The sequence below is a fragment of the Pseudomonas sp. TNT2022 ID642 genome (assembly GCF_028656995.1).
In the GTDB taxonomy this organism is placed as follows: domain Bacteria; phylum Pseudomonadota; class Gammaproteobacteria; order Pseudomonadales; family Pseudomonadaceae; genus Aquipseudomonas.
The window spans coordinates 1-57,671 of record NZ_JAMDGW010000009.1; the positions used below are offsets into that span (position 1 = coordinate 1).

49 protein-coding genes (1 of these 49 running past the window's edge) are annotated in these 57,671 nt (G+C 59.5%); 13 read left to right on the top strand and 36 right to left on the bottom strand.

Annotated features, from left to right (window positions below):
* The first annotated feature begins 194 nt into the window (after window positions 1–194).
* The 5 genes from lon (at window position 195) to cmoB (ending at window position 6,036) form a co-directional block, all read left to right on the top strand.
* Entirely contained in the window at window positions 195–2,612 is a 2,418-nt protein-coding gene (gene lon / locus M5G26_RS10810; RefSeq protein WP_150693203.1) for an endopeptidase La, read from the top strand.
* Between the two features lie 526 nt (window positions 2,613–3,138).
* Window positions 3,139–3,531 carry a protease inhibitor I42 family protein gene (locus M5G26_RS10815; protein WP_007916811.1) on the top strand — a complete coding sequence of 131 codons (393 nt, stop codon included), beginning with the start codon at window positions 3,139–3,141 and terminating at the stop codon, window positions 3,529–3,531.
* Window positions 3,532–3,533: 2 nt separating this feature from the next.
* A complete protein-coding gene (locus tag M5G26_RS10820) occupies window positions 3,534–4,178 on the top strand; it encodes a lysoplasmalogenase (protein ID WP_208867531.1) in 645 nt (214 codons plus the stop codon).
* A gap of 161 nt (window positions 4,179–4,339) precedes the next feature.
* Window positions 4,340–5,083, top strand: a complete 744-nt coding sequence (gene cmoA, locus M5G26_RS10825; RefSeq protein ID WP_134177611.1) for a carboxy-S-adenosyl-L-methionine synthase CmoA — start codon at window positions 4,340–4,342, stop codon at window positions 5,081–5,083.
* Window positions 5,080–6,036 carry a tRNA 5-methoxyuridine(34)/uridine 5-oxyacetic acid(34) synthase CmoB gene (gene cmoB, locus M5G26_RS10830; protein ID WP_134177612.1) on the top strand — a complete coding sequence of 319 codons (957 nt, stop codon included), beginning with the start codon at window positions 5,080–5,082 and terminating at the stop codon, window positions 6,034–6,036. The genes cmoA and cmoB overlap by 4 nt, the downstream gene beginning before the upstream one ends.
* Before the next feature lie 372 nt (window positions 6,037–6,408).
* Here cmoB and tadA read toward each other — a convergent pair whose 3' ends face one another.
* The 7 genes from tadA to treP all read right to left on the bottom strand — a co-directional run bounded on the left by tadA (window position 6,409) and on the right by treP (window position 15,826).
* Complete coding sequence (gene tadA / locus M5G26_RS10835) at window positions 6,409–6,909, bottom strand: tRNA adenosine(34) deaminase TadA (RefSeq protein WP_034156281.1); 501 nt, start codon at window positions 6,907–6,909, stop codon at window positions 6,409–6,411.
* Complete coding sequence (locus M5G26_RS10840) at window positions 6,909–8,285, bottom strand: multicopper oxidase family protein (RefSeq protein ID WP_134177614.1); 1,377 nt, start codon at window positions 8,283–8,285, stop codon at window positions 6,909–6,911. Before M5G26_RS10840 ends, tadA begins: the two co-directional genes overlap by 1 nt.
* A 117-nt stretch (window positions 8,286–8,402) precedes the next feature.
* Window positions 8,403–8,693, bottom strand: a complete 291-nt coding sequence (locus M5G26_RS10845) for a PTS transporter subunit EIIB (RefSeq protein WP_273915298.1) — start codon at window positions 8,691–8,693, stop codon at window positions 8,403–8,405.
* A 2-nt stretch (window positions 8,694–8,695) separates the two neighbouring features.
* Window positions 8,696–11,224, bottom strand: coding sequence for a phosphoenolpyruvate--protein phosphotransferase (gene ptsP, locus M5G26_RS10850; RefSeq protein ID WP_273915299.1), 2,529 nt, complete (start codon window positions 11,222–11,224; stop codon window positions 8,696–8,698).
* A 62-nt stretch (window positions 11,225–11,286) separates the two neighbouring features.
* The gene (locus M5G26_RS10855; protein WP_150693196.1) at window positions 11,287–12,510 is read right to left on the bottom strand and encodes a maltoporin; all 1,224 of its coding nucleotides are present in this window, start codon (window positions 12,508–12,510) and stop codon (window positions 11,287–11,289) included.
* A gap of 106 nt (window positions 12,511–12,616) precedes the next feature.
* Window positions 12,617–14,266, bottom strand: coding sequence for an alpha,alpha-phosphotrehalase (gene treC, locus M5G26_RS10860; RefSeq protein ID WP_273915300.1), 1,650 nt, complete (start codon window positions 14,264–14,266; stop codon window positions 12,617–12,619).
* Between the two features lie 117 nt (window positions 14,267–14,383).
* Entirely contained in the window at window positions 14,384–15,826 is a 1,443-nt protein-coding gene (gene treP, locus M5G26_RS10865; RefSeq protein WP_273915301.1) for a PTS system trehalose-specific EIIBC component, read from the bottom strand.
* A 234-nt stretch (window positions 15,827–16,060) separates the two neighbouring features.
* Here treP and treR point away from each other — a divergent pair, with 234 nt between their 5' ends.
* The 3 genes from treR (at window position 16,061) to M5G26_RS10880 (ending at window position 23,345) form a co-directional block, all read left to right on the top strand.
* On the top strand, window positions 16,061–16,765 hold the full coding sequence (gene treR, locus M5G26_RS10870) for a trehalose operon repressor (RefSeq protein WP_034156275.1): 705 nt from the start codon (window positions 16,061–16,063) through the stop codon (window positions 16,763–16,765).
* A 101-nt stretch (window positions 16,766–16,866) separates the two neighbouring features.
* Complete coding sequence (locus M5G26_RS10875; protein WP_273915302.1) at window positions 16,867–19,953, top strand: membrane-targeted effector domain-containing toxin; 3,087 nt, start codon at window positions 16,867–16,869, stop codon at window positions 19,951–19,953.
* Window positions 19,954–20,207: 254 nt separating this feature from the next.
* Entirely contained in the window at window positions 20,208–23,345 is a 3,138-nt protein-coding gene (locus tag M5G26_RS10880) for a membrane-targeted effector domain-containing toxin (RefSeq protein ID WP_273915303.1), read from the top strand.
* 75 nt (window positions 23,346–23,420) lie between these two features.
* Here M5G26_RS10880 and guaA read toward each other — a convergent pair whose 3' ends face one another.
* From guaA to M5G26_RS10900, 4 genes are all read right to left on the bottom strand, one after another.
* The gene (gene guaA, locus M5G26_RS10885) at window positions 23,421–24,998 is read right to left on the bottom strand and encodes a glutamine-hydrolyzing GMP synthase (RefSeq protein ID WP_186530297.1); all 1,578 of its coding nucleotides are present in this window, start codon (window positions 24,996–24,998) and stop codon (window positions 23,421–23,423) included.
* Window positions 24,999–25,097: 99 nt separating this feature from the next.
* A complete protein-coding gene (gene guaB / locus M5G26_RS10890; protein WP_007916845.1) occupies window positions 25,098–26,567 on the bottom strand; it encodes an IMP dehydrogenase in 1,470 nt (489 codons plus the stop codon).
* Between the two features lie 116 nt (window positions 26,568–26,683).
* Window positions 26,684–27,232 (bottom strand): sugar ABC transporter ATPase, encoded by a 549-nt coding sequence (locus M5G26_RS10895; protein WP_150652706.1) that lies wholly within the window; start codon window positions 27,230–27,232, stop codon window positions 26,684–26,686.
* Between the two features lie 184 nt (window positions 27,233–27,416).
* The gene (locus M5G26_RS10900; RefSeq protein ID WP_273915304.1) at window positions 27,417–28,184 is read right to left on the bottom strand and encodes a sulfite exporter TauE/SafE family protein; all 768 of its coding nucleotides are present in this window, start codon (window positions 28,182–28,184) and stop codon (window positions 27,417–27,419) included.
* Between the two features lie 100 nt (window positions 28,185–28,284).
* On the opposite strand from M5G26_RS10900, the gene M5G26_RS10905 reads away from it, so the two are divergent.
* The 4 genes from M5G26_RS10905 (at window position 28,285) to leuA (ending at window position 33,653) form a co-directional block, all read left to right on the top strand.
* A complete protein-coding gene (locus M5G26_RS10905) occupies window positions 28,285–29,172 on the top strand; it encodes a LysR family transcriptional regulator (protein ID WP_150693190.1) in 888 nt (295 codons plus the stop codon).
* A 132-nt stretch (window positions 29,173–29,304) separates the two neighbouring features.
* Complete coding sequence (gene xseA / locus M5G26_RS10910) at window positions 29,305–30,684, top strand: exodeoxyribonuclease VII large subunit (RefSeq protein WP_016984362.1); 1,380 nt, start codon at window positions 29,305–29,307, stop codon at window positions 30,682–30,684.
* 3 nt (window positions 30,685–30,687) lie between these two features.
* Entirely contained in the window at window positions 30,688–31,509 is an 822-nt protein-coding gene (locus M5G26_RS10915; protein WP_273915305.1) for a M23 family metallopeptidase, read from the top strand.
* Window positions 31,510–31,973: 464 nt separating this feature from the next.
* Entirely contained in the window at window positions 31,974–33,653 is a 1,680-nt protein-coding gene (gene leuA / locus M5G26_RS10920) for a 2-isopropylmalate synthase (protein ID WP_007916856.1), read from the top strand.
* Window positions 33,654–33,824: 171 nt separating this feature from the next.
* Here leuA and M5G26_RS10925 read toward each other — a convergent pair whose 3' ends face one another.
* The 21 genes from M5G26_RS10925 to trmJ all read right to left on the bottom strand — a co-directional run bounded on the left by M5G26_RS10925 (window position 33,825) and on the right by trmJ (window position 52,743).
* Entirely contained in the window at window positions 33,825–34,616 is a 792-nt protein-coding gene (locus M5G26_RS10925) for an amidohydrolase (protein ID WP_273915306.1), read from the bottom strand.
* Window positions 34,604–35,752, bottom strand: coding sequence for a pyridoxal phosphate-dependent aminotransferase (locus M5G26_RS10930; RefSeq protein WP_273915307.1), 1,149 nt, complete (start codon window positions 35,750–35,752; stop codon window positions 34,604–34,606). Before M5G26_RS10930 ends, M5G26_RS10925 begins: the two co-directional genes overlap by 13 nt.
* A gap of 214 nt (window positions 35,753–35,966) precedes the next feature.
* On the bottom strand, window positions 35,967–37,436 hold the full coding sequence (der, locus tag M5G26_RS10935) for a ribosome biogenesis GTPase Der (RefSeq protein WP_095122497.1): 1,470 nt from the start codon (window positions 37,434–37,436) through the stop codon (window positions 35,967–35,969).
* 136 nt (window positions 37,437–37,572) lie between these two features.
* On the bottom strand, window positions 37,573–38,724 hold the full coding sequence (gene bamB / locus M5G26_RS10940; RefSeq protein WP_122604869.1) for an outer membrane protein assembly factor BamB: 1,152 nt from the start codon (window positions 38,722–38,724) through the stop codon (window positions 37,573–37,575).
* Entirely contained in the window at window positions 38,717–39,358 is a 642-nt protein-coding gene (locus M5G26_RS10945) for a YfgM family protein (protein ID WP_122599078.1), read from the bottom strand. Before M5G26_RS10945 ends, bamB begins: the two co-directional genes overlap by 8 nt.
* A 41-nt stretch (window positions 39,359–39,399) precedes the next feature.
* Window positions 39,400–40,689 carry a histidine--tRNA ligase gene (gene hisS / locus M5G26_RS10950; protein WP_016984369.1) on the bottom strand — a complete coding sequence of 430 codons (1,290 nt, stop codon included), beginning with the start codon at window positions 40,687–40,689 and terminating at the stop codon, window positions 39,400–39,402.
* Window positions 40,690–40,726: 37 nt separating this feature from the next.
* On the bottom strand, window positions 40,727–41,836 hold the full coding sequence (gene ispG, locus M5G26_RS10955) for a flavodoxin-dependent (E)-4-hydroxy-3-methylbut-2-enyl-diphosphate synthase (RefSeq protein ID WP_008084646.1): 1,110 nt from the start codon (window positions 41,834–41,836) through the stop codon (window positions 40,727–40,729).
* Window positions 41,837–41,839: 3 nt separating this feature from the next.
* Window positions 41,840–42,883 carry a RodZ domain-containing protein gene (locus tag M5G26_RS10960; protein WP_273915308.1) on the bottom strand — a complete coding sequence of 348 codons (1,044 nt, stop codon included), beginning with the start codon at window positions 42,881–42,883 and terminating at the stop codon, window positions 41,840–41,842.
* A complete protein-coding gene (gene pilW / locus M5G26_RS10965) occupies window positions 42,883–43,641 on the bottom strand; it encodes a type IV pilus biogenesis/stability protein PilW (protein ID WP_007916880.1) in 759 nt (252 codons plus the stop codon). Before pilW ends, M5G26_RS10960 begins: the two co-directional genes overlap by 1 nt.
* A 12-nt stretch (window positions 43,642–43,653) precedes the next feature.
* Entirely contained in the window at window positions 43,654–44,802 is a 1,149-nt protein-coding gene (gene rlmN, locus M5G26_RS10970; RefSeq protein ID WP_273915309.1) for a 23S rRNA (adenine(2503)-C(2))-methyltransferase RlmN, read from the bottom strand.
* Between the two features lie 28 nt (window positions 44,803–44,830).
* Complete coding sequence (ndk, locus tag M5G26_RS10975; RefSeq protein WP_007916882.1) at window positions 44,831–45,256, bottom strand: nucleoside-diphosphate kinase; 426 nt, start codon at window positions 45,254–45,256, stop codon at window positions 44,831–44,833.
* Window positions 45,257–45,344: 88 nt separating this feature from the next.
* Window positions 45,345–45,545, bottom strand: a complete 201-nt coding sequence (gene iscX / locus M5G26_RS10980; RefSeq protein ID WP_038362961.1) for a Fe-S cluster assembly protein IscX — start codon at window positions 45,543–45,545, stop codon at window positions 45,345–45,347.
* A gap of 14 nt (window positions 45,546–45,559) precedes the next feature.
* Window positions 45,560–45,901: an ISC system 2Fe-2S type ferredoxin gene (gene fdx / locus M5G26_RS10985; protein ID WP_007916885.1), complete on the bottom strand. Its 342-nt coding sequence runs from the start codon at window positions 45,899–45,901 to the stop codon at window positions 45,560–45,562.
* The gene (gene hscA / locus M5G26_RS10990; RefSeq protein WP_150693185.1) at window positions 45,901–47,766 is read right to left on the bottom strand and encodes a Fe-S protein assembly chaperone HscA; all 1,866 of its coding nucleotides are present in this window, start codon (window positions 47,764–47,766) and stop codon (window positions 45,901–45,903) included. The genes fdx and hscA overlap by 1 nt, the downstream gene beginning before the upstream one ends.
* Window positions 47,767–47,817: 51 nt before the next feature.
* Window positions 47,818–48,339, bottom strand: coding sequence for a co-chaperone HscB (gene hscB / locus M5G26_RS10995; RefSeq protein WP_007916889.1), 522 nt, complete (start codon window positions 48,337–48,339; stop codon window positions 47,818–47,820).
* An 8-nt stretch (window positions 48,340–48,347) separates the two neighbouring features.
* On the bottom strand, window positions 48,348–48,671 hold the full coding sequence (gene iscA, locus M5G26_RS11000; protein ID WP_003227904.1) for an iron-sulfur cluster assembly protein IscA: 324 nt from the start codon (window positions 48,669–48,671) through the stop codon (window positions 48,348–48,350).
* A gap of 34 nt (window positions 48,672–48,705) precedes the next feature.
* The gene (gene iscU, locus M5G26_RS11005) at window positions 48,706–49,092 is read right to left on the bottom strand and encodes a Fe-S cluster assembly scaffold IscU (protein ID WP_007916892.1); all 387 of its coding nucleotides are present in this window, start codon (window positions 49,090–49,092) and stop codon (window positions 48,706–48,708) included.
* A gap of 101 nt (window positions 49,093–49,193) precedes the next feature.
* Window positions 49,194–50,408 carry an IscS subfamily cysteine desulfurase gene (locus M5G26_RS11010; protein ID WP_007916899.1) on the bottom strand — a complete coding sequence of 405 codons (1,215 nt, stop codon included), beginning with the start codon at window positions 50,406–50,408 and terminating at the stop codon, window positions 49,194–49,196.
* A gap of 47 nt (window positions 50,409–50,455) precedes the next feature.
* Window positions 50,456–50,947, bottom strand: a complete 492-nt coding sequence (iscR, locus tag M5G26_RS11015; protein WP_003227911.1) for a Fe-S cluster assembly transcriptional regulator IscR — start codon at window positions 50,945–50,947, stop codon at window positions 50,456–50,458.
* A 245-nt stretch (window positions 50,948–51,192) separates the two neighbouring features.
* A complete protein-coding gene (gene cysE, locus M5G26_RS11020) occupies window positions 51,193–51,969 on the bottom strand; it encodes a serine O-acetyltransferase (protein WP_007916901.1) in 777 nt (258 codons plus the stop codon).
* Window positions 51,970–51,972: 3 nt separating this feature from the next.
* Window positions 51,973–52,743, bottom strand: coding sequence for a tRNA (cytosine(32)/uridine(32)-2'-O)-methyltransferase TrmJ (gene trmJ / locus M5G26_RS11025; protein WP_273915310.1), 771 nt, complete (start codon window positions 52,741–52,743; stop codon window positions 51,973–51,975).
* Between the two features lie 145 nt (window positions 52,744–52,888).
* On the opposite strand from trmJ, the gene suhB reads away from it, so the two are divergent.
* Window positions 52,889–53,707: a type III secretion system regulator SuhB gene (gene suhB, locus M5G26_RS11030; protein WP_016773320.1), complete on the top strand. Its 819-nt coding sequence runs from the start codon at window positions 52,889–52,891 to the stop codon at window positions 53,705–53,707.
* 227 nt (window positions 53,708–53,934) lie between these two features.
* Here suhB and M5G26_RS11035 read toward each other — a convergent pair whose 3' ends face one another.
* The 4 genes from M5G26_RS11035 to yajC form a co-directional block, all read right to left on the bottom strand.
* Entirely contained in the window at window positions 53,935–54,483 is a 549-nt protein-coding gene (locus M5G26_RS11035) for a glycine zipper 2TM domain-containing protein (protein WP_007916907.1), read from the bottom strand.
* A gap of 121 nt (window positions 54,484–54,604) precedes the next feature.
* Window positions 54,605–55,519 carry a protein translocase subunit SecF gene (gene secF, locus M5G26_RS11040; RefSeq protein ID WP_038362953.1) on the bottom strand — a complete coding sequence of 305 codons (915 nt, stop codon included), beginning with the start codon at window positions 55,517–55,519 and terminating at the stop codon, window positions 54,605–54,607.
* A 9-nt stretch (window positions 55,520–55,528) separates the two neighbouring features.
* Window positions 55,529–57,397: a protein translocase subunit SecD gene (gene secD / locus M5G26_RS11045; RefSeq protein ID WP_007916911.1), complete on the bottom strand. Its 1,869-nt coding sequence runs from the start codon at window positions 57,395–57,397 to the stop codon at window positions 55,529–55,531.
* A gap of 64 nt (window positions 57,398–57,461) precedes the next feature.
* A protein-coding gene (gene yajC / locus M5G26_RS11050; protein ID WP_007916913.1) for a preprotein translocase subunit YajC crosses the window boundary here: on the bottom strand, window positions 57,462–57,671 show its 3' portion. The gene runs 129 nt beyond the window's last position; the window shows 210 of its 339 coding nt (coding positions 130–339); its start codon lies off the right edge, out of view; its stop codon occupies window positions 57,462–57,464.

The window sequence follows — 57,671 nt, forward strand, 5'->3', positions numbered from 1 at the left end:
AACCCTAATCAGCAACACCCACGGCAACGGATATACACCCAAACCCCCCAAGAGCATGGTCGGCCCAAAGGCCGCCAAGTCAAAAGCGTGAACCCTGTCAAAACCCTGAACACACAAGCAGAAACATCCCCCGCCATTGAAACCACCCAAACCCTGCCCCATCTAAGACCCATACCCCATTGCGCAGGTGCCCCATGAGCGACCAGCAAGAATTCCCGGAAAACCCCGACGACTACACCGAAGCCGAAAACATCGAACACACCTCCAGCGGCAAAGGCCTCGCCCTGCCCGGCCAGAACCTGCCGGACAAGGTCTACATCATCCCTATCCACAACCGCCCGTTCTTCCCGGCCCAGGTCCTGCCGGTCATCGTCAACGAAGAACCCTGGGCCGAAACCCTCGAACTGGTCAGCAAATCCGAACACCATTCCCTGGCGCTGTTCTTCATGGACACGCCCCAGGAAGACCCGCGCCACTTCGACACCGGCGCCCTGCCGCAATACGGCACCCTGGTCAAAGTCCACCACGCCAGCCGCGAAAACGGCAAACTGCAATTCGTCGCCCAAGGCCTGAGCCGCGTGCGCATCAAGACGTGGCTGAAACACCACCGCCCACCGTATCTGGTCGAAGTCGAATACCCGCATCAGCCCACCGAGCCGACCGACGAGGTCAAGGCCTACGGCATGGCGCTGATCAACGCGATCAAGGAACTGCTGCCGCTCAACCCGCTGTACAGCGAAGAACTGAAAAACTACCTCAATCGCTTCAGCCCCAACGATCCATCGCCGCTGACCGACTTCGCCGCCGCCCTGACCTCCGCCACCGGCCCCGAGCTGCAAGCCGTGCTCGACTGCGTGCCGATGCTCAAGCGCATGGAAAAAGTCCTGCCGATGCTGCGCAAGGAAGTCGAAGTCGCACGCCTGCAAAAAGAGATTTCGGCAGAAGTTAACCGCAAGATCGGCGAGCATCAGCGCGAGTTCTTCCTCAAGGAACAACTCAAGGTCATCCAGCAGGAACTCGGCCTGACCAAGGACGACCGCAGCGCCGACCTCGAACAGTTCGAGCAGCGTTTAGAGGGCAAAGTCCTGCCGGCGCAGGTGCAGAAGCGCCTCGAAGAGGAAATGAACAAACTGTCCATCCTCGAAACCGGCTCGCCGGAATACGCGGTGACCCGCAACTACCTCGACTGGGCGACCTCAGTGCCGTGGGGCGTGTACGGCGAGGACAAACTCGACCTCAAGCACGCGCGCAAGGTCCTCGACAAACACCACGCTGGCCTCGACGACATCAAGGATCGCATCCTCGAATTCCTCGCCGTCGGTGCTTATAAAGGCGAGATCAGCGGTTCCATCGTGCTGCTGGTCGGCCCGCCTGGCGTGGGTAAAACCAGCGTCGGCAAATCCATCGCCGAATCCCTCGGCCGGCCGTTCTACCGCTTCAGCCTCGGCGGCATGCGTGACGAGGCCGAGATCAAGGGCCACCGCCGCACCTACATCGGCGCGCAGCCAGGCAAACTGGTGCAAGCGTTGAAAGACGTCGAAGTGATGAACCCGGTGATCATGCTCGACGAGATCGACAAAATGGGCCAGAGCTACCAGGGCGACCCGGCCTCGGCACTGCTGGAAACCCTCGACCCGGAACAGAACGTCGAATTCCTCGACCACTACCTCGACCTGCGCATGGACCTGTCGAAAGTCCTGTTCGTCTGCACCGCCAACACCCTTGATTCGATTCCCGGCCCGTTGCTGGACCGGATGGAAGTGATTCGCCTGTCGGGCTACATCACCGAAGAAAAAGTCGCCATCGCCAAGCGTCACCTGTGGCCAAAACTGCTGGAAAAGGCCGGCGTGTCCAAGGGCAGCCTGAGCATCAGCGACAGCGCGCTCAAAGCCTTGATCGACGGTTACGCCCGTGAAGCCGGTGTGCGCCAGCTCGAGAAACAAATGGGCAAACTGGTGCGCAAAGCGGTGATGAAGCTCATTGACGAGCCGAAAGCGGTGATCAAGCTCGGGCCGAAAGATCTCGAAGCGTCACTCGGCCATCCGGTATTCCGCAACGAACAAGTGCTGTCCGGCACCGGCGTGATTACCGGTCTGGCGTGGACCAGCATGGGCGGCGCGACATTGCCGATCGAAGCAACACGGATTCACACGCTCAATCGCGGCTTCAAACTCACCGGGCAACTGGGCGATGTGATGAAGGAATCGGCAGAGATCGCCTACAGCTATGTCAGCTCGCATCTGAAACAGTTTGGCGGTGACGCGAAGTTCTTCGACGAAGCCTTTGTCCATCTGCACGTGCCAGAAGGCGCCACGCCGAAGGACGGTCCGAGCGCCGGCGTGACCATGGCCAGCGCCCTGCTCTCGCTCGCACGTAATCAACCGCCGAAGAAAGGCGTGGCGATGACTGGCGAATTGACCCTGACCGGGCATGTGCTGCCGATTGGCGGCGTGCGCGAGAAGGTGATTGCCGCAAGAAGGCAGAAGATCTTCGAATTGATTCTGCCGGAGCCGAATCGGGGTAACTTCGAGGAATTGCCGGATTATCTGAAGGAAGGGATAACCGTGCATTTCGCCAAGCGGTTTGCCGATGTGGCGAAGGTACTGTTCTGACCGGTAGCCGGTAGCCCCTCACCCCAGCCCTCTCCCCCAGGAGAGGGAGCCGACCGAGCTGTCTAGCGCTATGCACCGACCTGAAACACCGGGTCGATTATGGATTCGCTGACGCACGCTCAGGTCGGCGTACCTCGCCAATATCCCCCGATCAGTCCCCTCTCCCCCCAGGAGAGGGAGCCGACCGAGCTGTCTAGCGCTATGCACCGACCTGAAACACCGGGTCGATTATGGATTCGCTGACGCACGCTCAGGTCGGCGTACCTCGCCAATATCCCCCGATCAATCCCCTCTCCCCCTGGGAGAGGGAGCCAACCGAGCGGTCTTGCGCTATGCGCCGACCTGAAACACCGGGTCGATTATGGATTCGCTGACGCACGCTCAGGTCGGCGTACCTCGCCAATATCCCCCGATCAGTCCCCTCTCCCTCTGGGAGAGGGCTAGGGTGAGGGCTTGGCGTTGTCACACTTTGTCTCATCTTCAGTTATGCTCGCCGTTCGTCGTCAACGCCGGAGCTGCTGACCTTATGTCCCCCACTCGCCTGTTTCTCCCTCTCGCCCTCTCGTTGCTGGCCGCTTGCGCCACGCAACCGAAACACAACGTGACCGTGGAAAAACAAAGCGAATGCCCCGTTCGGCTCACTAACGGGCAAAACCTCATCATCATGCTGCCAAGCAACCCGACCACGGGTTATCGCTGGGCCATTCAGGATTCCGCTGGCGGCGTACTGCGTGCACTTAGCCCCGAGGTCTACAGCAATCCGGAAGACGCTGGCGTCGTCGGCGCAGCAGGTCTGTCGACCTGGCGCTTCCAGGCCTTTGCCCCCGGCACCGGGCGTCTGCGCCTGACTTCGCAACAGCCGTGGGCGCCGGAAGTGCTGCCGGTGGAAACCTTTGACTGCGCCATTTCGGTGAATTGATCGTGGGCTGGCTAATTCTGGCGCTAATGGGCGCGGTGACGTTTCTCTACGGCGTCAGCACCCATGCGGCGCTGCTTTGTCTTTTGGTCAAACCGCTGCCGGTGCTGGCGCTACTTGGCTGGCTACACGACGCGCCACCCAGTGACTATCGGCGCTGGATCAGTCTCGGTCTGATTTTCTCGTTGCTGGGTGATGTGTTGCTGGCCTGGCCGGGCGATCTGTTCGTGTTTGGCCTCGGCGCGTTTCTGGTTGCGCATCTGGCTTATCTGAAGGCTTATCTGAGTGACTGCAAGCGTCTGGCGATTTTGCCACTGGTACTTGCCCTCGGAGTGGGCGCGGTGCTGCTGGGTCTTCTGATTTCCAGCGGTCTTGGGCCATTGCTGGTGCCGGTGATTGTTTATGGCACGGCGATCAGCGCGATGCTCTGGCGCGCGCTGGCCCGTTTGGGCACCGATGTGCCGAAACGCTCGGCGTTGCTGGCGGCGGGCGGTGCGCTGGCGTTTGTGTTCTCGGACAGCGTGATCGGTATTGATCGCTTCGTATCGCCATTCCACGCCGCGCCATACGTCATCATCCTCAGCTACTGGCTGGGCCAGTGGGGCATTGCGGCCTCCGCGTTCTCCCAAAGCAAACGCGCTAGCCTTTAAAAGATCGCAGCCTGCGGCAGCTCCTACAGAAAACCGCATTCCCATGTAGGAGCTGCCGCAGGCTGCGATCTTTTGATTTGCCGCTTTATCAGACAACCCAAGCATCCCCGCGCCCTTTTGGCTAAAATGCCGGCCTTTCCATTTACACCGCCGGAACCGCCGTGAGCAAAGAACCCGATCGTATTTTCGCCAAGCCTTTGGCCCAGGTGCCTGACTTCGCCTTCAATGAAGACGTGGTGCGGGTATTCCCGGACATGATCAAGCGCTCGGTGCCGGGTTACCCGACCATCGTCGAAAACCTCGGCGTGCTCGCGGCGCAGTTCGCCCAGCCGAACAGCGTGCTCTACGACCTCGGTTCATCGCTGGGCGCGGTCACTCAAGCCCTGCGCCGTCATGTGCGCACCGACGGTTGCCGCGTGATCGCTGTGGATAACTCGGCGGCGATGGTCGAACGCTGCCGCGAATACCTCAACGGTCAGGACTCGATGTTCCAAGAGTTGCTGCCGGTTGAAGTGATCGAAGGCGACATTCTCGCCCTCGATTTTCAACCTGCTTCGGTGGTGGCGCTGAACTTCACCCTGCAATTCATCGCTCCCGATCAGCGCACCGCGTTGCTCTCGCGCATTCGCCAATCGCTGCTGCCGGGCGGCGCATTGATACTCTCGGAAAAGCTGCGCTTCAACGATACCGAAGAACATGCGCTGCTCACCGATCTGCACGTTGCCTTCAAACGCGCCAACGGCTACAGCGAACTGGAAATCGCCCAGAAGCGCAGCGCCATCGAAAACGTCATGAAGCCCGACAGCCTCGAAGAACACCGCGAACGCCTGCTGGCCGCCGGGTTCTCGAAAGTCGTGCCGTGGTTCCAGTGTCTTAACTTTGCCTCGTTGATTGCCTTGCCATGATTGATCTGTCCCCCCTCGCCCGCCGTCTCGCCGGCACACCGCTGGCCGAATGGGCCAACACCCTGCAGGCGCAACTCGACAAGAAAATGGAGAAAGGTCACGGCGATCTGGAGCGCTGGCAAAGTGCGCTGGACGCCCTGCCGAAGATCCAGCCGAGCGAAGTGGATCTGCTCAACGGTTTGAAACTCGACACCGATTGCGACGAGGCAACCCGCGCGCAAATGCGCACCGCGTTGATGGGCCTGTCGCCGTGGCGCAAAGGGCCGTTCGACTTGTTTGGTGTGCACGTCGACACTGAATGGCGTTCGGACTGGAAATGGTCGCGCGTCGCCCCGCATCTGGATCTGAAGGGCAAACGCATCCTCGATGTCGGCTGCGGCAACGGCTACTACATGTGGCGCATGCTCGGTGCCGGCGCGAACAGCGTGATTGGTGTTGACCCGAACTGGTTGTTCTTCTGCCAGTTCCAGGCGGTGCAACGTTATCTGTCAGAGCCGAATGCCTGGCACCTGCCCTTCCCGTTCGAAGACCTTCCACCAAATCTGGAAGGGTTCGACACGGTGTTTTCGATGGGCGTGTTTTATCACCGTCGCTCGCCGATCGAACATTTGCTGGCGCTGAAGGATTGCCTGGTCAAGGGCGGCGAGCTGGTGCTGGAAACGCTGGTGGTGGAAGGCGACAAGCATCAGGTGCTGGTGCCAGAAGATCGTTATGCGCAGATGCGTAACGTGTGGTTCCTGCCGTCGGTGCCGGCGCTGGAGTTGTGGTTGCGTCGTGCAGGTTTCACCGATATTCGTTGCGTGGATGTGAGCACAACCACGGTTGAAGAACAGCGCGGGACTGAGTGGATGAAGTATCAGTCGCTGAGTGATTTCCTTGATCCGGAAGATCACAGCAAAACCATCGAAGGCCTGCCGGCGCCGATGCGGGCGGTGATTGTCGCTCGTAAATAATCCAATCGCCCAAACACCGCGGTGAGCCCACCCCTCACCCCAGCCCTCTCCCCAAGGAGAGGGAGCCGATCATTGAGCTTTTCAAAACTTGAGTTCGACTCGATAACTCAGGTCGGTGCACCTCGCCCATTCAATCCGGTCAGTCCCCTCTCACTGTGGGAGAGGGAGCTGATCTTTGGGCTTTTCAAAACTTGAGTTCGACTCGGTATGTCAGGTCGACGGACTCAGCCCATCCAGCTCGGTCAGTCCCCTCTCCCAGTGGGATAGGGAGCCGATCCTCACGCTTTTCATAACTTGAGTTCGACTCGATAACTCAGGTCGGCGGAGATCGCCCATTCAACCCGGTCAGTCCCCTCTCCCTCCGGGAGAGGGTTAGGGTGAGGGGCTCTTCGCTCTGCGTGCACGGAAAAATTCGGTCAACACCGCACCACACTCCTCCGCCAACACCCCACCTTCATACAACACCCGGTGATTCAAAAAGCCCTGGGTAAAAAACTGCCCCTGACTCTGCACAATCCCCGCCTTCGGCTCCAGCGCGCCATACACCACGCGCGCCACCCGCGAATGCACGATCAAGCCTGCGCACATACTGCACGGCTCCAGCGTCACATACAGCGTGCTGCCCGGCAGACGATAGTTATCCACCGCCTGCGCCGCCGCACGGATGGCGACCATTTCTGCATGAGCACTCGGGTCGCTGGTACTGATCGGGCAGTTGAAGCCGCGCCCGATGATCTCGCCGTCCTGCACCAGCACCGCGCCCACCGGCACTTCGCCAAGGGCTGCGCCTTGTGCGGCGAGGGTCAGGGCTTCGCGCATGAAATCGCGGTCACGGCTGCGGTCGATGATCGCGGCGGGACGAATCTGGCGCATCACTTCACCTCGATGGCGGCCATCAGGCCGGTTTCCATGTGGTCGATCACGTGGCAATGGAACATCCACACACCGGGATTATCGGCCACCAACGCCACTTGCGCGCGCTCGTTCTTGCCCAGCAGATAGGTGTCGGTGAAGTACGGAATGATCTTGTGCCGGTTCGACGCGATCACCTTGAAACTCATGCCGTGCAGATGGATCGGGTGCTGATACTGGGTCATGTTCTTCAATTCGAAGATGTAACTCTGCCCCAGTTTCAGGCTGGCAATCGGTCGGTCGGCGCAGGTCTTGTCGGTGATGTCCCAGGCCTTGCCGTTGATCTGCCACAGGCTCGGCGGCCGGCCATTGTCGACGTTGACCGACACCGAACCGACCCATTCGAAATTGAAGTTGAGTTTCTCGGCATTGGCCAGGTCCGGCTCTGCCACCGGGTTGGCCGGTAGCGCTTTCGGCCAGTCGGTCGGCGCATCGGTATTGGCCACTGAACGCAGGGTGCCCAGACGTACCGGCCCGTTGCGCAGCGACAGCTCTTCACCCGCCGCCGGCGCCTTGATCGCCAGACAAATACGCATCCCTGGGCCGAGCCAATATTCCTTGCCCAATGGCCGCGGTTCGACCGGGTTGCCGTCCAGCGCATAAATCTTCGCTTCGACACCGGGAATGTTGATGCGGTAAGTCAGCGTGTTGTCGAGGTTGAGCAAACGCACCCGGGTGATCTGCCCGGCCGGCAGTTCGATCACCGGGGTTGGCACCCCATTGATCGTCGACAACCGCCCCGCCGTACCGCCACGCGCCGCTTCACGGGGAATACTGAATTCGACGAAATTGCCTTCGTCATCGATGTGCCAGTTTTTCAGGCTCAAGGTCTTTTCGTACTTGAAACCGGTCGGCTCGCGCTCTTCGATGATCAGCGGCCCGACCAGCCCGCGCCCGAGTTCTTCGCTGCTGCTGACGTGCGGGTGATACCAGTAACTGCCGGCGTCCGGCACGCGGAACTTGTAATCGAAGTACTCACCCGGCAGCACCGGCAGTTGCGACACGTACGGCACGCCGTCCATTTCCAGCGGCAGACGAATGCCGTGCCAGTGAATAGTGGTCGCCACCGGCAAGTGGTTGATGAAGCGCACCCGCAGCCATTCACCCTGACGCACGCGCAACTCGGTGCCCGGCGCCGATGGGCCGAATGCCCAGGCCTCGGTCTTGTGCCCCGGCACCAGCTCGACGTCCAGCGGTGCGGCGATCAGTTCATAGTCGTGGCCCGCCTCGGCGTCGGCCATTTTGCCGAGCCAGTAACGCGACGCGCCCCCCGCACCAACGCCAACGACAACAAGACCGGCCAGGCCACCGAGGATTTGGCGACGGGTAAAGGACATGAACTCAACTACCTCACGTATCAGCGACAGGCCCTGAAGGCCTGTAAAAGGCGAATACGATACACCTGCGGTTGAGAAACAGTAAGGGCGACCTGAGGCCGCACATCCCCTGCCGGCTTAAGGTCGCAGCCCGGTAATCAGGTGCACCACACCGCCCGCCAAGGGCATCACACCCGCGACACCAGCGGCGCTCAACGCCTGTTGGTCGAGGCCCGACAGATCACGCAACACCACACGCACCCGCGTCAACGCCAGCGGTTGCTGCGATTTCAGGTTATCCACCCCGCCCAGCGCCGCGACGATATCGGCGCTCAACCCGTCAGTCGGCTCGGCCGGTGCTGCGGGTGTATCCACCAACAGATCGGGGGTCAGGGCTTTCCAGAATGCCTTCTGCAATTGATCGAACATCTTCAGTTCTCCAGAACCCGTAAAGTATCGACGGTTGCCTCGTGAAACAGCTGCAACGCCTCGCGCACCTGCCCGGCGCTTTCCAGACCGAGCACCTGTTGCGCGATGATCTGACAGTCCGCCAGCGCAAGCTCGCGCACCGTTGCCTTGACCGGCGCGATCATCGGCACACTCACCGACAGCTCATCCACACCCAGCCCCAGCAACAGCGGCACCGCCAGACGTTCAGAGGCCATCGCCCCGCACACGCCGACCCATTTGCCATGGGCGTGCGCAGCCTTCACGGTCATGGCGATCAGGCGCAATACCGAGGGGTGAAAACTGTCCGCCTGACTGGCCAGACGCGGGTGATCGCGATCCATCGCCAGGGTGTATTGCGTCAGGTCATTGGTGCCGATCGAGAAGAAATCCACCAGCGGCGCAAACAGATCCGCCATCAACGCCGCCGCCGGCACCTCGATCATGATCCCCAGTTTCGGCCGTTGCGTTAGCCCCTGCGCGAGGATTTCCTCGTCGAGCATCTGCCGCGCCAGACGCAGCTCCGACAGTTGCGTGACCATCGGCAACATGATGTGCAAACGCGTCAGATCGCAGCAGCCGAGCATGGCGCGGAACTGTTCACGCAATAACTGCGGGCGCTCCAGGCACAAACGAATGCCGCGCACGCCCAGGAACGGGTTGGTCTCGCTGTCCATGGGCACATAGGCCAGCGGTTTGTCGCCGCCGACATCAAGGGTGCGCACCACCAGATTGTGCGCAGGTCCGACACTGCGGGCGATCGCGCTATAAGTGTTGACCTGTTCGTCATGGCTCGGCGCGTGATTGCGCCCCAGATAGAGAAACTCCGAACGCAGCAGGCCGACGCCCGCGCCTCCCAAAGCCATGGCCTGCTCGGTTTCAGCCAATGAGGCGACGTTGGCCGACACCTCGACGTGATGCCCGTCACGGGTCCGTGCCGCAAGCGTTGCGTTGGCCAGTTCATGTTCATGGCGTTGGCGCTGTTGCGCGTGACGCGCCTGCCATTGTTTGATCGCCGCTGGGTCCGGATGCACATGCAGTTCGCCCTTGTCGGCATCGAGCAATACTTGAGTGCCATTGCTCAGCGCGAGCATCTGCACCGGCACCCCGCAGATCGACGGCAGGCCACAGGCGCGCGCAAGAATCGCCACGTGACTGGTCGCGCCACCACCCACCGTAGCGAAGCCCAGTACTTTGCGGGTATCGATGCCGGCGGTCTGCGACGGCGTCAGTTGATCGGCAATCAGAATGCTCCCTTGCGGCAGCTCCAGCGCCTGCTCGCCAATCCCCAGCAGCAGCTTGAGCACCCGGCGTCCGACATCGGTCAGATCCGCCGCCCGCTCCGCCAGCAACGCACTGCCGAGCTGGCGAAACATGATCGCGGTTTCTTCAGTGGCCGCACGCCAGGCGAAGGCCGCGCTTTTGCCCGCGTCGATCAACGCTTGCGCCTGATCGAGCAGACCCGGATCTTCGAGCAGTTCCTGATGGGCCTTGAAGATCTCGGCTTCGGCTTCACCAGCAGCGGTATCACGCAAATGCTGCAAGGCCAGATCCGCTTCGATCAGGGCATTGGCGAGGGCTGCACGCTCGACATCAGCTCCGCCGCCAAACTCGCTGACGTCGAAGACCGGTTCGCTGATCTGCACCACTTGGCCCAACGCCGAACCGGGTGATGCGCAGACGCCACGCAGAAGCGTCAGCGCCTCGGTTTCGACCACCTCGACAGGTGCCACCGCCGCCACCGTTTCACCGCAGCCCTCGGCCAGTAACCGGGTCAGCGTATTGATTGCCGCGTCAGCATCTTCGCCCACCGCACTGACCTGCACGCTATCGCCGCAAGCGGTCTGCAACGCCATGACCGCCACCAACGATTTGGCGTTGGCCTGAGCCTGTTGCTTATGCAGGTAAATCTTTGCCGCAAAGCCCTTTGCCGCTTGCGCAAACACCGCTGCCGGACGCGCATGCAGACCATTGGGATTGTGCAATTTCAACGAAGGTGAAAACACAGCCTGACCTTCTGCCACGACAGCTGCCTCGCCGCTCGACTGCGCACCGGCGAGTTCAAGCAAAGGCTGGCCGGTTTCGACCTGTCCGCTCGGCGCGATCAGCCAGGTGAACGGCTCCCCGCTGACCACCAGCATCAAGGTCAGCAGGCTGCGTGCATGCAGGGCAATGTAATCGGCGTCGAACTCGATCAGCGCCTGCCCGGCCACAACCCGTTGTCCTTCTTCGACCAGCCGAGTGAAGCCTTGCCCGCCGAGGTTCACCGTGTCCAGGCCGATGTGCATCAACACCTGCACGCCGTGGTCATCGGTAATGCTCACGGCATGTCCGCTGGCCTGCACGTTGCTGATGACCCCGGCCAGTGGCGCGCACAGGGTCGACGAAGTCGGGTCGATACACAGACCGTCACCGATCACGCGCCCGGAAAACACCGGATCAGGAACCTGCTCCAGTGCCATCAGGACACCGGACAAGGGAGCCAGCAGTTGCAATTGTTGGGGTGTGGCCATGACGTCACCTGCAGTTTTATGCTTTGAAGTACCCACGGAGCGCGACGCTCCATCAGCATCGCTTATTTCCACCAGTATTCGACCTGCAATCCGACATTCGCACCGTGGCGAGCGGTGCCGAATGCGCCGGTGTCAGACAGTGCCGAGCCTTTCGCCAATTGGTTGGCCGCACGTTTGGCCGCCTCGTTCCAGGTAGCGTACGTGTAATACAGACGCACCTCGGGACGCGCCCAGAACTCCGGGCCTTTCGGCGACCAGGTCGGGGCAAACGTGAACTTGCTCAGCTTGCGCGTGCCGCCCGGGGCTTCGACTTGATCGTGGCCCAGTTCAGTGACCAGTTTGAAGTGCTCACTGAGCGCGTACGCAGGCCGTACCCCCAACGAGATCCAGTTCTGATCGGCTCCGTCCGGGCGAATGTCTTTCTGATACACCGCTTCGACCTGACCGCCGAAACGCGGTGTCACCTGCCAGTCAAAAAACTCGACGACCCGGTAGCTTTTGTTGCTGTCGTCCAGTTTGACGTTGCCGGTATAACCCAACCCGGTGCCCGGCCCCTCACCGTATTGCAGCGCCAGTTTGTTCTTGCCGCCGAAAAAATCCGTTTGTACATGTTGCGTGGTGATCGCCCAGCCCCGGTGTGCATCGCGGCTGTCGGGTTTGTCGATGTAGCTCAAACCGAACTCCAGCTCACCGCCCGGGTTGGTCTTGAAACCGGCGACGTTGAAGTCGTGCCGATTGATGTAGTCCTTCTGGTACAGGTTGTCCTTGCGCGAAAAGGCGTAGCTGTATTTAAGGTCGCCGATCAATACGTCTTCGACCCCGCCGCCCGTGGCGCTCTGGTTCCAGTAATAGAAGTCGGAAATGTGGATGTCGTTACGTTTGTAGTAACGCCGACCGGCCCACAGTGAGCCACCGTTAAGTGCAGGCATCGCCGACCACTGTGCGTAGGCCTGCGGCAAGCGGATCGAACCATTGTCGTCTTTGAATGTGGGGCTGCGATCGTAGCGGTTATACAGCGAGGCCATGCCGTCGACACTCAGTACCGAACCGTCGTCGAGGGTATACAGGTCCTGGCGCAACTCGAGTTCGCCGTACTGCTCGCATTCGTTACCCAGACGATATTTGGTCTGCGCACCGGGTAACTGGAAGCATGACTGGCCGCTGCTGTTGACCGACGTGCCAACACCGCTGCGCAAGTAGCCGCCAAACTCCAGCGCTTGTGACGTTGGCGGTAAGGCCAGGCAAAAACCTGCGACTGCAAGGCTGCGATTTATTGTTGTTTTCATAAGCCACCCCATTGTTTTTATTGTCTGGTTGCATGAATTCGGCGCGCAAAAATCCCCCGCGCAGTGCTCTGCGTGTTTTTTTGAAAGCTGTTTTTTTAGTTAAAGGTCAGGGATCGATCAGGTGCAGAACGAATGACTCGTAAGGTCTTAAAGTCACCTGGCGCTTGCGCAACGGCTCGTCCGGATAGTTACTGATCAACTGGCGCTGGCTCATCGACTCGCTGATGACCGTCGCCGGCAACTCCACTTCACAGGTTGTCCCGTAAAAGTTGTTCACCACCAACAAACGCTCGGCGCTGCCTTCACGCACATACGCCCAGACCTGCAGATGTTCGGGCAGTAATTGTCGGTACACCCCTTCGGTCATCAGCGATTCGCGGCGACGCAGTGCGATCAGATTGCGGTAGTGATGAAGTACCGAGTCTGGGTCATCGAGCTGCTTGGCGACGTTGATCTGCGCGGCATTGGCCGGCACCCCGATCCACGGCTCGACACTGCTGAAACCGGCGTTCGGTCCAGCGTCCCAATGCATCGGCGTGCGGCCGTTATCACGGGATTTCTGCTTGATTGCCGCCATGTTGTCGGCATCGCTGCTGCCGGCTTCGCGCTTGAGGCGAAAGATGTTCAGCGTCTCGACATCGCGGTAATGCTCAATCGATTCGAACCCCGGATTGGTCATGCCCAACTCTTCGCCCTGATAGACGAACGGCGTGCCCTGCAGAAAATGCAGCGCGGTGCCGAGCATCTTCGCCGAGCGTTCGCGATACTCGCCGTCATTGCCGAAGCGCGAGACCACTCGCGGTTGATCGTGGTTACACCAGAACAGCGCGTTCCAGCCGCCACCGGCCTGCATGCCGGTCTGCCAGTCGGACAGAATCCCCTTGAGCTGAAGGAAATCGAAATCGGCGCGCACCCACTTCTGCAGGTTCGGGTAATCAACTTTCAGGTGATGAAAGTTGAAGGTCATCGACAGTTCTTTCGACTGTGGATTCGAATAACGAATGCAGTGTTCGAGGCTGGTCGATGACATCTCGCCGACATTGATCAGGTCATGCCCTTCGAAGACTTCGCGGTGCATCTGCTGCAAGTACGCGTGGACATTCGGCCCGTCGGTATAGAAACGTCGGCCATCGCTGTTGTCTTCGGGGAAGTCCTTGGGCTTGGAGATCAGATTGATCACGTCCAGACGAAAACCGCCGACGCCCTTGTCTCGCCAGAACTGCATCATCCGAAACACTTCAGCGCGCACTTTCGGGTTGTCCCAATTCAGGTCGGCCTGGGTGTGATCGAACAGGTGCAGGTAATACTGACCGGTCTGGGCTTCGTACTCCCAGGCGGAACCGCCGAACTTGGATTCCCAGTTGTTCGGCTGATCTCGCCAGATATAGAAGTCACGGTAAGGGTTGTCGAGGCTGCTGCGCGCCTGCTGGAACCATACGTGTTCGATCGAGGTGTGATTGACCACGATGTCGAGCATCAGCTTGATCCCGCGCTTGCCTGCTTCGGCGATCAGCAATTCGCAGTCGGCCATGCTGCCGTAACTCGGGTCGATGGCGTAGTAATCGCTGATGTCATAGCCGTTATCGCGTTGTGGCGAACGCAGGAATGGCGTGATCCACAAACAGTCGACACCCAGCCAGTGCAGGTAGTCGAGTTTGGCGACAATACCGAGCAAATCCCCTGTCGGGTTGCCGGCTTGACTATGAAAACTCTTCGGATAGACCTGGTAGATCACCGAACGCTGCCAGTCTTGCATGGCACATTTCCCTCTTGAATTTTACGAGCTCTGTAGGAGCTGCCGAAGGCTGCGATCTTTTGACTTTGAGAGGCAAGATCAAAAGATCGCAGCCTTCGGCAGCGCCTACAGATCGATTCAGGCAACCCGATAACCGGGGCGGACAATCTTCATGCTCAGTGCACAGGTCAGAACAAACGGCACGAGCATGGCAATCAGCATCCCGAGTACAAACATCGGGATGTACTGCGGAATGATCGAGATGAACCCCGGCAGACCACCGACGCCGATGGCCGAGGCCTGAACCTTGTTCAACGACAGGAACACGCAGCCCAGTGCCGAGCCGGTCAGCGCGGCATAGAACGGAAACTTGTAGCGCAGGTTGACGCCGAACATCGCCGGCTCGGTGATCCCGAAATAGGCGGAAATCGCCGAGGTCGACGCCATGCTCTTGTCTCGTGCATTACGGGTCATCCAGAACACCGCCAGGGCGGCGCTGCCCTGCGCGAGGTTGGACATGACGATCATCGGCCAGATGAAGGTGCCGCCCTGGGTCGAGATCAATTGCAGGTCGACCGCGAGAAACATGTGGTGCATGCCGGTGATCACCAGCGGCGCATAGAGCAGACCAAAAATCGCGCCGCCCACCATCGGCGCCAGGTCAAACAACATGACCAGCCCTTCGGTGATGAAGATGCCGATGTGGCGGGTCACCGGGCCGATTACCGCCAGCGCCAGCACACCGGTGACGACGATGGTGGTGATCGGCACTACGAGCAATTGAATGGCATTGGGCACGCGCGCGCGCAGCCATTTTTCGATCACGCTCATCACGTAAGCGGCCAGCAGAATCGGCAGAATCTGCCCCTGATAACCCACCTTCTCCACCTGAAACAGCCCGAGAATGTCGAAGTACGGCAACTGCTGCCCGTCCAGCCCGGCCACGGCCTTGCCGTAGTTCCAGGCGTTGAGCAGGTCCGGGTGTACCAGCATCAGGCCAAGCACGATGCCGAGGATCTCGCTGCCGCCAAAGCGTTTGGCCGCCGACCAGCCCACCAGCGCCGGCAGAAACACGAACGAGGTGTTGGCCATCAGATTGATCAGGCTCCAGAGCCCGTCGAGTTTCGGGTAAGCATCGAGCAGGGTTTGCCCGTCGATGAACATGCCTTTGGCGCCGAGCAGATTGTTGATGCCCATCAACAGGCCGGCAATGATCAGCGCCGGCAGGATCGGCATGAACACGTCGGAAAAGACCCGCACCAGACGCTGCATGGCGTTGATCTTTTCGGCGCTTTTCTGTTTGACGTCGGCGATGGTCGCCGCCGCGAGGCCGGTCTGGCGACGCAGTTCGGCATAGACCTTTTCCACTTCGCCCGGACCGATCACCACCTGATACAGGCCACCGGTGAAGAACGAGCCTTTGACCAGGTCGATCTGGTTCAGCGTGGCGCTGTCGACCAGGCTCGGGTCCTTCAGGGCCAGCCGCAACCGCGTGACGCAATGGGCGGCCTGTTCGAGGTTGTCGCTGCCGCCGAGGCTTTGCAGCAATTGCCTGGCGATGTTCGGGTAGTCGTGGCTCATGCTAGTTCTTCCGCTATGGATTGTTGTTATTGGCAGCACGCCGAAGCGAAAAATACTCGTCTGTACGAGTTAATGCAACAACTCGTACAGACGAGTTTGTTTATGTATGTTCCCGCCAGACCGCAGACGATTTTTCCTACTCGACCCTAAGGTGTTTCCATCGTCCACATGGACAAAGCCCTACCCTGGCCTTAAGGTTCGTGGCTTTGAGCACAGTCGGCACCGAGCCTACCCATGAGCAAATACAACCAGATCTATAGCGATCTGCTGGCCAGCATCACGACTGAACGCCTGGAGCGCGGCGCCCGCCTGCCTTCCGAAACCGAACTGATGGACAGCTATCAGGCCAGCCGCGGGACCGTTCGCAAGGCTATCGAACTGCTTCAGGAACGCGGTTTTGCGCAGAAAATCCACGGCAAGGGCACCTTTGTGCTTTCGACCAATCCGATCGAGTTTCAGCTCGGCGGCATCGTCAGTTTCCAGGAGACCTACCCGCGCCTGGGCAACGACGTCAGCACCGAAGTGGTCGAACTGAGCCAGATCCCGCTCGAAGGCGCCCTGCTCGAACACATCCATGCCGAACCCGGCAGCCTGATCACGCGGATCAAGCGCGTGCGGCGGATCGACGGCAAACGCGTGATCCTCGACATCAACCATTTCGTCAGCGAAGTGATTCCCGGCCTGTCCCTCGATATCGCCGAGCAGTCGATCTATGCGCATATCGAACAGACCCTGCAGTTACAGATCGCCTACGCCCAACGCACCATCGAAGCGGTGCCACGCAGCAAGGACGATCAACTGCACCTGGACCTCGACGGCCAGAGCCATGTGATCGTGGTCAGCAACCAGACCTTCCTTCAGGACGGTCGTCAGTTCGAGTACACCGAATCGCGGCACACCCTCGACAAGTTCTACTTTTCCGACGTGGCTCGGCGCTGACCCCGGCACATTTCCAACGATCATGTGCGGTACATATGTAGTGCACTCCCCTTGAGCGAATCGGCCATGCTCGGCCTTCATTTCTCAAGGATGGAGAAAGCATGTACGCCACCCCAAAAAGTCCTCTGCCAAACGCGGCAGACAAAGCGGCTCTGAAGCGAATCGCTTACACCGTCGTGCATAACTGCCCCGGTCTGCAGGACGCCGCCCACGAAGCCGCCCGTGATCTGCTTGAGGCCAAAGGCTTGCCGAGCCTTGATCCGGATCAGGTTTATTTCCATCGCTTCAAGACCGCCCAAAGCAGCACTCGCTCGTTTACCGGCTGGGAACACATCCGCGAAAAACCCTACGAATCGATGACCCTGACTCAACTGGTGATTCATCGTTTTCGCGCCACCGACCAGGACAACGCCGATCTTCTCGATCTGTACGGCGGCTTCTACACCGAAGGTCCGCAGGGCGAGAATTTCGACGAAAAAAACCAGGTGCGGCTGCATGGCGATGAGGTCTTGAAGGCGTTCTGGAGTCTCGACTTCAGTGGCCACTTCACCGCCACCCTGACGGACTTCTGGAACAGCCACAGCGAGGATTTCCGCACATTGGCCAAGTGCAATTTCCTCAGTCGTGCAGTGCAGGCGCTGGACCTTGAGCTACTCACCCGCAGTGACTTCCAATGGCTGGTGGACTCGGTGGTGGGGCCTGTCAGCTGGCCGATCACCCTGAGCATGCTGCAAGCGAGTCACACGCCAACGGGGGATGTTTGCGCCTTCGACGTTGACGGGCATGTCGCCACGCAACTGTTGCGCATCGTCGACCCCGGCGGTCGACAGATTATCTATCTGCCCAGTGAAGCCGAAGCCTTCGTGGTCAAGGAAACGCCCGCAGACCTGCATTGGTGGGTGCTGGAGCAACTGAACGACGCGAAACGCCGCGCGACCTTCCTCGAGCATTTTGCCCTCGCCGATCGTCAACACATGAGCGAGAACTTGCCCGATCTGATGAATCGATTGGTGGGCACCTGGGGCCGGGCCGACCACCACCTGATCAACCGCACAAACCAGGTGCTGAGTGACGATGCATTCAGTTGGCTGCGCGACTCGACACGTCAGGCGATGTTTGCTGAAGCGCACCTGTCGCTGACGTCCAATGGTGATCTGCGCAAAAAACTGTGGATCGGCTATCTGAGTGCAGGCCTCAAAGTGTTTGGACCGATGGCCACTGTCGGTTGGCCGCTGGCGTTGCCGGTAATAGGCGCGACCGTTGCCAACATGGGCCTGAATATCGATCAGGCGCAAAACGGCAAGACCAACGCCGAACGCAAGGCGGGCGTATTGGGTGCGGTATTGAGTGGCATCAACCTGTTATTCAACCTTCCATTGCTGATCGGCACCGGGCCGATGCTGGAGGTGGGCGCCGAGGTAGAGGCGGCAGAGGCCGCAGAAATGGCCGAGTACAGCGAAGCCTTGAATCCCTCAGCCGAAGCCGCCCCCCCATTGCAGATCATGGTGCCGGACGATCTCGACATCACCGTGCCGAATGTCGATGAAACGACGCTGATTCCGGCGCAGAACGCCCTTCCGCCCCCGGTGCCCGAACGGTATCAATGCAACGAGCTGCTCGATGGCGCGGCACTCGGCGAGGGATCCGGGAAATTCCACGGCGTCTACCGTCTCGACTCTGATCCTCCCTATGCCGTTCTGATGAATGACACTCCGTACTATGTCCGCTACTTCGCCAACTCTCGCGGCGGTGGCGACTGGGCAATCGTTGACCCGGAGCGTCCCAACCAGCTTGTTCACGCCTTGCCGATCCGCCTCAATGGCGAAGGGCAATGGGAGCGGATGCCAGCCCTGGGTCTCAAAGGTGGCGGCCAGTGCATGGGCAAACAATGCTCCCCGGATCTCGAACTCGACACCTTCGAACCTGTATCACCCGAGGCGGCCGCTCCACCGGCGGAGGAACCGCAACCCTCGACATCGCGCCCCCCGCGTCCTGTAACCAGCGCCTACGACATCGATCCGCCGGTGCGCCGTTCCATTAAAAGCTGGGCGTTGAACCTCGACGAAACCCATGCCCGGTTGCAGCCCGACGGAGACGGCGGCTTTGGCATGGATGACCCGTTCGAATTGTATGCCGCCGGCAAACGCCAACTCCTGCAGAGTTCAGCCCGAGGCTTTTTCAAGAATCTGCCGTGGATCATCCAGCCTGCGCGTCCGGCAATGCCCGAAATCAGCCGCCTGATGCCGCTGGCCGATCTTGTCGATGGAATTTTTGAAAGTGCTTCAGGGCTGGTGGTGGGAGAAACCCTTGATCGCATCGCCAGCCTGCGTTTTCTGATTGAGAGCATGCCGGCGCTGGCCCGCCACGCGAAAACCCTCTACCTGCGCGGGCTGCTCAGTGACTTCGCTCAGGTTGAGCTGAACCGCTACTTCACCAGCGGCAACATGACCGTTGATTTGCGCACTTACCTGACCAGCCTGGGCACCGATCCCGCCGGTCGATTCAACCCGCTGGAACTGGTCCAGGTCGCACGAGCGAACGGGGTTCGGGTCCAGGCGATCGATTGCGCGGCGAGCTACAAAATGAAAACGCCGCTGCCCTCCATCGACGAGCAAATGATGAGTACTTACCTGACAAACGACATCATGACCGGTGACGTCTACCTCAACAGTCCGGAAAAATGGATCGTAGTCACCGATGCTCACAACACCAACACCTTCAGAGGATTGCTGGGCCTCAGTGAGTTAAAGGGAGGCATCGGCCTGCGAATCGAAGAAGTCGGCCCCGGTACAGAGTTGGGCATGGATGTCGATCCGGGGGTTGAAGTACCACGCGGCAGCTCGCCGGGGGGAACCGTGAGGCAAGGTAATCCGGACCTTCTGCGCGCCGACCTGCGCTTGAAAGTTCAGGTCCCCGAGGTGACCTGGACCGAGGAGACGCTGGAGAATCTTTTGTACAGACGCGGCATGTATCTGTTCGAAAAAACAGGCGACAGCTACACCCTGATCCACCGCAGCAAACAGGGCATGCTCCAGCGCACTCCGATAACTCAATCGAGTGACGGCAAGGTCTCCCTCCATCGACCGGCATGGCAGCGAGTGAATGACATTGCATTCGCCAATCTGAAGGACATGTCTCAACGGTTGTCCGATACCGGGCTGATATTGCGCAGCCGGATTCCTGATTGAGGCTCTCCGGTTAGAAATGAGCAAGGAAGGCCCGACAACAAAAATGCCAGTCAGCAAAACTGACTGGCATTTTTCATCAACCTCCCTCTGCGCTTGTGAAGCCAGCTAGCGGCCTGTCGAGCGCCGGACAAACATCCCTCCTCCATCACCCCCACTCTATTATCAATAGCGGGCAATATGCGGTAGCCGGCTAGTGCACTCCCCTTGCGCCAATCGGTCATGCTCAATCTTTGTTTCTCAAGGATGAAGAACGCATGACCTCCCCCGAACGACGTCTCCTGCCAAACGCAGCGGACAAAACTGCCCTCAAAACCATTGCCTCGACTATCGTGCAGACCTGCCCGAGTCTGCTCGACGCAGCCCATCAAGTCGCCAACCAAATACTGGTGGACAAAGGACTGTCCGGCCTCGATTCCGACCGTGTTTACTTCCACCGTTTCAAAACGGCTCAGAGCAGCGCGCTGACCTTCACGGGTTGGGAACATTTGCTGGAAAAGCCTTACGAAACGCTCACTCTCACGCAGTTGGTGATCCATCGCTTTCGCGCGACCGATCAAGACAACGCAGATCTGCTTGGTCTGTACTGCGGCTTTTACTCGGATGGCCCGGAGACGGAAAACTTCAATCAGAGCAATGAAGTGCGGTTGCTGGGCAGCGATGTGCTGAAGGCGTTCTGGGCTGTCGACTTCAGCGCTCGCTACACAGGTCAACTGACGACATTCTGGCAAACCTCGTCGGATAACTTCCGCGCCCTGGCAAAGTGCAACTTTCTCAGTCTGGCGGTGCAGGCGCTGCAACACGGTGACCTTGATGGAGCTGATTTTCAGCGCATCGTCGGCTCGGTAATCGGCCCCGTCACCTGGCCCGTCACGTTGCAAATGCTGCAAGCGTTACACCCGGTCGGTGCTGAAGTGCGGGCGCTGGATCTCGATGGCCACGTCGCCTCCAATGTGCTGCGTCTGGTGGAGGACAGTGGCCGCCAGACCCTTTACCTGCCAGGCGAAGCCCGGGCATTCCTCTTGATGGACAATGAAGCGGATCTGCATTGGTGGATGCTTGAACAGATGAATTCAGAGGACAAGCGCACAGCGTTTCTCAAGCATTTCCCGCTGGCTGACCGCAATCAGATGAGCGAAAACCTCACCGATCTGATGAACCGCCTGGTGAGCACCTGGGGTCACAGTGATCACCAAATGATCAACCGCAGCAACGTCGCGATCACCGGTGACGCATTCACCTGGTTGAGCGAGTCGACACGCATAAGCATGGTTGCCGAGGCGCACCTGGCGCTCACTTCCAACAGTGACCTGCGCAAAAAACTCTGGATCGGTTACTTGAGTGCCGGTTTGAAAGTATTTGGCCCGATGGCAGCGGTGGGCTGGCCTTTTGCGTTGCCTTTGATTGGCGCCAGCATCGCGAACATGGGATTGAACATCGATCAGGCCATCAACGGCACTACGCCAACCGAACGCAAAGCCGGTGTTACCGGCGCAGTGCTCAATGCGATCGACATTGTGTTCAACATCCCGTTTCTGATCAGCACTGGCGCGCAACTTGAAGTGGGCCCGCAGGTGGAGTTTGCCGAAGCGCAAGAAATGCGCGGGTTGATCGAATTCACTTCGCCTGAAGCACCGCTCTTGCCGCCTCTGGATCAAACGCCAGTCACGGCGGTTGATCCAGAGGCGAGCGTTGAGCTGACAAACGAAATCCCCATCGAGACGACCATCGCCTCCACCGAGCAATTGGCCACGCCTGCTGCGCGCCAAAGTTCGTCCTTTCCAAAGATTCCGGCCAGTTATCGATGCAACGAGTTACTTGCACACCGTTCCGTAGAGGCAGTGCCAGGCAAATATGAGGGCATTTACCGCTTGGACAAGGAGCCGGGCTATGCCATCGAAATGGATGGCAACGCGTACTACGTGCGCTACTTTGCCGATTCCGAAGACGCTGGCAACTGGGCCATCGTCAATCCCGAGCGACCCAATCAGTTCGCGTACTCGCTACCATTACGATTCGGCAGTGGCGGCAAGTGGGAACGCATACCCGCGTTGCGTCTCAGAGGCGGCGGCCAATGCGTGGGCAAGGCCTCTTTTCGGGACACTGACCTGACCTCATCCTCGGCCCCAGCGTCGGCAACGCCGTCAGCGGAACTGCCCCTCGTCGAACCGGTTTCACCGGTTGCGCGACCACTGCGGCTGGTTACCCCCCTCAACGACATCGCAGGAATGGACATGGCGAAAATGAAAAGGTGGGCAATGAACTTGCCCGACACTTTCGCCGAGCCCTCCAGTGCAAATCGCGGAAAACCATCACCTGCCGATACGTATGCGGACTATTTCCGCAACAGACGCACGTCCAAGCTGAACGAGGCCAAAGAGTATTACTCAGAGCTGGACTGGACCAACCTGCCCGCACGGCCAGTCATCCCGCCAATCGATGCCGAGATGCAGACGGCTGAATTGATTGATCGCATCTTTGCCAATACCGATGGACTGGTCGTCGGCGAAACCCTTGATCGCATCGCCAGCATGCGTTTCATGATCGAAAACATGCCGTTGTTCGCACGGCATATCAACACACTCTACGTACGTGGTTTGCTGAGTGATTTTGCCCAGGCAGATCTCGACGACTTTTACCGGTCGGGAGAGATGTCAGAGGATCTTCGAGGCTACTTGTCCAGCCTGGGTACCGACCCTGATGGCCGGTTCAACATGCTTGAACTGATCAAGGCTGCCCAGGCCAATGGCATTCGGCCCCATGGTCTTGAAAGAGCGTTCAGTTACAAGGTGAAGATACCGCTTACTTCGATCGAAGAGCAGATGATCCACGCCCGGCTCGCATCGCAAATCATGTGGGGTGACGAGCTCCTCAACAGACCAGGCAAATGGGTTGCCCTGGTCGAGGCAACGAACACCAATACTTTCAGAAATCTGCCAGGCATCAGCGAACTCAGGGGCGGCATCGGTTTGCGGATTGAAGAAGCGTCGTCCACTGAAGTGGCCGGTGTCAGGATCGACCCGGGACTGGAAGTCACTCGGGGCCCGTTTGATAACGGGGCAACGACGCGCAACTCATCCGACTTTCTATTCGCGGATCTGCGCTTGCAGATCGAAACACCCGTGCCGCAATGGACTGAGGCGACAGTGAATACACTGCTGAATCGCAACGGCATGTTCATGTTCGAAAAAACGCAGAATGCATACACGCTTGTGCGTCGCAACAGCGACGGCAATATTGTTCGAACAATGGTGAATCGCAGAGGGGATGGTCAGGTTTACATCTGGGCACAGGCGATGCCGCGGATCAGCGGCATCATGTTCCGTGACATCGCCGCGTTATCCCAGCGTTTGATAGAGATCGGCTTGACCCTGCAAAGTCGCCTGCCAAGCTAACTGTTTTCAGGGCATGAAACGAAAAAACCCTTGGCTTCAGGCCAAGGGTTTTTTGTTAATCGACTTGCAGCGGGATCACTCCCACTCAATGGTCGCCGGCGGCTTGCTCGACACGTCGTAAGTGACGCGGGAGATGCCTTCGATTTCATTGATGATGCGGCCGGAAACGGTTTCCAGCAGTTCGTAAGGCAGGTGTGCCCAACGTGCGGTCATGAAGTCGATGGTTTCCACGGCACGCAGGGCAACCACCCAAGCGTAACGACGACCGTCGCCAACAACCCCAACCGATTTCACTGGCTGGAACACGACGAAGGCCTGGCTGACTTTGTGGTACCAGTCGGCTTTGCGCAGTTCTTCGATGAAGATGTGGTCAGCGCGACGCAGCAGGTCGGCGTATTCCTTTTTCACTTCACCGAGGATGCGCACGCCCAGACCCGGGCCCGGGAACGGGTGACGGTAGACCATGTCGTACGGCAGGCCCAGCTCCAGGCCCAGACGACGGACTTCATCCTTGAACAGTTCGCGCAGTGGCTCGACCAGTTTCAGGTTCATCTCTTCCGGCAGGCCGCCCACGTTGTGGTGCGACTTGATCACGTGGGCCTTGCCGCTTTTCGCGCCAGCCGACTCGATCACGTCCGGGTAGATGGTGCCCTGCGCGAGGTACTTGATGTTTTCCAGTTTGTTCGACTGGGCATCGAATACGTCGATGAAGGTGCGACCGATGATCTTGCGCTTCTTCTCCGGGTCGGCTTCGCCGGCCAGGTTGTTGAGGAACTGATCTTCAGCGTTGGCGCGGATCACTTTGACGCCCATGTTCTCGGCGAACATGGCCATCACTTGCTCGCCTTCGTGCAGACGCAGCAGGCCGTTGTCGACGAAGACGCAGGTCAGTTGATCGCCAATGGCTTTGTGCAGCAGCGCGGCAACCACCGAGGAGTCAACACCGCCGGACAGACCCAGCAGCACGTTGTCGGTGCCAACCTGTGCGCGGATGTTGGCGATGGCGTCTTCAGCGATCTTCGACGGCGTCCACAGGGCTTCACAGCCACAGATGTCGAGAACGAAGCGCGACAGGATGCGACCGCCCTGCTTGGTGTGCGTAACTTCCGGGTGGAACTGCACGCCGTAGTAGGCCCGATCGTCGTTGAACATGCCGGCGATCGGGCAGCTCGGGGTGCTGGCCAGGATGTGGAAGTCTTCCGGCATCCTGGTGACCTTGTCACCATGGCTCATCCATACGTCGAGACCGAACAGGCCATCGGCGTCGATGTGGTCTTCGATGCCGTCGAGCAGACGGCTTTTGCCGACCACGTCGACACGGGCGTAACCGAACTCGCGCAGTTCGGAACCTTCAACTTTGCCGCCCAGTTGCTCGGCCATGGTCTGCATGCCGTAGCAGATACCGAAAACCGGAACGCCCAGGTCAAACACGGCCTGCGGGCAGCGCGGGCTGTTGGCTTCGTGCACGGACTCGGGGCCGCCGGCGAGGATGACGCCTTTAGGCGCGAACTCGCGGATCGCATCTTCGTCCATGTCGAACGGGTGCAGTTCGCAATACACACCGATCTCGCGCACGCGGCGGGCGATCAGTTGGGTGTATTGCGAGCCGAAGTCGAGGATCAGGATGCGGTGAGCGTGAATATCGAGGGCCATGATTCAGTCTCGTCTAAGTCGTTCAGAAACAGTCGTGATTCAGAAACAACTCGGGGCTGAATCAAACAGCCCCGGTTGCTTACTTTATTGCTTGAAGGCTCAACCTACGCGGTAGTTTGGCGCTTCTTTGGTGATCTGCACGTCGTGAACGTGGGATTCGGCCATACCAGCGCCGGTGATCCGCACGAACTCAGGCTTGGTGCGCATTTCTTCGATGTTGGCGCTACCGGTGTAGCCCATCGAGGAACGCAGACCGCCCATCAACTGGTGAATGATCGCGCTCAGGGTGCCTTTGTAAGGAACACGGCCTTCGATTCCTTCCGGAACGAGTTTCTCGGCGCCTGCCGAGGAGTCCTGGAAGTAACGGTCGGAAGAACCTTGAGCCTGGGACATGGCGCCCAGCGAACCCATGCCGCGATAAGCCTTGTACGAACGACCCTGGAACAGTTCGATCTCGCCCGGCGCTTCTTCAGTACCGGCGAACATCGAGCCCATCATCACGCAGGAAGCACCGGCAACGATGGCCTTGGACAGGTCACCGGAGAAACGGATGCCGCCGTCGGCGATCAACGGAACGCCGGTGCCTTCGAGGGCAGCGGCGACGTTGGCGATGGCACTGATTTGCGGGACGCCGACACCGGCGACGATACGGGTGGTGCAGATCGAGCCAGGGCCGATACCGACCTTGACTGCGTCAGCGCCTGCTTCGGCCAGAGCCTTGGCAGCGGCGCCGGTGGCGATGTTGCCGCCGATCACCTGCACTTCAGGGAAATTCTCTTTGACCCAGCGAACGCGATCGATCACGCCTTTGGAGTGACCGTGGGCGGTATCGACCACCACCACGTCTACACCGGCATTGACCAGAGCGGCTACGCGATCACCGGTGTCTTTACCGGTACCGACCGCAGCGCCAACGCGCAGACGACCTTGATCGTCCTTGCTGGCCAGCGGGTAGGCTTTGGCTTTTTCGATATCGTTGACGGTCATCATGCCTTTGAGGGCGAATTTGTCGTCAACGATCAGCACGCGCTCGATGCGGTGCTTGTGCAGCAGTTCGCGTGCTTCGTCCTTGCTCGCGCCTTCCTTGATCGTGACCAGACGCTCTTTCGGCGTCATCACTTCACGGACAGTCGCTTCCAGACGGCTTTCGAAACGCACGTCGCGGGAAGTGACGATGCCGACCAGGTCGCCATCGTGCAGTACCGGAACGCCGGAAATGTTGTGCATGCGAGTCAATTCGAACAGGTCACGTACCGTGGCATCAGCCTCGATGGTGATCGGATCCTTGACGACGCCGGCTTCGAACTTCTTGACCTTGCGCACTTCGGCAGCTTGCTGCTCGATGGTCATGTTCTTGTGGATAATGCCGATGCCACCTTCCTGAGCCATGGCGATTGCCAGACGGGCTTCAGTAACGGTGTCCATGGCGGCAGAAACCAGAGGAATGTTCAGCTCGATGCCACGGGTAAGGCGGGTCTTGAGACTGACTTCGTTAGGAAGTACCTCGGAATAACCGGGCACTAAGAGAATGTCGTCGAATGTCAGAGCTTCTTGGCTGATACGCAGCATCGCGGGGGCTCCCGAGCGGGAAAATGGAAGCGCGCCATTATAGTCAGACACCCCCTGCTGTTCAATGTAAAACTCAGCTTAATATCAATGTTGCTGATATACGGAGATCCCCGCCGCTACAGCTCCACCTTGACCCAAGAGACAGGTTGATCGAGCCAATCGGCGAACTCATCGATAAAGCTTTGTTTGAAGCCAGCTTCCAGCCAGTTGTTGAAGATGAAGCCGAGGTTGGAGAACGCGCACTCCTGCAGATATAGAAAGCCGTTGATGTCATCTTCATGCCCGCACTCCGGGCAGGTGAAGTTGTCGGTGCGGCCCGGGAACCAGTCTTCAAGGCTTTCGAACAGCGCCTCGCCGACTTCACGGCGGCACTCGGCGCAACCGGCTTCTTCGAGAAAGCCTTTGGCCGGGGTGTAGATGCAGCGCTTGGTGACGATCTCCAGCCCGTTGATCGGCTCACCAAACGGCAATGCTTGCGGGTGCAGCACCACGGCACGGGCGCCATCGGCAATCGCGTAAGCCATGCGGTTGCCGGTGCGGCCACAGGTCGTCAGCTCTTCCTTGATGATGTTCTTGCGCACCAGCCAGCGCACGATCGCCCGGGCCCGGGGTTCGTGGACCGGCAGGGTGGAGATTTTCGGGACGATGATGCTTTGCGAATTCATGGTGCAGCCTGCGACGTCAAATGGAAATTCTGCGGTGCTCACTCCGCCGCCATCGCGGGCAAGCCCGCTCCCACAGGGATCTCGTTCGGTCACAAATGTTGTGTACACCAGAGAAACCTGTGGGAGCGGGCTTGCCCGCGATGGCGTCAGTGCGGCGGGCAGCTTAATCCCTGACAAAATCCGGTCAAGTGCTGAGGTAGCGCCCGATCAACGCCAGCCCGCTCGCCAGCACCAGCCACGTCACCAATCGCACAAACGCCTCGCGCGACAACTTCAGGGTCAAGCGCCGCCCGCCCCACAACCCCAGCGCCATGGCTGGCAACAGACACAGCGCCAGCATCAACAAGGGTAGCTCGGCATACACACCGGCGATGGCAAACAGGCTCAAACGCACCACCGTGCTGCAACTGATCAGCGCACTTTGCGTGGCCCGGGCCGCGTCTTTGGGCAAGCGGCTGTTGAGATAGATCGCATAGAGAAAGCCGCCACTGCCAAACAAAGCCCCGAACAACCCGCCTACCGTCCCCATCGGCAGCGCCCACGCTGCGGACAATTGCGTCGGCCGCGCTTTCACCCACAGGCTGTAAATCGCGTAAGCGCTGATAAACAGCCCCATCAACAACAGCAACACATCGGATTTGAGGTTGAGCAGGAAAATCACCCCCAGCGTACAACCGATCGCCATACACGGCAGCAACCGCAACAACTCGGGCTTCGCCACATCACGCCGCGAAGGCAGCAGATTGCCGAACGCCGCGACGAAATCCAGCAGCACCAGCAGCGGCACAATCTTCGACAACGGCATGAACAGAATCAGAATCGGCCCCGCCACCAACGCCGTGCCGAACCCGGCGATACCGAAGACGATATACGCCAGCACGATGCCCAATCCAATGACCACCCAGCCTTCGGCGCCCCACGACCACTCACTCAACAACCCCGCCACACTCATGGGTCTACTTCCTTAATAAGCCTGAGATGACTTTAGCCAGCGTCGAGGGTTGCGACTAATATCTTCGAGGTCGATTACTCATCTCGAAAAGGCATGGCTCGTGCTCTCCACCCGTCAATTGCGTTACTTCGTCGAAATCGCCGACTGCGGCAGCTTCAGTGCGGCAGCCGAACGGCTGTTTATTGCGCAATCGGCGCTGAGCCGGCAGATCAAGGACATGGAGACGCGGCTGCAAACCCCGCTGTTCGAACGAACCGCGCGCCAGCCTCGCCTGACAGCGGCAGGCGAGGCGTTTTTGCCGCGCGCCAGAAATCTGCTCAATGAGTTGAGCAAGGCCAGTGCCATGGCCACTGAAGTCGGCAACGGTCAGCTCGGCACGTTGCGCCTCAGCCATTCCAGCACCGTGTCGATCAGCGGACGTTTGCTCAGTGAAATCGGCGCGTATCTGCAGCAACAGCCTGGCGTGTCACTGGATATCGGCAAGTTGTCTTCCGAGACGCAACTGGAAGAGTTGGCCGAAGGACGCCTCGATATCGGCCTGCTGCGCCTGCCGGTGTTGCGCCAGCGTGAAGGGATTCAGGTTGTGCCGCTGTTTACTGAACGGTTGCTGCTGGCGGTTCCGATGGATCATCGGTTGGCCGCGGCTGAGCGTGTCGACCTGGCCCAACTGAAGGACGAAGCGTTCATCTCGATTCCGCATCCACAGCGCGGTGGCCTGAGCTATCTGTGTGCTGACCTGTGCATGCGTCAGGGTTTCTTCCCGAAAGCGGCGCGGGTGATGTCGCGCAAGACCACACAGTTACAGTTGATTCAGGCCGGGTTCGGCGTCGCCCTGCTGCCGGAATCCATGCAGGACATCGCCCCGAGCGGCGTACGATTCCTGCCGCTGACCGATCCCGATTGCCACAGCACCGTCGCCCTCGCCTATCGTCAGAATCCGACTCCGCTGATCCAACACTTCCTCCAGACCTTCACCAATCTTCTGTAGGAGCTGACGAGTGAAACGAGGCTGCGATCTTTTGATCTTGCCCGCCAAAAGAAAGATCAAAAGATCGCAGCCTTCGGCAGCTCCTACAGGGGAGCGTGTATTGCATTGGAAATTAGCTTTAAACTGCGCCCCATGATTAAAGATCCCTTTGCAAGACTTGGCCTGGACCGTGAAGTCCTGACCGTCAGCCAGCTCAACGGCCGCGCGCGGGTGTTGCTCGAAGACGTGTTCAGCAACATCTGGGTCGAAGGCGAAATCTCCAACCTCGCCCGCCCGGCGTCCGGTCACATCTACTTCACCCTTAAGGACAGCGGCGCGCAGGTGCGTTGCGCGCTGTTCCGGCAGAACGCCGCGCGCGTGCGTCAGGCGTTGAAGGACGGCCTGGCGGTGAAGGTGCGTGGCAAGGTTTCGCTGTTCGAAGGCCGTGGCGACTATCAACTGATCCTCGACACCGTCGAACCGGCCGGTGACGGCGCGCTGCGCCTGGCCTTCGATGCGTTGAAGGAAAAGCTCAGCGCCGAAGGTCTGTTCAGTGCCGAACGCAAAGTGCCGCTGCCGGCGCATCCGCAGCGCATCGGTATCATCAGTTCGCCGACTGGCGCGGTGATTCGCGACATCATCAGCGTGTTCCGCCGGCGTGCGCCGCAGGTGCAACTGACGCTGATTCCGACTGCCGTACAGGGCCGCGAGGCCACCGCGCAAATCGTCCGCGCGCTGAAAATGGCCGATGCCCGTGGTTTCGATGCGCTGATCCTCGCCCGTGGCGGCGGTTCGCTGGAAGACCTCTGGTGCTTCAACGAAGAAGCCGTGGCCCGCGCCGTCGATGCTTGTGTGACACCGATTGTCAGCGCCGTCGGCCATGAAACCGATGTTTCGATCAGCGACTTTGTTGCCGACGTCCGGGCGCCGACGCCTTCCGCGGCAGCCGAATTGCTCGCGCCCGATTCTAGCCACTTGATCCGTCAGGTCGAAAGCCTGCATCGCCGCTTGGTGATGCGCATGCGCGATCGCTTGATGCGTGATCGCCTGCGCCTCGAAGGCATGGCGCGGCGCCTGCGTCATCCCGGCGAACGTCTGCGCCAGCAGGCGCAGCGTCTGGACGATCTGGACATGCGCATGCGCCGGGCGTTCGAGCGCCATCTCAATACCCGTCGCGAACGCCTGATCCGCCTGGAAACCCGCCTCGCCGGGCAACATCCGGGACGGCAACTGGCGATGTTGCGTCAGCGCCTCGACAGCCTCGCCGAACGCTTGCCCCGGGCCATGCGCGAAGGTCTGAAAAACCGTCGTCTGCAACTGCACAGCCAGATGCAGACGCTGCACGTGGTCAGCCCGCTGGCAACGCTCGGTCGCGGTTATAGCATTCTGCTGGATGAGCGCGGCCACGCGATCCGCAACGCCGCGCAAACCCACACCGGCCAGCGTCTCAAAGCCAAGCTCGGCGAAGGCGAACTGCAAGTGCGCGTCGAGGACAATCACCTGACGCCCGTCACCCTTTCTTTACTGGACTGATCCATGCCGCGTTTTCTGGCTCCACTGTTTTTGCTCTGTCTGACCTTTAACGCCCACGCCGACAGCTACATCACCCGGCTGCTGAACAAACCGGTGCCGGGCGGCGTCGCGGTGGTTGATCTAGGCTCAGCCGCGCAGGCACCGAAAGCCACCTATCAAGGTAAACCGGTGCTGGTGGTGAAAGAGCAGAACAACTGGCTGGCGATTGTCGGCGTGCCGTTGACCGTTAAGCCGGGTGCGCAACAGATCAGCAGTGGCGGGCGTAATCTGCCGTTCACCGTGGGCAACAAGAAGTACCCGGAACAGCGCATCACTCTGAAGAACAAACAGCAAGTAAACCCGGATCAGTCGAACCTCAAGCGCATCGAGGGCGAACTGGCCGAGCAGATCAAGGCTTACCGCAGCTTCAGCCCGAACACGCCGAGCAATCTGTTGCTGGACAAACCGGTGAACGGGCCGCTATCGAGCAAGTTTGGCGTGCGCCGCTTCTTCAATGGTGAGGAGCGCAATCCCCACGCAGGCCTCGACTTCGCGGTGCCGATGGGCACGCCGATCAAGACCCCGGCGGCGGGCAAGGTGATCCTCACGGGCAACTACTTCTTCAACGGCAACACGGTGTTTGTCGACCATGGCCAGGGCTTTATCAGCATGTTCTGCCATATGTCGAAGATTGATGTGAAAGTCGGCGATCAACTGGCGCGCGGCGCGGTGGTCGGCAAGGTTGGCATGACCGGCCGGGCGACCGGCCCGCACATGCACTGGAATGTCAGCCTTAATGATGCGCGGGTGGATCCGGCGATTTTCATTGGTGCGTTTCAACCTTGAATATGTGTTGAGGCGACCGGCCTCTTCGCGAGCAGGCTCGCTCCCACACTGGATCTTATTCACAACACAGATCCCCTGTGGGAGCGAGCCTGCTCGCGAAGGCGGCCTATACAACACAGCAATACTCAATGAATCCCTAAAAACCTCGATTGCGCCCCAATCAAACCTCGCGCAAATATCACAACGTTCAGCGATCTCCAGCGCAATAAAATCCCGCAAAAACCCGCTTTCCGAGTATTCCTCTCAATTTTTTCCGACTGCTTGCCATCCTCTCCCCTCGCGGTTAGGGTTGAAGGCATGAAAACCTCTCACACCCTCATTCAGCTTCGCCAGCACCGCAGCCTGTGCCTCGTCAGCGCACGACTGCCAGGCTGAATCGCGGCACCTCGTCCCACGCTTTTCCCTGAACATTCGTAACACCGGCAGGCCGCCTCTTTTCGGCCCAGACAATAAGGAATTTCCCGATGAGCATGCTCAAAGATCCGTCTTCGAAATACCGCGCGTTTCCTGTCATCAACCTGCCGGATCGCACCTGGCCATCGAAAACAATCGACACCGCGCCGATCTGGTGCAGCTCCGACCTGCGTGACGGTAACCAGTCGCTGATCGAGCCGATGGACGCGGTGAAGAAGCTGCGCTTCTGGAAAACCCTCGTTCAGGTCGGTGTAAAAGAAATCGAAGCATCGTTCCCGGCGGCTTCGCAAACCGACTTCGACTTCGTGCGCACCTTGATCGAAGAAGGCCACATCCCGGACGACACCACCATTCAGGTGCTGACCCAGGGCCGTGAAGACCTGATCGAGCGCACCTTCGAATCCCTGCGCGGCGCGAAGAAAGCCATCGTTCACTTGTACAACGCTACCTCGCCTTCTTTCCGTCGCATCGTCTTCAACCAGGACAAGGACGGCATCAAGGCCATCGCCGTGAACGCGGCCAAGCTGTTCGTCAAATACGCGGCGATGCAGCCGGACACCGAGTGGACTTTCGAATACTCGCCGGAAACCTTCAGCGCCACCGAGCTGGAATTCGCCAAGGAAGTCTGTGACGCAGTGATCGAGGTGTGGAACCCGACACCTGAGCACAAGATGATCCTCAACCTGCCGGCCACCGTTGAATGTGCGACCCCGAACGTCTACGCCGACCAGATCGAGTGGTTCGGCCGCAACATCAACCGTCGTGACAGCGTGATCATCAGCCTGCACACCCACAACGACCGTGGCACCGGCGTCGCCGCTACCGAGTTGGGCCTGATGGCGGGTGCTGATCGCGTCGAAGGCTGCCTGTTCGGCAATGGCGAGCGTACCGGTAACGTCGACCTCGTCACCGTCGCATTGAACATGTACACCCAGGGTCTCGACCCGCAGCTGGACTTCTCCGACATCGACGGCGTGCGCAAAGTGGTTGAGGAGTGCAACCAGATTCAGGTTCACCCACGTCACCCGTACGTTGGCGACCTGGTGCACACCGCGTTCTCCGGCTCGCACCAGGATGCAATCCGCAAGGGCTTCTCCCAGCAGAAACCCGATGCACTGTGGGAAGTGCCGTACTTGCCGATTGACCCGGCCGACATCGGCCGCAGCTACGAGGCGGTGATTCGCGTCAACAGCCAGTCGGGCAAGGGCGGCATCGCTTACTTGCTGGAGCAGGAATACGGCATCAGCCTGCCACGTCGCATGCAGATCGAGTTCAGCCAGGTCGTGCAGCGTGAAACCGATCGTCTCGGCCTGGAGATGACCGCCAAACAGATTCACTCGCTGTTGATCAGCGAATACCTGCAAGCCAACACCCCGTACGCGCTGGTCAGCCATCGCTTGCAGGAAGAAAACGGCAACAGCGCCGTCGAAGTGGAAGTGGCGAGCAAAGGTCAGGGCGAAACCAACCTGCACTGGCGCGGCAAGGGCAACGGTGCGCTGGAAGCACTGGTCGCCGGCCTGCCGATTCCGGTGGAGATCATGGACTACAACGAACACGCGATCGGCGCGGGCACCAACGCTAAAGCAGCGGCTTACATCGAGCTGCGCGTGAATGGCGAACGTGCGGTGCACGGCGTGGGTATCGATGAAAACATCACCACCGCCAGCTTCAAGGCCCTGTTCAGCGCGCTGAACCGCTCGCTGAGCCAGCCTGAGGCGAAAGCGGCGTAATCGACCGCTGAAATGCAGAAGGCCCCGGAGTGCGAACTCCGGGGCCTTTTTTTGCCTGATGCGCTCGTTCCCATGCTCCGCGTGGGAATGCCTCAAGGGACGCTCTGCGTCCAGTGACGCGGAGCGTCACGGGCTGCATTCCCACGCAGAGCGTGGGAACGATCAGTTACCTCAGGTGAACTCGAAGGTGTCGGCATCCAGATTCGCCGGAAAGCGCTCGCGATACGCCGCCAGTGACGCCGCTTCCAGCACCACCTTAAACACACCATCCGCCTCCCCCGCCGCCAGCAAGGTTTCACCCTGGAAATCCAGCACCTGACTGTCTCCGGTATACGCGAAGCCCTTGCCGTCGGTGCCAACGCGGTTCACCGCCGCCACATAACAAAGGTTTTCGATCGCACGCGCCGGCAACAGCCGATTCCAGTGCAAACGCCGCGCACCCGGCCAATTGGCGGTGTACAGCAGCAGATCCGTATCCTGCGAATCACGACTCCACACCGGAAAGCGCAGGTCGTAACAAATCAGCGGACGCACACGCCAGCCCTTGAGTTCGAACTGCACCTGACGTTCGCCAGGGGTGTAATGGTTGTGCTCACCAGCCATGCGGAACAGGTGACGCTTGTCGTAATGCAGCACTTCACCGTCCGGCCGCGCCCACAACAGGCGATTGCGATGGCTGCCGTCGGCGGCCTGAATGATCACACTGCCGGTGATCACGGCATCGAGCTTCGCCGCCTGAACCCGCAGCCACTTGCTGGTCGGACCGTTCTCGGCTTCGGCAAGGGTTTCGGACTCCATGGAGAATCCGGTGGTGAACATTTCCGGCAGGATGATCAGATCCGCCCCACGCGCCTGCTCCAGCAACACTTCGAAATGCTCGAGGTTGGCCTGGCGGTCATGCCAGGCCAGGCTGGTCTGGATCAGCGCCAGATTGAGATCGGGCAATGCACTCAGATCACGCATAGTTTCGCCGCCGCTTCACGCAGCGTCTCCTCGCGTTTGGCAAAACACAGACGCACCAGGCGTTGGCCTTGCGGTGGATTCTGGTAAAACACCGACACCGGGATACTCGCCACGCCGTGTTCGCGGGTCATCCACGTGGCCATCTCGACGTCGTTCAGGTCAGGCCGAATCTGCGAGTAATCGACCAGTTGGAAGTAGGTGCCGGTGACTCGGGTGAAGGTGAAGCGCGACGGCGCCAGCAGATCGCAGAACAGATCGCGCTTGGCCTGATAGAAACCCGGCAGCTCTTCGACGTGCTCCGGGTGCTCGGCCATGTAATCGGCCAACGCGTATTGCAACGGCGTGACACCGCAGAAGCTGACGTACTGGTGAACCTTGCGCAACTCGGCGGTCAGCGCTGGCGGTGCGACGACATAGCCGGTTTTCCAGCCGGTGACGTGATAGGTCTTGCCGAACGAGCTGACCACAAACGCACGCTGATACAGCTCTTCATGGGCAAGCACGCTAACGTGCGGCACGCCGTCGAACACCAGATGTTCATAGACTTCGTCGCTGATCAGGTAGATGTCACGATCACGGATCAGTGCCGCCAGTTGATCAAGTTCGGCACGGCTGATCAGCGCGCCGCTCGGGTTGTGCGGGGTGTTGATGACGATCATTTTCGTGCGCGGACTCAGGGCCGCGGCGAGCTGGTCGAAATCGATGGAGAAATCGTTCGGGTTCAACTGCACATGCACGCAGCGACCACCCGCCAGCTCTGTCGCCGGTTCGTAGCTGTCGTAGCACGGATCGAACACGATGACTTCGTCGCCGCTGTGGATAACCGCCTGAATCGCACAGAAGATCGCCTGGGTCGCGCCCGGCGTCACCGTCACTTCACTGTCAGCATTGACCTGCACGCCATAGCTGCGAGCGATTTTCGCCGCAATCTGTTCGCGCAGCGCCGGCAGCCCGGTCATCGGCGAATACTGGTTGTGGCCACTGGCGATGTGCCGACCGACCGCATCACGCAGCGACTGCGGGCCGTCAAAATCAGGAAAACCCTGAGACAGGTTGATCGCGCCGGTCTGCGCCGCGAGCTGAGACATCTGCGTGAAAATAGTGATGCCGACATTCGGCAGCTTACTGGTGATCATCGGGGGTTCCCTGCTCAACACCCGGCTCTGACGACGGCGCGGGAGAGCCCGAGGATAGCCCATCCGGCGCCCATAAAAAAAGGGCGCTCTGGTGAGCGCCCTTCTTATCGCCGAACCCATGTAGGAGCTGCCGAAGGCTGCGATCCTTTGATCTTGTCTTTGAAGCAAAATCAAAAGATCGCAGCCTGCGGCAGCTCCTACACGAAGTGATAAATCACTTCTTGTCGCGGCGCTTCTTGTCGGCTTTCTTGTGGTGCGACATCAAGCGACGCTTCTTGTTGACCTGGCGGTCGGTCAGCGTGGTCTTGTTGCCTTCGTACGGGTTCTCGCCGCCCTTGAACTCGATGCGGATCGGCGTACCGACCAGCTTCAGCACACGGCGGTAAGTGTTCTCCAGATAGCGCACGTACGACTTCGGCACTTTCTCGATCTGGTTACCGTGGATCACGATGATCGGCGGGTTAGCGCCACCCAAGTGAGCGTAACGCAGCTTGATCCGGCGGTTGTTGACCATCGGTGGCGCGTGCTCGCCAACGGCGTCTTCCAGAATCTGGGTCAGACGGTTGGTCGGCCAGCGGGTGACCGCCGACTTGAACGAGTTCTGTACGGATGCGTAGAGGTTACCCACGCCAGTGCCGTGCAGGGCCGAGATGAAGTGAATGTCGGCGTAATCAACGAAGAACAGACGACGTTGCAGCTCGACTTTGACGTAGTCGCGCTCGCTCGGCGTCATGCCATCCCACTTGTTGATCGCGATCACCAGCGCACGACCCGACTCAATGGCAAAACCGAGCAGGTTGAGGTCGTGATCGACCACGCCTTCGCGGGCGTCCATCACGAAGATCACCACGTTGGCGTCTTTGATCGCCTGCAGGGTTTTGACCACGGAGAATTTTTCGACTTCTTCGTGGATCTTGCCGCGCTTGCGCACACCAGCGGTGTCGATCAGCGTGTACTTCTCTTCATTGCGTTCGAACGGAATGTAGATACTGTCACGCGTGGTGCCGGGTTGGTCGTAGACGATTACGCGGTCTTCACCGAGCATGCGGTTGACCAACGTCGACTTGCCCACGTTCGGACGGCCGATGATGGCGATCTTGATCCCGTCTTTTTCGCTTGGGCCAGGAATGCGCTTGGCTTCCTCGCCTTCGGCAACGATCTCTTCTTCGCCGTCTTCCGGCTCTTCTGCGTCTTTGGGGAAATCACCCAGGGCGATTTCCAGCATCTGCGTGATGCCACGGCCGTGAGCACCGGCGATCGGGATCGCGTGGCCCATACCCAACGGAGCGAATTCAGCGCGGGCCATTTCCGGGTCAATGTTGTCGACCTTGTTGGCGACCACGTAGGAACGCTTGTTACGTTTGCGCAGGTGTTCGGCGATCATCTGGTCGGCGGCGGTAAAACCTGCCTTGGCATCTACCAGGAACAGCACAACGTCTGCTTCTTCAATGGCCAGCAGCGACTGCTCGGCCATTTTTTCGTCCATACCGTGCTCGTCACCGGAGATACCACCGGTGTCGACCAGAATGTAGGAACGCCCTTGCCACTTGGCCTCACCGTACTGGCGATCACGGGTCAGACCGGACAAGTCGCCGACGATGGCGTCACGAGTCCTGGTCAGGCGGTTGAACAAGGTGGACTTGCCGACGTTCGGTCGGCCCACCAGGGCGATTACGGGAACCATGCGGCTCTCCACTTCGTTATTTCAGAAAATACAAAAGCCGCTGCGAGGCAGCGGCTGGTGCTCGGGGCAACGCCTGTTAGCGCTGCAAGCCCCATGAATCCGGGGCCGCCTGGGGGTTTAACCCCAAGCATAGTTGTTACTTGATGGTCAGGGCTTCCAGTTTGCCGCTGTTGCCATATACATAAATCGTGTCACCCACCACCAGCGGACGGGCACGCAGGCCGTCGCTGTCGATGCGCTCACGGCCGACGAAACGACCGTCAACCTGGCTCAGCAGGTGCAGATAACCTTCCAGGTCACCCACTGCAACATAGCTGGAGAACACTTCCGGGGCCGACAGTTGACGGCGGGCCAGCGAATCGTTGCTCCACAATGCTGTGGTCGAACGTTCGTCGACGCCTTCAACGGTGCCCGAGGACAGGCTCACGTAAACGCTGCCGAAACCCTGAGCGATACCGGCGTAGCTCGACGCATCGCGCTGCCAGAGTTGACGACCGCTTTCCAGGTCCAGTGCCGCCACGCGACCCTGGTAGCTGGCAACGTACAGCGTACCGCCGGACAGCAGCAGACCGCCGTCGATGTCGACCACGCGCTCCAGTTCCGAACGACCCTGTGGAATCGCAATGCGTTGTTCCCAGACCGGCACGCCGTTGGAAATGTCCAGAGCGACCACTTTACCGGTCGACAGGCCAGCCACCGCGAGGCGGTTGGTCACCAGCGGTGCACTGGTGCCACGCAGGGTCAGTACGGCCGGCGTGCTGTCGTACACCCAGCGCTGGGTACCGGTCGATGCATCCAGACCGATCAGACGATCGTCCTGAGTCTGCACCACTACTACGTCACCGTTGTTGGCCGGTGGCGCGAGGACTTCGCTGTTGACGCGAGCGCGCCACTTCTCTTCACCGTTGCTGGTGTCCAGAGCGACGACTTCGCCACGCAGCGTACCGATCAGAACCAGACCGTAACCCACGCCCACGGCGCCGGAGACGGGCAGCTCAAGATCCTGCTTCCACTTCACATCGCCATTGCCGCGATCCATGGCCATCACCACGCCGGTCACATCGGCCGCGTAGATGGTGTCACCGTCGATCGCCGGCACCAGCATGTTGTAGGTTTCGCCCTGACCGTCACCGATCGAACGACTCCACTGCTTTTGCAGAACCACTTCTTCTTTGAAGTCGGTCAGTTCAGCCGGTGGCAATTCTTTCTTGCTGTTGCTGCTGCAACCCGCGGCCAGAAGGGCCAGAGCCAGCAATGCTGCATGCTTCCAACGGATCACGTCACGCATCCCCTTTGGCCAGGTCGTCGAGCTTGATTTGAAGGCCACCGACCGCCGCTTCATCCGACAGTGCCGCCTTGGCTTTTTGATACGCCTTGTTCGCGTCATCGGTACGGCCCAGCTGTACCAGCAGGTCGCCCTTGAGTTCTTCGCGAGTGGCCAGGAACGCTTTGTCGGCATCGCCGTCGAGCAGTTTCAGGGCGTCATCGGCCTTGTTCTGCGCGCCGAGTACCTGCGCCAGACGCTGACGGGCGATTTCGCCCAGCGCCGGGTTGGCCGGTTTGTCGACGATGGCTTTCAGTTCGGTCGCGGCGTCATCCAGCTTGCCGCTGTCGACCGCCACTTTGGCGACGAACAGGCTACCGTATTGCGCGTAGGCAGAACCGCCGAATTCGCTGTTGAGCTTGCCGGCCAGGTCCGCAACGCGGGCCGCATCAGGCTTGCCATCAGGCGTCAGCGTGGTTTCCAGCAATTGCTGATAGAGCACCGAGGCGCCTTGCGACTGGTTGCTCTGATACTTGTGATAAGCCTGCCAGCCGAACACGATGACCAGCGCCAACAGGCCGCCGGTGACCAGAGGTTTGCCGTTGCGTGTCCACCAGTCCTTCAAATCCGCCAACTGTTCGTCTTCGGTACTCGACACCCCAATACTCCTTAATCGCTAAATCGGCTGTTTGGACAGCTTCAACCCTGCACGACGCAGGTGGCCAGGTGAGCGGCGAGCGCATCCCAGGCAATGCTTTGTTGTTCGCCCTGGCCACGCAGGGGTTTGAAACCTACCACTTGCTGGGCCATTTCGTCGTCACCCAGAATCAATGCGTACAACGCACCGCTCTTGTCGGCTTTCTTGAACTGGCTTTTGAAGCTGCCGGCGCCGGCATTGACTTGCAGACGCAGGTTTGGAAGTTGATCACGAACACGCTCAGCCAGGGCCAGACCGGCCAGCTCGGCTTCTTCACCGAAGGCGCACAGATAGACATCAACCTGACGGGAGATTTCTTCCGGGATCTGCTCGAGGGTTTCCAGCATCAGCACCAGACGTTCGATGCCCATGGCGAAACCTACGCCGGTGGTCGGCTTGCCGCCCATCTGCTCGACCAGACCGTCGTAACGACCGCCCGCGCAAACAGTGCCCTGAGCGCCGAGCTTGTCGGTGACCCATTCGAAAACGGTTTTGCTGTAGTAATCGAGGCCGCGAACCAGCTTCGGGTTGAGCACGTAAGGAATGCCGACGGCATCCAGACGCGCTTTCAAACCTTCGAAGTGCGCACGCGACTCGTCATCGAGGTAGTCGGCCATCTTCGGCGCATCGACCAGCACCGCTTGAGTGTCGGCATTTTTCGTGTCGAGCACGCGCAGCGGGTTGGTTTTCAGGCGACGCTGGCTGTCTTCGTCGAGCTTGTCGTGGTGCGCCGAGAGGTACTCGACCAGCGCTTCACGATAGCGACCACGGGACTCGCTGGTGCCGAGGCTGTTGAGTTCGAGCTTGACCGCATCACGAATGCCCAGCTCGCCCCACAGGCGCCAGGTCATGGTGATCAGCTCGGCGTCGATGTCCGGACCGTCGAGGTTGAAGACTTCCAGACCGATCTGGTGGAACTGGCGATAACGGCCTTTCTGCGGACGCTCGTGGCGGAACATCGGGCCGATGTACCAGAGTTTCTGCACCTGGCCACCGCCGGTGATGCCGTGCTCAAGCACTGCACGCACGCACGCCGCGGTGCCTTCCGGACGCAGGGTCAGGGAGTCACCGTTGCGGTCTTCGAAGGTGTACATCTCTTTTTCGACGATGTCGGTCACTTCACCGATCGAGCGTTTGAACAGCTCGGTGAATTCAACGATCGGCATGCGAATCTGCTTGTAACCGTAGTTATCCAGCAGACGCGCAACAGTGCCCTCGAAATAACGCCACAGCGGGGTCTGTTCGGGCAGGATGTCGTTCATGCCACGAATGGCTTGCAATGACTTGCTCACTTTAAATCCTTAAATTCGTTCGGCTCTTCAGTCAGGGTCAGCCGCGCGCAATTACGGCAGCGTCAGCTTCGACCTTTTCGGCCGCTTTCTGGCGGATCAGCCTTTCCAGCTCGTCCACCAGATTGTCATTCGTCAGTTTCTGCGCCGGCTTGCCGTCGATGTAAATCAGGTTTGGCGTGCCGCCGGTCAAGCCGATATGGGCTTCCTTGGCTTCGCCCGGGCCGTTGACCACACAACCGATCACCGCGACATCCAGCGGCACCAGCAGGTCTTCAAGGCGCCCTTCCAGCTCGTTCATGGTTTTCACCACATCGAAGTTCTGCCGCGAGCAGCTCGGGCAGGCGATGAAGTTGATGCCACGGGAACGCAGATGCAAAGACTTGAGAATGTCGTAACCGACCTTCACTTCCTCGACCGGGTCGGCCGCCAGCGAGATGCGGATAGTATCGCCAATCCCCTCGGCGAGCAGCATACCTAGGCCCACGGCGGATTTCACTGTGCCCGAACGCAATCCACCGGCTTCGGTGATGCCCAGGTGCAGTGGCTGAACGATTTCTTTCGCCAGCAAGCGGTAGGCTTCGACGGCCATAAACACGTCGGAGGCCTTCACGCTGACCTTGAAGTCCTGGAAATTCAGGCGTTCAAGGTGTTCGACGTGGCGCAGGGCGGATTCGACCAGTGCAGCCGGGGTCGGCTCGCCGTATTTCTTTTGCAGGTCTTTTTCCAGCGAACCGGCGTTGACGCCGATGCGGATCGGAATGCCGCGATCACGCGCAGCATCGACTACCGCACGAACACGGTCTTCGCGACCGATGTTGCCCGGGTTGATACGCAGGCAGTCAACACCCAGTTCGGCCACGCGCAGAGCGATCTTGTAGTCGAAGTGGATGTCGGCAACCAGCGGCACCTTAACCAATTGCTTGATCTTGCCGAACGCCTCGGCGGCGTCCATGTCCGGCACCGAAACGCGGACGATATCGACGCCAGCGGCTTCCAGACGATTGATTTGCGCAACGGTGGCGGCCACGTCATTGGTGTCGCTGTTGGTCATGCTCTGCACAGCGATCGGCGCATCGCCGCCCACCGGTACGTTGCCGACCCAGATCTTGCGCGAAACGCGACGTTTGATTGGAGATTCGCCGTGCATGACTTATTGACCCAACTTCAGGCGAGCAGTCTCGCCACTGGTGAACGGAGCGATATCGACCGGTTGGCCGTTGTAGCTGACCTGTGCGGCACGGGCAACGCCCAGACGCACGGCAAGCGGCGGCTTGCCGGAAACGGTGACGCTATCGCCTTTATGCTTGAGACCACTGAAGATCACTTTGCCACGACCGTCGGTCACTTGTGCCCAGCAATCGGCACTGAACTGCAACTGGACCTGACCGTCGCCAGCCACCGGAGCGGCCGCTTCTGCGGTTGGCGCGGCAGTAGCGGGAGCAACCGGCGCAGTGGTGGTCGGTGCTGGAGTCGCGGGAACGTTTGGTGCCGGGGTTGCCGGGGTAGCGACAACCGGCGCCGGCGTATGAACCGGGGCGGTTGGCGTGGCGGCCGGAGCGACCGATGCTGCTGGAGCAGTCGCTGGCGCAGCGGCTTCGGCACCGGTCGATTCAGCGGTGGTTTCAGACTGAGGCAGCGCCAGCGCTGTGGAAGTATCGGCCTGATTCTCTTCGACAGCCTGGTCTTCCGGCTCGTCGATCGGGTGAATCTGGGTGGTACCGTCAGCACCTTCGACTTCAACGTGCTCAGGCGCCAGAGACGTCAGGTCCTTGGTGCGCTGCGAAGTCTGATCCTGCCACCAGACGAAACCGCCGCCGATGACCGCGATCAGCAACAGCAGGCTGACAATACGCAAAATGGTGTGGGAAACCCGCACCGGCTCTTCAATACGACCAAGGGCGTGAACATTGCTGCCCTGAGAGTCGGTGCCGGTGGACTGGTCGAATTGCTGAACCAGAACGGTCTGGTCCATGCCGAGCAATTTGGCATAGGCGCGAATGTAACCGCGAGCGAAGGTATGCCCCGGCAGCTTGTCGAAAGCGCCGGCTTCAAGATTGCTCAGGGAAGTCACGGTGAGGTTGAGCTTGAGGGCCACTTCGGCCAGCGACCAGCCATTGCTTTCGCGGGCCTGGCGCAGGGTCTCACCGGGGTTAACGCGATTCGCTGCTACAACTTCGGGATGCGCCGCTTTCATCATTGCTCCGACAGGTATTGCTGATATTCCGGCGTACCGGGATAGAGTCGTTTTAATTGCAGGCCATAACTGGCGGCCTTGTCGCGATCTTCAAACACTTTTGCCAGCCGAACGCCGAGCAATAGACTACGTGCATTTTGTTCGGTCAGCAGGCTGAATCGGTCGTAATAGTCACGCGCGGGCACATAATGCCTGTCTTCGAAGGACAACTCAGCCATTTCCAGCAATGCGCGTGGTTGTTGGCGATTCAAACGCAGTGCCTTTTCCAGCTGCTGCTGCGCCAGATCACGCTGACCAAGCTTTGCTGCCGTCATGCCGAGGTTCTCGAACACACGCGAACGCTCAGGATACAGGGTATCGGCGGCGGCCTGTTCAAAACGCTCGTAGGCTTCTTTATAACGCTGTTGTTCGTAGAGAAAACTGCCGTAGTTGTTGAGGATACGGGCATCGGCGGGACGGGAGGACAAAGCCTTGCGAAAGTGTTCGTCGGCCAGCTCCGGCTCCATTTCGGACTGAAACACCAGCCCGAGGGCCGCGTTGGCGTCAGGATCGGAACCGTCGATTTCCAGCGCCTTCTTCAGCGGCACCTTGGCCCGTTCGGTCATGCCTTGCTGCAAGTACCCCAGCCCCAACTGCACGTAGGCAGCCCGCGCTTCATCGCGGCCCTTGCTGGTCTTCATCGGGTTGTAGTCACCCGACAGGACACAACCAGCACACAGGCTGGCCAACAGCAACAGCAGCGCAAAGCGCAGGGACATAGAGATCCTCTCTTAGTTAGTGTTCGCGGCGTTCTGTGCCAGATCGCTGTCGGCGCTCAACTCACGCACGGCGATGTAACGTTCGCTGCGACGGGTGCGATCCAGCACCTGCCCTACCAATTGACCACATGCGGCGTCGATGTCTTCACCACGGGTGGTGCGGACAGTGACGTTGAAACCGGCCTGATGCAGCTGATCCTGGAAACGACGGATCGCGTTGTTGCTTGGGCGCTCGTACCCGGAATGCGGGAACGGGTTGAACGGAATCAGGTTGATCTTGCACGGGATATCTTTCAGCAGCGCGATCATTTCCACCGCGTGCTCGACCTTGTCGTTGATGTCCTTGAGCAAGGTGTACTCGATGGTCAGCACACGTTTCTCGCCAAGGGCGGACATGTAGCGCTGGCACGACTCGAGCAGCATCTTAAGCGGATATTTCTTGTTGATCGGCACCAATTGGTTACGCAATGCGTCATTCGGTGCATGCAGGGACAACGCCAGGGACACGTCGATGTGCTTGGCCAGCTCATCGATCATCGGCACCACACCCGAGGTGGACAGGGTCACGCGGCGCTTGGAAATCCCGTAGCCGAGGTCATCCATCATCAGATGCATGGCGGCGACGACGTTGTCGAAGTTCAGCAATGGCTCACCCATGCCCATCATCACCACGTTGGTGATGGCACGGTCGACGGTTGCCGGGACACTGCCAAAAGATTTGTTGGCAATCCACACCTGGCCGATGACTTCAGCGGCGGTGAGGTTGCTATTGAAGCCTTGCTTGCCGGTGGAGCAGAAACTGCAATCCAGGGCACAGCCTGCCTGGGACGAAACGCACAGAGTGCCGCGTTTGCCCTGGGGAATGTACACGGTCTCGACGCAGCTGCCGGACGCCACGCGCACCACCCACTTACGGGTGCCGTCGCTGGAGATGTCCTCGCTGACCACTTCCGGACCACGGACCTCAGCAATGGTCTTGAGCTTGTCGCGCAAGGCCTTGCTGACGTTCGTCATGGCGTCGAAATCATCGACACCAAAGTGGTGAATCCATTTCATTACCTGACCGGCACGGAAACGCTTCTCCCCGATTGAGTCGAAGAATTTTTCCATTTCCTGTTGAGTCAGACCCAGCAGGTTGGTTTTTACAGTCGATGTAGTCATGGATTCACCTTCACTCTTAAGCCAATGCTTAGCGAGTGGTTACTTCAGTAGCTGCGAAGAAGTACGAGATTTCACGAGCAGCTGCGGCTTCGGAGTCCGAACCGTGAACAGCGTTGGCGTCGATGGAATCAGCGAAGTCAGCGCGGATGGTGCCGGCAGCAGCTTCTTTAGGGTTGGTAGCGCCCATCAGCTCACGGTTCAGAGCGATAGCGTTTTCGCCTTCCAGAACCTGAACAACAACAGGACCGGAGATCATGAAAGCAACCAGGTCGCCGAAGAAACCACGAGCGCTGTGCTCAGCGTAGAAGCCTTCAGCTTCAGCTTTGGACAGTTGCTTCAGTTTCGAAGCTACAACGCGCAGGCCGGCTTTTTCGAAACGAGTGGTGATTTCGCCGATGACGTTTTTTGCAACAGCGTCAGGCTTGATGATGGAGAAAGTGCGTTGAACAGCCATGGTGTAACTCCAGAAACGGTAATTTGCGAAAAATTAAACCCGCGAATTATACGCGGGTTCTTGGGTATTGCCTAACCTGCGAGGACGATCAGTCCAATTCATCATTCCAGAGCTGCTGAACCGCTTCCAACACCTTCTCGCCGACCCGGCCAGAGTTAGCGTCGAAGTCAGGCAGCTCTTTGATCCACTGCTGCAACTCGACGAAATTGACAGAATACGGATCTACACCCGGCTTGGCCTCGGCCAACTCTTCTGCAATACGTTGAACATCATTCCAACCGTAGCTCATGACAGTCTTACCAGTCAGTGCGGCGCTTCAGCCGCATGGTTAAGCGAATATTTCGGAATCTCGACGGTGATGTCTTCTTCACCAACGATAGCCTGGCAAGCCAGACGCGATTGCGCTTCCAGACCCCACGCGCGATCGAGGAAGTCTTCTTCCAGCTCGTCGGCCTCTTCCATCGAGTCGAAACCCTCGCGGATGATGCAGTGGCAGGTGGTGCAAGCGCAGACACCGCCGCAGGCGCTTTCCATCTCGATATGGTGTTCGTGAGCCAGTTCGAGAATCGATGTGCCGGGCGCAGCCTCGACCACCATGCCTTCAGGGCAGAACTTCTCGTGGGGCAGAAAAATGACCTGCGGCATCAGATATCCTCGATTTCATTCAGATTGCGCCCCGACAGAGCGGCTTTCACCGTCAGATCCATGCGGCGGGCAGCAAAAGCATCGGTCACTTGCGACAGACGCTTGGTCTGCTGCTCGATGGCGTAACCATCAGTACCTTTCATCAGTTCGGCCAGTTCCTGCAACTGCAGGTCGATGACCATGCGCTCTTCAGCGTCGAGCAAACGCTCGCCGTCCGCCTCCAGAGCGCCCTGCACCGCTTCGATCAGGCGCTGGGCATCGACTTGCTGCTCACGCAGAACGCGGGCGACCTTGTCGTCATTGGCGTGCTGGAACGAATCTTTCAGCATCTTGGCGATTTCGCCGTCGGTCAGACCGTAGGACGGCTTGACCTGAATGCTCGCCTCAACGCCCGAACCCAGTTCACGGGCAGAAACGCTGAGCAGACCGTCGGCGTCGACCTGGAAGGTCACGCGAATCTTCGCTGCACCGGCGACCATCGCCGGGATACCACGCAATTCGAAGCGCGCCAGCGAACGGCAGTCGCTGATCAGCTCGCGCTCACCCTGCAGGACGTGGATCGCCATGGCCGACTGGCCGTCTTTATAAGTGGTGAAGTCCTGTGCGCGAGCGACGGGGATGGTGGTGTTGCGCGGAATCACCTTCTCCATCAGGCCGCCCATGGTTTCCAGCCCCAGGGACAGCGGAATCACGTCGAGCAGCAGCAGTTCGCCGCCATCGCGCTTGTTGCCAGCCAGGGTATCGGCCTGGATCGCGGCACCGATGGCCACCACTTGATCCGGATCGATTTCGGTCAAAGGCTGACGACCGAAGGCTTCGGCAACGGCTTCGCGAACACGCGGCACGCGAGTCGAACCGCCGACCATGACCACGGCGTGCACGTCTTCCAGCTCAATGCCGGAATCACGAACGGCGCGGCGGCAGGCTTTCAGGCTGCGCGCGACCATTGGCTCGATCAGCGCATCAAAGGCTTCGCGGGTCAGCGGCGCTTTCCAGTCGCCATAGACCACTTCAACGCTGGCCGCATCGGTCAGGGCTTCTTTGGCCGCGCAAGCGGTTTGCAGCAGATTGCGTTGTGCGCCCGGGTCGAGATCGGCGGACAGGCCCGCGCTCTCGATGATCCAGCCGGCAATCGCGTGATCGAAGTCATCGCCGCCCAGCGCGCTGTCGCCGCCAGTGGCCAGCACTTCGAAAACACCGCCGGTCAGACGCAGAATGGAAATATCGAAAGTACCGCCGCCGAGGTCATAAATAGCGACCAGGCCTTCAGCGTGTTGATCCAGACCGTACGCCACAGCGGCCGCAGTCGGCTCATTGAGCAGACGCAGCACGTTCAGACCGGCGAGTTTCGCCGCATCCTTGGTGGCTTGACGCTGAGCATCGTCGAAATATGCAGGAACGGTGATCACCGCACCCACCAGTTCGCCACCCAACGTCGCTTCAGCGCGCTGACGCAGGACCTTGAGGATATCGGCGGAGACTTCGACCGGGCTTTTCGGGCCCTGCACGGTGTCGATGAACGGCATGTGCGATTCGCCACCGACAAAGCGGTAGGGCAGTTGCTCGCCCAATTGCTTGACGTCGGACAGACCACGACCCATCAAGCGCTTGACCGACAGCACGGTGTTCAAAGGATCGGAAGCGGCGGCCAGTTTGGCCGACTCGCCGACTTCGACGCGATCGGCGTGGTAACGCACAGCGGACGGCAGGATGACCTGCCCGTTTGCGTCAGCCAACGGCTCGGAAAGACCACTGCGCAACGCAGCGACCAGCGAATTGGTAGTGCCCAAGTCGATCCCCACAGCCAGACGACGCTGGTGCGGTTGAGGACTTTGGCCGGGTTCGGCGATCTGCAGTAGGGCCATCGTGATCAGGACTTATCTGTATATCAGGCGTGCGACCGGAGCGGCACTGGGTTAATCGTCGAGGCGCTCTTCTAACTGGCGCACTTCGTAGGTGAGCTTGTCGAGGAACTGCATGCGCCGCATCAGGCGTTCGGCCTGCTCGCGTTGCGCCGCATCATCCCAACAGGCTGCGAAGCTTTCATTGAGTTCTTCCTGAGCCACTTTCAAGCGCCGCTTGAACACGGCGACGCCGTCGAGGTCGGCACTGTCCTGGAGGTCTTCAAGTTCTTCGCGCCATTGCATCTGCTGCAGAAGAAACTCGGGATCATGGACTGTGACTTCCATCGGCACCTCATGCCCGCTGATGGTCAGCAGGTAGCGTGCGCGCTGGGCCGGACTCTTGAGCGTCTGATAGGCGTCGTTGAGCCGCGCGGACTGCTCGAGTGCCGACCGCTGCTCACGCTCGGAAGCGTCGGCAAAGCGGTCAGGATGAACGCCGCGCGCCAACTCACGATAGCGCGTGGCCAACTGCTCGAGATCCAGACGGAAACCCGGTTGCAGCTCGAATAAAGCGAAATGACAAGGAATACCCACGACAAGCCTCAGATGTTGAAGCTTTCGCCGCAGCCACATTCACCGCGTACGTTGGGGTTGTTGAACTTGAAGCCTTCGTTCAACCCTTCCTTGACGAAATCGAGCTCGGTGCCGTCCAGGTAGGCAAGGCTTTTCGGGTCGATGATCACTTTTTCGCCGTGACTCTCGAACACCTGATCCTCTGCAACCACCTCGTCGACAAACTCCAGCACGTAGGCAAGGCCGGAACAGCCTGTGGTGCGAACACCCAGACGAATCCCTTCACCTTTGCCGCGCCCGTCGAGGGAGCGCCGCACGTGTCGAGCAGCCGCTTCTGTCATGCTGATAGCCATCGGTGACTCCTTACTCGTCGCCAAATCCAGAAAGTCAGATCAAGCCTTTCTTCTGCTTGTAATCGCGAACAGCCGCTTTGATAGCGTCTTCAGCCAGTACCGAGCAGTGAATTTTCACTGGCGGCAGGGCCAGTTCTTCGGCCAGCTGAGTGTTCTTGATGGTTTCTGCTTCGTCCAGGGTCTTGCCCTTCATCCACTCGGTAGCGAGGGAGCTGGAAGCGATAGCCGAACCGCAGCCGTAGGTCTTGAACTTGGCATCTTCGATGATGCCAGCGTCGTTGACCTTGATTTGCAGACGCATCACGTCGCCGCACGCCGGAGCGCCGACCATGCCGGTGCCGACATCAGGATCTTCCGCGTTCATCTTGCCGACGTTGCGCGGGTTTTCGTAGTGGTCGATGACCTTTTCGCTGTAAGCCATGATTCTCAATCCTCACTCATCAGGGCCGCTCTTGAGACCCTGCAACTGCGCTGCGTAAACCGCCGCGTCGCTACAGGATCTGTATCTGGCGGCTTCTATATTTAGTGTGCCGCCCACTCGATTTTCGAGATATCGACGCCGTCTTTGTACATGTCCCACAGCGGCGACAAAGCGCGCAGCTTGGTAACGGCCTCGCAGACTTTCTGCGCGGCGTAGTCGATTTCTTCTTCGGTGGTGAAACGGCCGAAGGTGAAGCGGATCGAGCTGTGTGCCAGTTCGTCGTTGCGGCCCAGGGCGCGCAGTACGTACGAAGGCTCCAGCGACGCCGAGGTGCAGGCCGAACCGGACGATACCGCCAGATCCTTGAGCGCCATGATCAGCGACTCGCCTTCAACGTAGTTGAAGCTCAGGTTCAGGTTGTGCGGCACACGAGCGGTCAGGCTGCCGTTGACGTACAGCTCTTCCAGATGCTCGACCTGCTTGTAGAAACGGTCGCTCAAGGCTTTGATACGGACGTTTTCGGCAGCCATGTCTTCTTTGGCCACACGGAACGCTTCGCCCATGCCGACGATCTGGTGGGTCGCCAGGGTGCCGGAACGCATGCCACGCTCGTGACCGCCGCCGTGCATGGTCGCTTCGATGCGCACGCGCGGCTTGCGGCTGACGTACAGCGCGCCGATGCCTTTAGGGCCGTAGGTTTTGTGGGCGGAGAACGACATCATGTCGACTTTCAGTTTCTGCAGGTCGATCTCGACCTTGCCAGTGGACTGAGCGGCGTCGACGTGGAACAGAACGCCCTTGGCGCGGAGCATTTCGCCAATAGCGGCGATGTCGTTGACGGTACCGATTTCGTTGTTCACGTGCATCACGGAGACGAGGATGGTGTCTTCGCGCAATGCAGCTTCAATCATGGCCGGGGTGATCAGACCGTCTTCAGTGGGCTCGAGGTAGGTCACTTCGAAACCTTCACGCTCCAGTTGGCGCATGGTGTCGAGGACAGCCTTGTGCTCAATCTTCGAGGTGATCAGGTGCTTGCCCTTGGAGCCATAGAAATGTGCCGCACCCTTGATTGCCAGGTTGTCGGACTCAGTGGCACCGGAGGTCCAGACGATTTCGCGCGGATCGGCGTTGACCAGATCGGCCACCTGACGACGGGCGTTTTCGACGGACTCTTCAGCTTTCCAGCCGAATACGTGGGAACGGGACGCCGGGTTACCGAAGTTTCCGTCAACCAGCAGGCATTCACTCATTTTTTGCGCAACGCGCGGATCGACCGGGGTGGTCGCAGAGTAATCAAGGTAAATCGGCAATTTCATGGACTATCTCCTAAATCAGGGCTGGCGTACCGCTAGCTCTTCGGCTGTCATTCGACGGCGGACGCTTCAATCTTGTCCAGGCGTGGCGCCTTGCTGTTGCAACGACGCTGGTCCTGACGCTGGGCTACTTCTTGCACCTCACGGCGAGTTACAAGATCAGCCAAGCTGATACCACTTAGAAATTCGTGAATCTGCAGGCTCAAATCGCACCACAGATGATGGGTCAGGCACGTGTCGCCGGAATGGCAATCGCCCTGGCCCTGGCATTTGGTGGCATCAACCGATTCGTTTACCGCATCGATCACCTGGGCGACCTGGATGCCCTGCATGTCGCGGGACAACTGGTAGCCACCACCCGGGCCGCGAACACTGGAAACCAGGTTGCTGCGGCGCAGCTTGGCGAACAGCTGTTCGAGGTAGGACAGGGAGATGCCTTGGCGCTCGGAGATATCGGCCAGGGACACGGGCCCGTGCTGCGCGTGCAACGCCAGGTCAAGCATGGCGGTCACGGCGTATCGGCCTTTTGTAGTCAGTCGCATGGACAGTTACCACGGAGTTCAGAATGGGGCGAGTATGCAATTCCCGAGTATTTAAGTCAACTTTAAGACCTAGTACTTTAGTCAGGATTACCCGCAAAAGAGCGCGCGAATGATAGCAGGCTCTGCGGCCTAATGGCACACCGGTTGACGGATGCCTCTGTAGGAGCTGCCGCAGGCTGCGATCTTTTGATCTTATGGAAAGCAAAGTCAAAAGATCGCAGCGTTCGGCAGCTCCTACAGGGGCGCTAGCTGGCTTTGGATTCGTCTTTGCCTTTAACGCAGGCGAAGTCTTCTTCACGCAGCTCAGGCAGATCTTTCGCACAGTAATTGCTGCCCAGATCCTTCAGCGCGCCGCACATCCCTTCCAGCCGTCCGTCCACCGCTTGCAGGTGATCGAGCAACTGACCGATGGCGCGCGCCACCGGGTCAGGCATGTCTTCGCTGACGCCGTAGGCATCGAAACCGATCTTCTCGGCCATGGCCTTGCGCTTGGCGTCCTGCTCCTCATCGGACTTGACGATGATTCGTCCAGGAATACCGACAACAGTGGCGCCCGGCGGCACTTCTTTGGTCACCACGGCGTTGGAACCGACTTTGGCACCGGCGCCGACCGTGAACGGACCGAGCACTTTCGCGCCCGCGCCCACGACCACACCATCGCCCAGCGTCGGGTGGCGCTTGCCTTTGTTCCAGCTTGTGCCACCCAGGGTCACGCCCTGATAAATGGTCACGTCATCGCCAATCTCAGCCGTTTCACCAATAACGATGCCCATGCCATGGTCGATAAAGAAGCGACGACCGACCTTGGCCCCCGGATGAATCTCGATCCCGGTCAACCAGCGGCCGAAGTTCGACACCAGCCGCGCCAGCCATTTCAGTTCATTGCGCCACAACATGCCGGCCAGTCGATGGATCCAGATCGCATGCATGCCGGGGTAGCAGGTCAGGACTTCAAAAGCGTTACGCGCCGCCGGGTCTCGATGGAATACGCTCTGGATATCTTCACGCAAACGCTCAAACATCATTTAGTCCTTCCGCTTAAGAAGCTCACCACGGGCCGCTTTCTGGGTTTCCGTGAGGATGCCACGCAAAATATTCATTTCCGCCCGGCTGACCGAGCTGCGTCCGTACAACCGGCGCAGGCGCGCCATCAAGTGTCGCGGTTTTTCCGGATCGAGGAATTCGATAGCGACCAGCGTCTGCTCCAGATGCTCATAAAAGCGCTCCAGCTCATCCATGGTCGCCAGCTCGGCGCTTTTCACCGAAGCCACTTCTTCTTTCTCGATCTTGCTCGGCTGACCTTGGGCGGCCAGACAGGCCATGCGCACTTCGTAGCTCAACACCTGCACCGCCGCGCCGAGGTTCAGCGAACTGAACTCAGGGTCGGAGGGGATATGCACGTGAAAGTGACATCGCTGCAGCTCTTCGTTGGTCAGACCGGAATCTTCACGACCGAATACCAGAGCGATTTCGGCGCCCTGCCCGGCTTCTTCAACCACTTTGGTGCCGCACTCGCGCGGATCCAGCAGCGGCCAAGGGATTCGACGGTCACGGGCGCTGGTGCCAAGCACCAGATTGCAGCCGACCAAGGCGTCTTCCAACGTGGCGACGACTTGCGCATTTTCAAGGATGTCACCGGCACCGGAAGCACGAGCATCGGCTTCGTGGTGCGGGAAGACTCGCGGTTCGACCAGCACCAATCGCGACAGACCCATGTTTTTCATGGCGCGCGCGGCCCCGCCGATGTTGCCGGGGTGGCTGGTATTGACCAGGACGACACGAATGTTCTGCAGCAAGGGAGGCGCTCTCGGACACAGGAAAGGGGTGCAAATCTTACAGAACAGCCTACCGTTAAGCTATGAAAGCGAACAGCGTCCTTCACCTGAAGAAAAGTTCTGATAGAATGCGCGGCTTTCTTTAACAACCTTAGGTGACACATCCATGCAGCCCATGCTGAATATCGCGCTGCGCGCCGCCCGCAGCGCCAGTGAACTGATCTTCCGCTCCATCGAGCGCCTGGATACCATCAAGGTCGACGAAAAAGACGCCAAGGATTATGTATCCGAGGTCGATCGCGCCGCCGAACAGAAAATCATCGACGCCCTGCGCAAGGCTTACCCGAATCACTCGATCCAGGGTGAAGAGACTGGCCTGCACGCCGGCACCGGCATCGAAGGCGAAGAGTACCTGTGGATCATCGATCCACTGGACGGCACCACCAACTTCCTCCGTGGCATTCCGCACTTCGCTGTCAGCATTGCCTGTAAGTACCGTGGTCGCCTGGAACACGCAGTGGTTCTGGACCCGGTTCGCCAGGAAGAATTCACCGCCAGCCGTGGTCGCGGCGCTCAACTGAACGGTCGTCGTCTGCGCGTCAGCGGTCGCACCAGCCTCGACGGCGCCCTGCTGGGTACCGGCTTCCCGTTCCGTGACGACCAGATGGACAACCTCGACAACTACCTGGGCATGTTCCGCGCCCTGGTTGGCCAGACCGCCGGCATCCGCCGCGCCGGTTCGGCGAGCCTGGACCTGGCTTATGTGGCTGCCGGTCGTTTCGATGCATTCTGGGAGTCGGGCCTGTCCGAGTGGGACATGGCTGCAGGCGCCCTGCTGATTCAAGAAGCCGGCGGCCTGGTGAGCGACTTCACCGGCGGTCACGACTTCCTTGAAAAAGGCCACATCGTTGCCGGCAACACCAAATGCTTCAAGGCAGTTCTGACGGCGATCCAGCCGCACCTGCCGGCTTCGCTGAAGCGCTAAGCTTCCGGCGAAACGCAAAAAGCACCCTTCGGGGTGCTTTTTTTATACCTGAATTTTACACCCACCCCCTGTAGGAGCTGCCGAAGGCTGCGATCTTTTGATCTTCGTTTTTTTAAAAACCAACATCAAAAGATCGCAGCCTTCGGCAGCTCCTACACGGGAATCGGTTTTTTCGTGGGCACAAAAAAAGCACCCCGCAGGGTGCTTCTTTTTAAAACAGTCGGTACTTACTGAGCCGGCTCATTCTGCGACAGAATCAGCTTGCCTTCCTTGTCGACCGGAATCTGGTTGCCCGGATCGCGATCCATCCGCACTTTACCTTCCTTGCCATCGAGCGAGTAACGCACGTCGTAACCGACGACTTTGTCGCTGATGTCATTGACCGTGTTGCAGCGGGTTTGCGTGGTGGTGTAGGTGTCACGCTCTTGCATGCCTTCCTGCACCTTGTTACCCGCATAACCGCCACCGACCGCACCGGCTACCGTGGCAATTTTCTTGCCGGTGCCGCCGCCAATCTGATTACCCAGCAAACCACCTGCCAGCGCACCGACGACGGTACCGGCAATCTGGTGTTGATCTTTTACCGGTGCCTGACGAGTCACTGTCACGTCCTTGCACACTTCACGTGGAGTCTTGATCTGTGTTTTAACCGGTTCAACGGCCAATACTTGCGCATACTCAGGGCCGCTTTTAACCAGGCTGTAGGTGGCAACAGCACCCCCGGCAGTCACACCGACAGCACCCAATACCGCACCAACCAGCAACGACTTGTTCACATGAACCTCCTGACCATCACATGCGGGACGCGCCCGCGCTTCTCCCGGCCTTGGAGCATAAAAAAAGGCGCGAGTTCAACTCGCGCCTTTCTTGGGCTGACAGCCGGGAAAACGATGGCCGTTATGGACGGTCGTCGACTTCCTTCTCGGTGTTGGCCGGAGGAATCAGATCCTCGGTGGTCAGGTTCAGCCAGATCAGCACCACGTTAGCGATGTAGATCGACGAGTAAGTACCCGCCAGAACACCGATAAACAGCGCGATCGAGAAGCCGAACAGGTTGTCACCGCCGAAGAACAGCAGCGCAGCGATCGCCAGCAAAGTCGAGATCGACGTCGCCATGGTGCGCAGCAGGGTCTGCGTGGTCGAGATGTTGATGTTCTCGATCAGCGTTGCCTTGCGCAGCACACGGAAGTTCTCACGAACCCGGTCGAATACCACGATGGTGTCGTTCAGCGAGTAACCGATGATCGCCAGCACCGCCGCCAGTACGGTCAGATCGAAAGTGATCTGGAAGTACGACAGGATACCGATGGTGACGATCACGTCGTGAATCAGCGAAACGATGGCGCCGACCGCGAATTTCCACTGAAAGCGGAAAGCCAGGTAGATCAGGATGCCGCCGAGCGCCAGCAGCATGCCGAGGCCGCCCTGGTCGCGCAGCTCTTCACCGACCTGCGGGCCGACGAACTCGACACGCTTGACCGTCGCCGGGTTGTCACCGCCAAGCTTCTGCAGCGCTTGCGCGACCTGATGACCCAGCTGCGGGTCTTCACCCGGCATGCGCACCAGCAGATCGGTGGTTGCACCGAAGCTTTGCACGATGGCTTCGTGGTAACCCGAAGTCACCAGTTCCTCACGCACCTTGGTGACATCGGCCGGACGCTCGTAGGTCAGCTCGATGAGCGTACCGCCGGTGAAGTCCAGACCCCAGTTCATACCCTTGGTCACGACACTGAACATAGCCAGCAACGTGAGAAACACTGTGACGCCGAACGCGAAGTTGCGAACGCCCATGAAGTTGATTGTACGTAACATGGCAGCCCCTTAAATCCACAACTTCTTGAAGTCACGTCCGCCAAAGATCAGGTTGACCATTGCGCGGGTCACCATGATGGCCGTGAACATCGAGGTAAAGATCCCGAGGGACATGGTCACTGCGAAACCTTTGACCGGGCCGGTGCCCATGGCAAAGAGAATCCCGCCGACCAACAAGGTAGTCAGGTTGGCGTCGAGAATCGCGGTGAATGCCCGGCCGAAGCCTTCGTTGATTGCACGCTGCACAGTCATACCGGCGGCGATCTCCTCACGAATCCGCGAGAAGATCAGCACGTTGGCGTCGACCGCCATACCCATGGTCAGCACGATACCGGCAATACCCGGCAGGGTCAGCGTTGCACCCAGCAGCGACATCAGGGCCAGCAGCAGCACCATGTTCACCGCCAGCGCGACGGTGGCGATGATGCCGAAGAAGCGGTAGATGGCGATGATGAACAGCGACACGAACAGCATGCCCCACAGCGACGCATCGATACCTTTGGTGATGTTGTCAGCACCCAGGCTCGGGCCGATGGTGCGCTCTTCAGCGAAGTACATCGGTGCGGCCAGACCACCGGCACGCAGCAGCAGCGCCAGTTCAGACGATTCGCCCTGACCGTTCAGGCCAGTGATGCGGAACTGAGCACCCAGCGGCGACTGGATGGTCGCCAGGCTGATGATCTTCTTCTCTTCTTTGAACGTTTGCACCGCAACGTCTTTCTCGACGCCATCGACCACTTGCTTGGTGTAAGTGGTGACCGGACGCTGTTCGATGAAGATCACCGCCATGCTGCGACCGACGTTCGAACGAGTAGCGCGGCTCATCAGCTCGCCACCGTGACCATCCAGACGGATGTTCACTTCCGGGGTGCCGTGCTCGCCGAAACCAGCCTTGGCGTCGGTGACCTGGTCACCGGTGATGATCAAACCACGCTCGATCTGTGCTGGCGGACGATTGCCCTCACGGAACTCGAAGGTTTCGGAGGTGGCTTTCGAAGCACCCGGCTCAGCAGCCAGACGGAACTCAAGGTTGGCCGTCTTGCCGAGAATACGCTTGGCTTCGGCTGTGTCCTGCACGCCCGGCAGCTCAACCACGATGCGGTTGGCGCCCTGACGCTGAACGATCGGTTCGGCAACACCCAGCTCGTTGACGCGGTTACGTACCGTGGTCAAGTTCTGCTTGATGGAGTATTCACGGATTTCCGCCAGCTTGGCCGGGGTCATCGCCAGACGCAGCACCGGTTGACCGTTGAGGTCGGCCGGAACAATGTCGAAATCGTTGAAGTTCTTGCGGATCAGTGCACGGGCCTGTTCGCGGGAGTCTTCATCGCTGAAGCCCAACTGAATGGCACCGCCCAGTTGCGGCAGGCTGCGATAACGCAGTTTCTCTTTGCGCAGCAGGCTCTTGACGTCGCCTTCGTAGACTTTCAGGCGTGCATCGAGGGCTTTATCCATGTCCACTTCCAGCAGGAAGTGCACACCACCGGACAAGTCCAGACCCAGCTTCATCGGGTGCGCGCCCAGATTGCGCAGCCATTGCGGGGTGGTCTGTGCCAGGTTCAGCGCGACGACGTAGTCATCACCCAACGCCTTGCGCACAACGTCTTTGGCCGGCAGCTGGTCTTCAGCCTTGCTCAGACGGATCAGACCGCCCTTGCCGTTGGCGGCCAGCGTGGCTGCCTTGACGTTGATCCCGGACTCCTTGAGCGCAGTGCTCACACGATCCAGATCAGCCTGATTGACTTGCAGCGCAGTGCTTGCACCACTGACCTGAATGGCCGGGTCATCGGGGTATAGATTCGGAGCGGAATAAATCAGACCGATCGCCAGCACCGCCAGGATCAGAATGTATTTCCACAGAGGATATTTGTTCAGCATCACGCCGCCCGTTATGAACGCGGGGCGCCTTGCGCGCCCCGTCGATTGAGTAGAAGTTGTTGCTTCAGATCGCTTTCAGCGTGCCTTTTGGCAGCGTGGCGGCGATGGCGCCTTTCTGGAACTTCATTTCCACGGTGTCGGAAACTTCCAGAACCACGAAGTCATCAGCCACTTTGGTGATCTTGCCGGCGATGCCGCCAGTGGTCACAACTTCGTCGCCTTTCTGCAGGCTGCTCAGCAGGTTCTTCTGCTCTTTGGCGCGCTTGGCCTGTGG

Coding starts and splice junctions, on each gene's coding strand:
- lon (WP_150693203.1), top strand. CDS start 195: ATGAGCGACCAGCAAGAATTCCCGGAAAACCCCGACGACTACACCGAA.
- M5G26_RS10815 (WP_007916811.1), top strand. CDS start 3,139: ATGTCCCCCACTCGCCTGTTTCTCCCTCTCGCCCTCTCGTTGCTGGCC.
- cmoB (WP_134177612.1), top strand. CDS start 5,080: ATGATTGATCTGTCCCCCCTCGCCCGCCGTCTCGCCGGCACACCGCTG.
- tadA (WP_034156281.1), bottom strand. CDS start 6,909: ATGCGCCAGATTCGTCCCGCCGCGATCATCGACCGCAGCCGTGACCGC.
- M5G26_RS10840 (WP_134177614.1), bottom strand. CDS start 8,285: ATGTCCTTTACCCGTCGCCAAATCCTCGGTGGCCTGGCCGGTCTTGTT.
- M5G26_RS10845 (WP_273915298.1), bottom strand. CDS start 8,693: ATGTTCGATCAATTGCAGAAGGCATTCTGGAAAGCCCTGACCCCCGAT.
- ptsP (WP_273915299.1), bottom strand. CDS start 11,224: ATGGCCACACCCCAACAATTGCAACTGCTGGCTCCCTTGTCCGGTGTC.
- M5G26_RS10855 (WP_150693196.1), bottom strand. CDS start 12,510: ATGAAAACAACAATAAATCGCAGCCTTGCAGTCGCAGGTTTTTGCCTG.
- treC (WP_273915300.1), bottom strand. CDS start 14,266: ATGCAAGACTGGCAGCGTTCGGTGATCTACCAGGTCTATCCGAAGAGT.
- treP (WP_273915301.1), bottom strand. CDS start 15,826: ATGAGCCACGACTACCCGAACATCGCCAGGCAATTGCTGCAAAGCCTC.
- treR (WP_034156275.1), top strand. CDS start 16,061: ATGAGCAAATACAACCAGATCTATAGCGATCTGCTGGCCAGCATCACG.
- M5G26_RS10875 (WP_273915302.1), top strand. CDS start 16,867: ATGTACGCCACCCCAAAAAGTCCTCTGCCAAACGCGGCAGACAAAGCG.
- M5G26_RS10880 (WP_273915303.1), top strand. CDS start 20,208: ATGACCTCCCCCGAACGACGTCTCCTGCCAAACGCAGCGGACAAAACT.
- guaA (WP_186530297.1), bottom strand. CDS start 24,998: ATGGCCCTCGATATTCACGCTCACCGCATCCTGATCCTCGACTTCGGC.
- guaB (WP_007916845.1), bottom strand. CDS start 26,567: ATGCTGCGTATCAGCCAAGAAGCTCTGACATTCGACGACATTCTCTTA.
- M5G26_RS10895 (WP_150652706.1), bottom strand. CDS start 27,232: ATGAATTCGCAAAGCATCATCGTCCCGAAAATCTCCACCCTGCCGGTC.
- M5G26_RS10900 (WP_273915304.1), bottom strand. CDS start 28,184: ATGAGTGTGGCGGGGTTGTTGAGTGAGTGGTCGTGGGGCGCCGAAGGC.
- xseA (WP_016984362.1), top strand. CDS start 29,305: ATGATTAAAGATCCCTTTGCAAGACTTGGCCTGGACCGTGAAGTCCTG.
- M5G26_RS10915 (WP_273915305.1), top strand. CDS start 30,688: ATGCCGCGTTTTCTGGCTCCACTGTTTTTGCTCTGTCTGACCTTTAAC.
- leuA (WP_007916856.1), top strand. CDS start 31,974: ATGAGCATGCTCAAAGATCCGTCTTCGAAATACCGCGCGTTTCCTGTC.
- M5G26_RS10925 (WP_273915306.1), bottom strand. CDS start 34,616: ATGCGTGATCTGAGTGCATTGCCCGATCTCAATCTGGCGCTGATCCAG.
- M5G26_RS10930 (WP_273915307.1), bottom strand. CDS start 35,752: ATGATCACCAGTAAGCTGCCGAATGTCGGCATCACTATTTTCACGCAG.
- der (WP_095122497.1), bottom strand. CDS start 37,436: ATGGTTCCCGTAATCGCCCTGGTGGGCCGACCGAACGTCGGCAAGTCC.
- bamB (WP_122604869.1), bottom strand. CDS start 38,724: ATGCGTGACGTGATCCGTTGGAAGCATGCAGCATTGCTGGCTCTGGCC.
- ispG (WP_008084646.1), bottom strand. CDS start 41,836: ATGCACGGCGAATCTCCAATCAAACGTCGCGTTTCGCGCAAGATCTGG.
- M5G26_RS10960 (WP_273915308.1), bottom strand. CDS start 42,883: ATGAAAGCGGCGCATCCCGAAGTTGTAGCAGCGAATCGCGTTAACCCC.
- pilW (WP_007916880.1), bottom strand. CDS start 43,641: ATGTCCCTGCGCTTTGCGCTGCTGTTGCTGTTGGCCAGCCTGTGTGCT.
- rlmN (WP_273915309.1), bottom strand. CDS start 44,802: ATGACTACATCGACTGTAAAAACCAACCTGCTGGGTCTGACTCAACAG.
- ndk (WP_007916882.1), bottom strand. CDS start 45,256: ATGGCTGTTCAACGCACTTTCTCCATCATCAAGCCTGACGCTGTTGCA.
- iscX (WP_038362961.1), bottom strand. CDS start 45,545: ATGAGCTACGGTTGGAATGATGTTCAACGTATTGCAGAAGAGTTGGCC.
- fdx (WP_007916885.1), bottom strand. CDS start 45,901: ATGCCGCAGGTCATTTTTCTGCCCCACGAGAAGTTCTGCCCTGAAGGC.
- hscA (WP_150693185.1), bottom strand. CDS start 47,766: ATGGCCCTACTGCAGATCGCCGAACCCGGCCAAAGTCCTCAACCGCAC.
- iscA (WP_003227904.1), bottom strand. CDS start 48,671: ATGGCTATCAGCATGACAGAAGCGGCTGCTCGACACGTGCGGCGCTCC.
- iscU (WP_007916892.1), bottom strand. CDS start 49,092: ATGGCTTACAGCGAAAAGGTCATCGACCACTACGAAAACCCGCGCAAC.
- M5G26_RS11010 (WP_007916899.1), bottom strand. CDS start 50,408: ATGAAATTGCCGATTTACCTTGATTACTCTGCGACCACCCCGGTCGAT.
- iscR (WP_003227911.1), bottom strand. CDS start 50,947: ATGCGACTGACTACAAAAGGCCGATACGCCGTGACCGCCATGCTTGAC.
- cysE (WP_007916901.1), bottom strand. CDS start 51,969: ATGTTTGAGCGTTTGCGTGAAGATATCCAGAGCGTATTCCATCGAGAC.
- suhB (WP_016773320.1), top strand. CDS start 52,889: ATGCAGCCCATGCTGAATATCGCGCTGCGCGCCGCCCGCAGCGCCAGT.
- secF (WP_038362953.1), bottom strand. CDS start 55,519: ATGTTACGTACAATCAACTTCATGGGCGTTCGCAACTTCGCGTTCGGC.
- secD (WP_007916911.1), bottom strand. CDS start 57,397: ATGCTGAACAAATATCCTCTGTGGAAATACATTCTGATCCTGGCGGTG.